45 protein-coding genes are annotated in these 45620 nt (G+C 72.3%); 34 read left to right on the forward strand and 11 right to left on the reverse strand.

What is annotated here, in order from left to right:
• Positions 1-325: 325 nt before the first annotated feature.
• From ACJJVL_RS04360 to ACJJVL_RS04415, 12 genes are read left to right on the forward strand one after another with little or no spacing between them, the layout of a single operon-like run.
• Positions 326-1540 carry a substrate-binding domain-containing protein gene (locus tag ACJJVL_RS04360; RefSeq protein ID WP_405217095.1) on the forward strand — a complete coding sequence of 405 codons (1215 nt, stop codon included), beginning with the start codon at positions 326-328 and terminating at the stop codon, positions 1538-1540.
• 12 nt (positions 1541-1552) lie between these two features.
• Positions 1553-2308, forward strand: a complete 756-nt coding sequence (locus ACJJVL_RS04365) for an ABC transporter ATP-binding protein (RefSeq protein WP_405217096.1) — start codon at positions 1553-1555, stop codon at positions 2306-2308.
• Complete coding sequence (locus tag ACJJVL_RS04370) at positions 2305-3012, forward strand: ABC transporter ATP-binding protein (RefSeq protein WP_405217097.1); 708 nt, start codon at positions 2305-2307, stop codon at positions 3010-3012. Before ACJJVL_RS04365 ends, ACJJVL_RS04370 begins: the two co-directional genes overlap by 4 nt.
• Positions 3009-3887 (forward strand): branched-chain amino acid ABC transporter permease, encoded by an 879-nt coding sequence (locus tag ACJJVL_RS04375; RefSeq protein ID WP_405217098.1) that lies wholly within the window; start codon positions 3009-3011, stop codon positions 3885-3887. Before ACJJVL_RS04370 ends, ACJJVL_RS04375 begins: the two co-directional genes overlap by 4 nt.
• 9 nt (positions 3888-3896) lie before the next feature.
• A complete protein-coding gene (locus ACJJVL_RS04380; protein WP_405217099.1) occupies positions 3897-5006 on the forward strand; it encodes a branched-chain amino acid ABC transporter permease in 1110 nt (369 codons plus the stop codon).
• A 4-nt stretch (positions 5007-5010) separates the two neighbouring features.
• Positions 5011-6540 carry a class I adenylate-forming enzyme family protein gene (locus ACJJVL_RS04385; RefSeq protein ID WP_405217100.1) on the forward strand — a complete coding sequence of 510 codons (1530 nt, stop codon included), beginning with the start codon at positions 5011-5013 and terminating at the stop codon, positions 6538-6540.
• On the forward strand, positions 6537-7241 hold the full coding sequence (locus tag ACJJVL_RS04390) for a TetR/AcrR family transcriptional regulator (protein ID WP_405217101.1): 705 nt from the start codon (positions 6537-6539) through the stop codon (positions 7239-7241). Before ACJJVL_RS04385 ends, ACJJVL_RS04390 begins: the two co-directional genes overlap by 4 nt.
• Positions 7238-7984 carry a 3-hydroxybutyrate dehydrogenase gene (locus ACJJVL_RS04395; RefSeq protein ID WP_405217102.1) on the forward strand — a complete coding sequence of 249 codons (747 nt, stop codon included), beginning with the start codon at positions 7238-7240 and terminating at the stop codon, positions 7982-7984. Before ACJJVL_RS04390 ends, ACJJVL_RS04395 begins: the two co-directional genes overlap by 4 nt.
• Positions 7981-9000, forward strand: a complete 1020-nt coding sequence (locus ACJJVL_RS04400) for an alpha/beta fold hydrolase (protein WP_405217103.1) — start codon at positions 7981-7983, stop codon at positions 8998-9000. Before ACJJVL_RS04395 ends, ACJJVL_RS04400 begins: the two co-directional genes overlap by 4 nt.
• On the forward strand, positions 9000-9770 hold the full coding sequence (locus ACJJVL_RS04405; protein ID WP_405217104.1) for a CoA transferase subunit A: 771 nt from the start codon (positions 9000-9002) through the stop codon (positions 9768-9770). Before ACJJVL_RS04400 ends, ACJJVL_RS04405 begins: the two co-directional genes overlap by 1 nt.
• A 20-nt stretch (positions 9771-9790) precedes the next feature.
• On the forward strand, positions 9791-10420 hold the full coding sequence (locus tag ACJJVL_RS04410) for a CoA transferase subunit B (RefSeq protein WP_405217105.1): 630 nt from the start codon (positions 9791-9793) through the stop codon (positions 10418-10420).
• Entirely contained in the window at positions 10417-11457 is a 1041-nt protein-coding gene (locus ACJJVL_RS04415) for an alpha/beta fold hydrolase (protein ID WP_405217106.1), read from the forward strand. The genes ACJJVL_RS04410 and ACJJVL_RS04415 overlap by 4 nt, the downstream gene beginning before the upstream one ends.
• A gap of 259 nt (positions 11458-11716) precedes the next feature.
• Here ACJJVL_RS04415 and ACJJVL_RS04420 read toward each other — a convergent pair whose 3' ends face one another.
• The 4 genes from ACJJVL_RS04420 to ACJJVL_RS04435 form a co-directional block, all read right to left on the reverse strand.
• Entirely contained in the window at positions 11717-12631 is a 915-nt protein-coding gene (locus ACJJVL_RS04420) for a glycine betaine ABC transporter substrate-binding protein (protein WP_405217107.1), read from the reverse strand.
• Between the two features lie 23 nt (positions 12632-12654).
• Positions 12655-13620 carry an ABC transporter permease gene (locus ACJJVL_RS04425; RefSeq protein WP_405217108.1) on the reverse strand — a complete coding sequence of 322 codons (966 nt, stop codon included), beginning with the start codon at positions 13618-13620 and terminating at the stop codon, positions 12655-12657.
• On the reverse strand, positions 13610-14923 hold the full coding sequence (locus tag ACJJVL_RS04430) for a glycine betaine/L-proline ABC transporter ATP-binding protein (protein ID WP_405217109.1): 1314 nt from the start codon (positions 14921-14923) through the stop codon (positions 13610-13612). Before ACJJVL_RS04430 ends, ACJJVL_RS04425 begins: the two co-directional genes overlap by 11 nt.
• Before the next feature lie 327 nt (positions 14924-15250).
• Positions 15251-15889: an exonuclease domain-containing protein gene (locus ACJJVL_RS04435; RefSeq protein WP_405217110.1), complete on the reverse strand. Its 639-nt coding sequence runs from the start codon at positions 15887-15889 to the stop codon at positions 15251-15253.
• A 71-nt stretch (positions 15890-15960) separates the two neighbouring features.
• On the opposite strand from ACJJVL_RS04435, the gene ACJJVL_RS04440 reads away from it, so the two are divergent.
• Positions 15961-16332, forward strand: coding sequence for an SseB family protein (locus ACJJVL_RS04440; protein ID WP_405217111.1), 372 nt, complete (start codon positions 15961-15963; stop codon positions 16330-16332).
• 32 nt (positions 16333-16364) lie between these two features.
• Here the strand turns inward: ACJJVL_RS04440 and ACJJVL_RS04445 are convergent, their stop codons facing one another.
• Positions 16365-16826: a DUF3515 domain-containing protein gene (locus ACJJVL_RS04445; RefSeq protein ID WP_405217112.1), complete on the reverse strand. Its 462-nt coding sequence runs from the start codon at positions 16824-16826 to the stop codon at positions 16365-16367.
• Positions 16827-16879: 53 nt separating this feature from the next.
• Between ACJJVL_RS04445 and thiL the strand changes: the two genes are divergently transcribed.
• The gene (gene thiL / locus ACJJVL_RS04450; RefSeq protein ID WP_405217113.1) at positions 16880-17902 is read left to right on the forward strand and encodes a thiamine-phosphate kinase; all 1023 of its coding nucleotides are present in this window, start codon (positions 16880-16882) and stop codon (positions 17900-17902) included.
• Positions 17903-17918: 16 nt separating this feature from the next.
• Here the strand turns inward: thiL and rsmD are convergent, their stop codons facing one another.
• The gene (rsmD, locus tag ACJJVL_RS04455; protein ID WP_405217114.1) at positions 17919-18491 is read right to left on the reverse strand and encodes a 16S rRNA (guanine(966)-N(2))-methyltransferase RsmD; all 573 of its coding nucleotides are present in this window, start codon (positions 18489-18491) and stop codon (positions 17919-17921) included.
• Positions 18492-18569: 78 nt separating this feature from the next.
• Between rsmD and ACJJVL_RS04460 the strand changes: the two genes are divergently transcribed.
• The 7 genes from ACJJVL_RS04460 (at position 18570) to cofC (ending at position 27293) form a co-directional block, all read left to right on the forward strand.
• Complete coding sequence (locus tag ACJJVL_RS04460; RefSeq protein ID WP_405217115.1) at positions 18570-20804, forward strand: ATP-dependent DNA helicase RecG; 2235 nt, start codon at positions 18570-18572, stop codon at positions 20802-20804.
• 72 nt (positions 20805-20876) lie between these two features.
• Positions 20877-21359 carry a pantetheine-phosphate adenylyltransferase gene (coaD, locus tag ACJJVL_RS04465; protein WP_405217116.1) on the forward strand — a complete coding sequence of 161 codons (483 nt, stop codon included), beginning with the start codon at positions 20877-20879 and terminating at the stop codon, positions 21357-21359.
• On the forward strand, positions 21356-22192 hold the full coding sequence (gene cofE, locus ACJJVL_RS04470; RefSeq protein ID WP_405217117.1) for a coenzyme F420-0:L-glutamate ligase: 837 nt from the start codon (positions 21356-21358) through the stop codon (positions 22190-22192). The genes coaD and cofE overlap by 4 nt, the downstream gene beginning before the upstream one ends.
• Before the next feature lie 44 nt (positions 22193-22236).
• Positions 22237-23163, forward strand: a complete 927-nt coding sequence (locus tag ACJJVL_RS04475) for an AAA family ATPase (RefSeq protein ID WP_405217138.1) — start codon at positions 22237-22239, stop codon at positions 23161-23163.
• Between the two features lie 62 nt (positions 23164-23225).
• A complete protein-coding gene (locus ACJJVL_RS04480; RefSeq protein ID WP_405217118.1) occupies positions 23226-24317 on the forward strand; it encodes a DUF58 domain-containing protein in 1092 nt (363 codons plus the stop codon).
• A complete protein-coding gene (locus tag ACJJVL_RS04485) occupies positions 24314-26584 on the forward strand; it encodes a transglutaminaseTgpA domain-containing protein (protein WP_405217119.1) in 2271 nt (756 codons plus the stop codon). Before ACJJVL_RS04480 ends, ACJJVL_RS04485 begins: the two co-directional genes overlap by 4 nt.
• Positions 26585-26687: 103 nt before the next feature.
• Positions 26688-27293, forward strand: coding sequence for a 2-phospho-L-lactate guanylyltransferase (gene cofC / locus ACJJVL_RS04490; protein ID WP_405217120.1), 606 nt, complete (start codon positions 26688-26690; stop codon positions 27291-27293).
• Between the two features lie 123 nt (positions 27294-27416).
• Here the strand turns inward: cofC and cofD are convergent, their stop codons facing one another.
• Genes cofD through ACJJVL_RS04510 form a run of 4 tightly spaced genes read right to left on the reverse strand, consistent with a single transcriptional unit; the run spans position 27417 to position 31571 of the window.
• Entirely contained in the window at positions 27417-28559 is a 1143-nt protein-coding gene (gene cofD / locus ACJJVL_RS04495) for a 2-phospho-L-lactate transferase (RefSeq protein ID WP_405217121.1), read from the reverse strand.
• Complete coding sequence (locus ACJJVL_RS04500; protein WP_405217122.1) at positions 28556-29497, reverse strand: ABC transporter ATP-binding protein; 942 nt, start codon at positions 29495-29497, stop codon at positions 28556-28558. The genes cofD and ACJJVL_RS04500 overlap by 4 nt, the downstream gene beginning before the upstream one ends.
• Positions 29494-30576 carry an iron chelate uptake ABC transporter family permease subunit gene (locus tag ACJJVL_RS04505; protein WP_405217123.1) on the reverse strand — a complete coding sequence of 361 codons (1083 nt, stop codon included), beginning with the start codon at positions 30574-30576 and terminating at the stop codon, positions 29494-29496. The genes ACJJVL_RS04500 and ACJJVL_RS04505 overlap by 4 nt, the downstream gene beginning before the upstream one ends.
• The gene (locus ACJJVL_RS04510) at positions 30573-31571 is read right to left on the reverse strand and encodes an ABC transporter substrate-binding protein (protein WP_405217124.1); all 999 of its coding nucleotides are present in this window, start codon (positions 31569-31571) and stop codon (positions 30573-30575) included. The genes ACJJVL_RS04505 and ACJJVL_RS04510 overlap by 4 nt, the downstream gene beginning before the upstream one ends.
• A 142-nt stretch (positions 31572-31713) precedes the next feature.
• Between ACJJVL_RS04510 and ACJJVL_RS04515 the strand changes: the two genes are divergently transcribed.
• The 12 genes from ACJJVL_RS04515 (at position 31714) to ACJJVL_RS04570 (ending at position 43794) form a co-directional block, all read left to right on the forward strand.
• Positions 31714-32562 carry a nitrilase-related carbon-nitrogen hydrolase gene (locus tag ACJJVL_RS04515; RefSeq protein WP_405217125.1) on the forward strand — a complete coding sequence of 283 codons (849 nt, stop codon included), beginning with the start codon at positions 31714-31716 and terminating at the stop codon, positions 32560-32562.
• Between the two features lie 10 nt (positions 32563-32572).
• Positions 32573-34009, forward strand: coding sequence for a dihydropyrimidinase (hydA, locus tag ACJJVL_RS04520; protein WP_405217126.1), 1437 nt, complete (start codon positions 32573-32575; stop codon positions 34007-34009).
• A gap of 58 nt (positions 34010-34067) precedes the next feature.
• Complete coding sequence (locus ACJJVL_RS04525) at positions 34068-35120, forward strand: TIGR03842 family LLM class F420-dependent oxidoreductase (protein ID WP_405217139.1); 1053 nt, start codon at positions 34068-34070, stop codon at positions 35118-35120.
• 4 nt (positions 35121-35124) lie between these two features.
• Positions 35125-36000: an ABC transporter permease gene (locus ACJJVL_RS04530; RefSeq protein ID WP_405217127.1), complete on the forward strand. Its 876-nt coding sequence runs from the start codon at positions 35125-35127 to the stop codon at positions 35998-36000.
• Positions 35997-36809, forward strand: a complete 813-nt coding sequence (locus ACJJVL_RS04535; RefSeq protein WP_405217128.1) for an ABC transporter ATP-binding protein — start codon at positions 35997-35999, stop codon at positions 36807-36809. Before ACJJVL_RS04530 ends, ACJJVL_RS04535 begins: the two co-directional genes overlap by 4 nt.
• On the forward strand, positions 36806-37645 hold the full coding sequence (locus ACJJVL_RS04540) for an ABC transporter permease (RefSeq protein ID WP_405217129.1): 840 nt from the start codon (positions 36806-36808) through the stop codon (positions 37643-37645). Before ACJJVL_RS04535 ends, ACJJVL_RS04540 begins: the two co-directional genes overlap by 4 nt.
• Positions 37646-37683: 38 nt before the next feature.
• Positions 37684-38862: an ABC transporter substrate-binding protein gene (locus ACJJVL_RS04545; RefSeq protein WP_405217130.1), complete on the forward strand. Its 1179-nt coding sequence runs from the start codon at positions 37684-37686 to the stop codon at positions 38860-38862.
• 215 nt (positions 38863-39077) lie between these two features.
• Entirely contained in the window at positions 39078-40415 is a 1338-nt protein-coding gene (locus tag ACJJVL_RS04550) for an aspartate aminotransferase family protein (RefSeq protein WP_405217131.1), read from the forward strand.
• Positions 40416-40452: 37 nt separating this feature from the next.
• A complete protein-coding gene (locus tag ACJJVL_RS04555; RefSeq protein WP_405217132.1) occupies positions 40453-41163 on the forward strand; it encodes a Type 1 glutamine amidotransferase-like domain-containing protein in 711 nt (236 codons plus the stop codon).
• Positions 41160-41861: a uracil-DNA glycosylase gene (locus tag ACJJVL_RS04560; RefSeq protein WP_405217133.1), complete on the forward strand. Its 702-nt coding sequence runs from the start codon at positions 41160-41162 to the stop codon at positions 41859-41861. The genes ACJJVL_RS04555 and ACJJVL_RS04560 overlap by 4 nt, the downstream gene beginning before the upstream one ends.
• Before the next feature lie 80 nt (positions 41862-41941).
• Positions 41942-42337, forward strand: a complete 396-nt coding sequence (locus ACJJVL_RS04565; protein ID WP_405217134.1) for a hypothetical protein — start codon at positions 41942-41944, stop codon at positions 42335-42337.
• Positions 42334-43794, forward strand: coding sequence for an amidase (locus ACJJVL_RS04570; protein WP_405217135.1), 1461 nt, complete (start codon positions 42334-42336; stop codon positions 43792-43794). Before ACJJVL_RS04565 ends, ACJJVL_RS04570 begins: the two co-directional genes overlap by 4 nt.
• Before the next feature lie 52 nt (positions 43795-43846).
• Here the strand turns inward: ACJJVL_RS04570 and ACJJVL_RS04575 are convergent, their stop codons facing one another.
• Complete coding sequence (locus ACJJVL_RS04575; protein WP_405217136.1) at positions 43847-44296, reverse strand: hypothetical protein; 450 nt, start codon at positions 44294-44296, stop codon at positions 43847-43849.
• Between the two features lie 34 nt (positions 44297-44330).
• Between ACJJVL_RS04575 and ACJJVL_RS04580 the strand changes: the two genes are divergently transcribed.
• Entirely contained in the window at positions 44331-45593 is a 1263-nt protein-coding gene (locus ACJJVL_RS04580; RefSeq protein ID WP_405217137.1) for a glycosyltransferase, read from the forward strand.
• Positions 45594-45620: the final 27 nt, after the last annotated feature.

Here is a 45620-nt window from a genome sequence, read left to right on the forward strand (position 1 = left end):
GGGACAGGCCCCGCCCCGCCCCGCCGGCCGGCGTCGGGCCGGACCGGGGCCGAGTGGTGCGGTTGCGCCCGACTGGGGCTCGCATGCCGGCCCCGCTCCGGCGCAGCGGCACCACTCGGCGGGCGCGGGCTCGGCGGGCGTGGGCGGATGGTCACGATCCGGTCACGGTGGGGGCGTGCGTTTGACATTCCCTCACCGCAATCGCATGCTTGACCTGAGACCTGAACCACCTGTCAGGTTGTGAATCCGTGAAGCCGCACCAGGGTGTGCCGACTCGCCAGCCGAGCGCCGCCCGCTGAGGCTCGCACACCTCGAAAGGCAACTCATGCGCAGGACAACGAAGTTCGCCGGAGTGGGCATCGCCATCGCGGCGCTCGCGCTCACGGCGTGCGCGCCGACCACCTCGGCTCCGACCGACAGCGAGGCCCCCGGCTCCGAGGGCGCGGCAGAGGCGGTCACCGTCGACGTCGGCATGATCACCTCGATCACGGGCCCGCTCGCCGCCTACGGGGCCAGCTACCAGCAGGGCTTCGAGGCCGGCCTCGACTACGCCACCGATGGCACGGGCGAGATCGACGGCGTCGAGCTGAACATCGAGTGGATCGACGACCAGGGCAACCCCGACACCGCGGTCACCCAGGCCAAGGACGTCATCGGCCAGGGCTACCAGATCATCGGCGGCTCGGTCGCCTCCGGCGTCGCGCTCGCGGTCGCCGAGCAGGCAGCGCAGAACAACGTGCTGTTCCTCTCGGGCCCCGCAGCCGCCGACGCCATCACCGGCGTCAACGACCAGACCTTCCGCTCCGGCCGCCAGACGCTGCAGGATGTGGCGACCGCCGCCACCTTCCTCGACAGCGTCGACGGCTCGAACATCGTCGTGTTCGCGCAGGACAACGCCTTCGGTCAGGGCAACGTCGCGTCGGTCGAGGCCGTGCTCGGTGCGCAGGGCGCGACCGTCACGCCGATCCTGGTCGCCGAGGACGCCACCGAGTTCACGCCGTTCGCGCAGCAGATCGCTGCCGCGTCGCCCGACCTGGTGTTCGTGGCCTGGGCCGGCGCGACGACCGGTGCGATGTGGGAGGCGCTCGCGCAGCAGCAGGTGCTCGCCGACACGACCGTCGTCACGGGCCTCGCCGACCGCGCCTCGTACCAGGCCTACGGCCCGGGATCCGGCGACATCCAGTTCCTGAACCACTACTTCCCGGGTGCGACCGACAACGAGGCGTCGCAGGCCATGGACGCGTACCTCGAGGAGCAGGGCAACGAGGCCGACCTCTTCACGCCCGACGGCTTCGTCGGTGCGCAGATGCTCGTGCACGCGATCACCGAGGGCGCCGGCGACGTCGACGCGATGATCGGTGCGCTCGAGGGCTGGACCTTCGAGTCGGTGAAGGGCGAGCTCACGATCCGCGCGGAGGACCACGCGGTGATCCAGCCGATGTTCCAGGTGCGCCTGGTCGACGAGGCCGGCACCTGGGTGCCGGAGCTCATCGAGACCGCTGACGCCGAGGCAGTCGCCCCGGCCGTCGCGGGCGAGTAAGCAGCGCACGCGATGCCGGATCGTCCCGCGCTCGTCCTGGATGCCGTCGGTCTGCAGATCGGAGGCGCGCGCATCCTGCACGACGTCTCGATGCAGGTCGCGACGGGGGAGATGGTGGGGGTCATCGGCCCCAACGGCGCTGGCAAGACCACGCTGTTCAACATCATCTCGGGTGTCATGATCCCCACCAGCGGCTCCGTGCTGCTGGCGGGGAAGGATGTCACCACCCACAAGGTGCACCAGCGGGCGCGGGTCGGTCTCGGCCGCACGTTCCAGACCTCCAGCGTCTTTCCGGGGCTCACGGCCGAGGAGAACGTGCGCCTCGCAGCGCAGTCGAAGCTCGGGCGAGCGACCAGTCCCTGGAAGTTCCCCCGGGCCGACGACGAGGCGGGCGCGGTTGCGCAGCGCTGCCTCGACGAGGTGGGCCTCGCCCACCACCTGACCACCTCGGCCGGCGTGCTCTCGCACGGCGACAAGCGCAAGCTCGAGATCGCCATGCTGCTCGCCACCGAACCGGAGGTCGTGCTGCTCGACGAACCGATGGCCGGCGTCGGCTCCGGCGATGTCGCCGGCCTCGTCGAGGTCATCCGCCGGCTCCACGCATCCGGCCGCACCGTGCTGATGGTCGAGCACCACATGGAGGTGCTGCTCGGTCTCGTCGACCGCGTCGCGGTCATGCACCACGGCGAGCTGCTCGCCATCGACACGCCCACGGCCATCATGGCCGACCCCGCCGTGCAGAAGGCCTACCTGGGAGAGACCGTATGACCGCCATCCTGTCTGTGCGCGGCCTGAGCGCACGGATCGCCGGGCAGCAGGTCGTCGAGGACGCCTCGTTCGACGTCGCCGAGCACGGCGTCACGGCGCTGCTGGGGCGCAACGGCGTCGGCAAGTCGTCGACCATCAAGGCACTGCTCGGCCTCTACGAGCGCACCGGCGCGGTGACGTTCGCGGGCGAGCGCATCGACAAGCTCATGACGCATCGCGTCGTGCAGCGGGGCATCGCCTACGTTCCGGAGGACCGCGAGGTGTTCAGCCAGCTCACGGTGGAGGAGAACCTGCGCCTCGCCGAGCGCGGGGGAGCACCGAACCGCGCGATCGTCGCCGAGTTGTTCCCCGAGCTCATCGAGCGCGCGAAGCAGCAGGCCGGCACGCTCTCCGGCGGCCAGCAGCAGATGGTCTCCCTGTCGCGCGCCCTGATGAACGAGAATCGACTGCTGCTCGTCGACGAGCCGACGAAGGGCCTCGCGCCCCTCATCGTCGGCACGGTCACGAAGGCGCTGGAGGCCGCCGCCGACCGCACCCCCATGCTGCTGGTCGAGCAGAACCTGCAGGTGGTCCGCGATCTCGCGCACACCGTCATCGTCCTCTCCGGCGGCAGAGTCGTCCACACCGGCCCCGCCGCGGAGTTCCTCGACTCCGACCTCGTGCACCGCCACCTCGGCGTCGCGACCGAGGAGGAGGCCGCGTGAGCACCGTGCTGCTGCTGCTCATCACCGGCGTCGGGCTGGGAGCGCTCTACTTCCTGGTCGCGAGCGGCCTCTCGCTCATCTACGGGCTCATGGGCGTGCTCAACTTCGCGCACGGCTCGTTCCTCACCATCGCGGGCTTCCTGGGCTGGGAGGTCGGCCGCCGCGTCGGCGACGGCTCGTGGGGCGGCCTGCTGCTCGGGATGCTCGTCGGGCTGATCGTGGGTGCCCTCGTGGCGGCCCTGACAGAGCTCATCTTCATCCGTCCGCTCTACAACCGCCACATCGAGCAGGTGCTCGTCACGGTCGGCCTCGGGCTCGCCTCCGTGGCGCTGTTCGAGGGCATCTGGGGCACGGACCCGATCCAGATCCGGCTGCCGGCCTGGCTCGGCGAGACGACGACGGTGCTGGGGGCGAACATCCCGAACGACCGCTGGCTGCTGATCGGAACCGCGGTCGTCGTGCTGGCGCTGATCGTGCTCTTCCTGCAGAAGACGAGCTACGGGCTCGTGATCCGCGCAGGGGTGGAGAACCGGACGATGGTGACCGCACTCGGCATCGACGTGCGCCGTGCCTTCACGATCGTCTTCGCGATCGGTGGCGCAGCCGCGGGCCTCGGCGGCGTGCTCGCCTCCGTCTACTACGGCCAGGTCGGCGCGCACCAGGGCACCTCGCTGCTCATCTACGCGTTCATCGTCACCGTCATCGGCGGCCTCGGCTCGCTCACGGGCGCGGCGATCGCGTCGGTGCTCGTGGCCGTCATCCAGCAGTTCGCGAACTTCTACCTCGGTGGCACGGGCGATCTCGCGATCGTGCTCGCGCTCGCCGCCGTGCTGCTCGTCCGACCGACCGGCCTCATGGGCAAGGTCAAGCACTAGGGATCGATGATGCGCACCTTCCTGCAGTCCACGCTCGGCCGAGTCGCACTCGGCGCCGTCATCGTCGTGATCGCCGCCATCCTGCCGCTGCTGAACATCAGCATCCCCGGCGTGCTGCCCGGCCCGACCTACACGCCCGGCACGCTCACCGTGCTGGCCTACGCCATGCTCATCGCCGCGCTGGCGCTGAGCTACCACCTGATCTTCGGCGTCGCGGGCCTGCTGTCCTTCGGCCACGCGATGTTCTTCGCCGCCGGCGCCTACGGCCTCGGGATCATCCTGAAGCTGCTCGCACCCACCGGCATGCCGGAGTCGCTCGTCTTCATCGTCTCGATCGTGCTGACGCTGCTCATCGCGCTCGTGCTCGGCAACCTCGTCGGGGCGCTCGCGCTGCGAGTGACGGGCATCTCGTTCGCGATGGTGACGCTCGCGGTCGCACAGGCGATGAACGTGCTCATCCGGCGCAACGTGGGCGACCTGACGGGTGGCGAGGAGGGCGTGCGACTGGATGTCTCGGTCGTGCCCGACATGCTCGTGGGCGTCGTCAACACCCGCAACCTCTACTGGCTGGCGCTCGGGATCCTCGTGATCGTCTACCTCGCCTGCGTGTGGGTGGAGCGCTCGCGGCTCGGCCACGTCGTTGCCGCGTCGCGCGAGAACGAGCTGCGGGTGACCGTGCTGGGCCTGCGGCCCTACTTCGTGCGCCTGTTCCTGTTCGCGACGGCCGGCGTGCTTGCCGCCGTCGCCGGCATGGGGTTCATGCTGCTGCAGTCGGCCGCCACCCCGCGCATCTCGGCCAGCGACTTCACGCTCACGCTGCTCGTGATCGTGGTGCTCGGCGGTGTCGGGTACCGCTGGGGCGCGATCGTCGGCGGCATCATCTACACGCTGCTCGACCAGCGGCTCTCGGCGCTCGCATCGTCGGCGTGGATCCAGGACCTGCCCGCCGTGCTCCGCATCCCGCTCTCGGAGCCGCTGTTCATCCTCGGCATGCTGTTCGTGCTCGTGGTGATGTTCGCACCCGGCGGCATCGTCGGGCTCACGCAGCGCGTGACGAGGCGGCGCGAGCGCACGCAGCGGGCCGAGGAGCCCGCAGTGCTGCAGGACATGGAAGCCTAAGCAGATGGCACCCGATGCGACGACGCCGGGCCCGCTCACGCTGGGCCGATGGACGACCGACCGCGCCGCGACCGACCCCGCGCGCCCGGCGATCGTCGACCGCGGTGTCGTCGTCTCCTACGGCGAGCTCGAGGCGAGATCGACGGCGCTCGCGCACGCGCTGGGCGAGGCCGGCCACGGCCGCGGCGCCCGCATCGCCACCATCACCGGCTCCACCGCCGACCAGGTCGTGCTGCTGTTCGCGTGCGCGAAGGCCGGCGCCATGCTCGTGCCGCTCTCCTGGCGCCTCACCGCGGCTGAGCTCACCGCGCAGCTGGCGATCGCCGACCCCTCGCTGCTGCTGGTCGAGGACGACCATCGACCGGTCGCCGAGGCGGCGCTCGCGCAGCTGCCGGGCCACGGCATCCCCATCACCACACTGGGGGCGGCCGGCGTCGAGCTGCAGGTGCCGGATGCCGTGGAGCCGCTCGGTCACGGCTGCCCGGTAGACGACGACGGTCTGCTGATGCTCTTCACCTCCGGCACCACCAGCTCGCCCAAGGCCGTCGTGCTCACGCACGCGAACTGCGCGTGGGCGAACCTGGCCCTGTCGCGAGCGACGCCGCTGACGCCGGACGACGTGGTGCTGCAGGTGCTGCCGCAGCACCATGTCGCGGGTTGGAACATCCAGCCGCTGCTCGCCTGGTGGGTCGGTGCCCGCGTCGTGCTGGAGCGCACCTTCGATGCCGGGCGTGCGCTCGCGCTCATCGAGCGCCACCGCGTGACGGCGACCATGGGGGTGCCGACCACCTTCCGCGCGCTCATCCAGCACCCGGACTTCGCCGCGCGCGACCTCTCCAGCATCCGCACCGCCGTCGTCGGCGGGGGCATGCTCGATCCGCGCGCGGTCGACCAGCTGCAGGAGCACGGCATGCGCGTGCAGCAGGGGTACGGGCTCACCGAGGCAGCCCCCAACGTGACGATCTGCCACGACGACTCCGACGCTGGCACCGTCGGCCGCGCCTACCCGCATGTCGATCTCGCGCTGCTCGTCGACGGCAGGGTCGTGCACGGCCCGGGCGCGGGAGAGCTGCTCGTGCGCGGCCCCGCCGTCTTCCCCGGCTACTTCCGTGATCCGGAGGCGACGGCGGCTGCGATGCACGGGCAGTGGCTCCGCACCGGCGATCTCGTCTCGCGCGATGCCGCGGGACGCATCCGCATCGTCGACCGCGTGAAGGACATCGTGCGATCCGGCGGCGAGTCGATCGCGCCGATCGAGGTCGAGCTCGCCCTGCTCGAGCACCCGGCCGTGCGCGACGCGGCCGTCGCAGGCGTGCCGAGCGAGCGCTGGGGCGAGGCGCTCGTCGCTTGGCTGGTGCTCGCCGAGCCGGTCGACGATGCCGCGCTGCGCGCGCACCTCGAGGGCCGCCTGGCCGATTTCAAGCACCCGAAGCGCTTCCTGGTGGTCGACGAGATCCCTCGCACCACGAGCGGCAAGCCGCTGCGCAGGGCACTGACCGCCGCCTTCGCGGCAGAGACGGCGGATGCACCGTGAACCAGCCGAGGACGAAGCGCGGCGAGCAGACGAAGGCGAAGCTGCTCGTGGCCGCCGAGGAGGTGTTCGCCGAGCAGGGCTACCAGGCCGCCTCGATCTCGCGCATCACCGAGCGCGCGAGCGTCGCGCAGGGCACGTTCTACCTCTACTTCGCGTCGAAGCTCGACCTCTTCGAACAGCTCGTCGAGGATCTCAACCGGCGCGTGCGCGCGGCGATGAGCGACGGCGCTGCGCGCGGTCGCAACCGCGTGGAGGCCGAGCGCGAGGGCTTCCGGGAGTTCTTCGCCTTCACCGCCGAGCACCCCGCGCTCTACCGCGTCGTGCGCGAGGCCGAATACGTCTCGCCCGGCGCGATGCGCAACCACTACGAGCGCATCGTCGAGGGCTATCGCGAGGGCCTGGCGCGCGCGAAGGCGAACGGGGAGATCGGCGACATCGATCCAGAGGTCGCCGCCTGGGCGCTCATGGGCGTCGGCGAGATGATCGGCATGCGATACGTGCTGTGGCCGACGGGCGAGAACGGGGCATACGGCACCGCCGCCACCTCGGTGCCCGATCACGTGTTCGACGAGATGGTCGCGTTCGTGCAGCGTGCGCTCGGCACGGCGGCGGATGCCGAGACCCTCGTGCAGCCCGTCGGCGCCCATCCAGCCACCACCGACGTCGTCGCGACTGCGACGCAGACCAAGGAGAACCCATGAGCACGCTCGCTGGACGCAGGGCCGTCATCACCGGTGGAGCCGCGGGCATCGGCGCCGCCATCGCGCGCGCCTATGCGGCGGAGGGCGCGGAGGTGGTCATCGCCGACCGCGATGGCGCCGCCGCAGCGTCGCTGGCCGCCGAGCTCGGCGGCGAGGCGTGGGAGGTCGACTTCCTCGACACCGCTGCGCTCGAGTCGCTGCAGCTCCGTGCCGACATCCTGGTCAACAACGCCGGCATCCAGCGCGTCGCGCCGATCGAGGAGTACGAGCCGGAGATGTGGCGCACGATCCACACCCTCATGCTCGAGGCGCCGTTCCTGCTCATCCGGGCGGCGCTGCCCGGCATGTACGAGCGCGGCTTCGGTCGCGTCATCAACCTCTCCAGCGTGCACGGCCTGCGCGCATCCGCCTTCAAGTCGGCCTACGTGGCCGCGAAGCACGGGCTCGAGGGCCTGTCGAAGGTGACGGCGCTCGAGGGCGCACCGCACGGCGTCACCTCGAACTGCATCAACCCGGGCTACGTCAAGACGGCCCTGGTCGAGTCGCAGATCGCCGACCAGGCGGCAAGGCACGGCATCCCCGAGGACGAGGTGCTGGAGAAGGTCATGCTCACCGAGGCCGCCATCAAGCGCCTCGTGGAGCCGGAGGAGGTAGCCTCGCTCGCGACCTGGCTGGCTGGCCCGCACGCGGGCATGGTCACCGGCACCTCCTACGTCATCGATGGCGGATGGAGCGCGCGGTGACGGCGCAGCCAGAGGTCGCCATGCCGCGGATCGGCGGCAGCGAGACGCCGCTGCGCGTACCGGTCGACGGCGGCGAGCTGGTCGCCACGCTGTGGAACGCGGATGCCCCCGGCCAGCCGGTGGTCGCGATCCACGGCATCACGGCCAATCACCGCTCGTTCACGCCCCTCGCGCAGCTCCTGGACGCGCCGCTGCTGGCTGTCGACCTGCGCGGCCGCGGCGGGTCGCGCATGCTGCCGGCCCCCTTCGGCCTCGTGCAGCACGCAGAGGATGTCGGCGCCGCGATCCGATTCGCGGGCCTCACGAGCGTGCGGGTCGTCGGGCACTCGATGGGCGGCTTCGTCGCCGTGCGGCTCGCGCAGGCGCACCCCGAGCTGGTCGCCTCGCTCGTGCTCGTCGACGGCGGGCTGCCGCTGCGGCCCGCGCCCGAGGGCGATGCGCAGTCGCCGGAGGATCTGCTGGGGCCGGCCATCGAGCGCCTCACGATGCACTTCGCCTCCCACGATGCGTATCGCGACTTCTGGCGCGAGCATCCGGCCTTCGGCCCCTACTGGAGCGCCGCGATCGAGGAGTACGTCGACTACGACCTGGTCGAGGTGCACGACTCGGGCACCGAGCAGACGGTGCTGCGGCCCTCCGCGAACCCCGACGCGGTCGTGGCGAACCTGGTCGAGCTCGACGGGAGCGACGGCTACACCGAGGCGCTGCTGTCGCTCGTGGCGCCGACCGCGATGCTGCGCAGCCCTCGCGGCCTGTTCGACGAGGCGCCCGGGCTCTACGATGACGAGTGGATCGCGACCTGGCGGTCGCGCCTGCCGGAGCTCTCCATCGCTGACGTCGAGCACACGAATCACTACACGATCCTCATGGGCGAGGGCGTGGATGCGGTGGCCGGGGCGCTCAGGTGCCTCACCGCCGCGAGCCAGGCACCCGCGGGCGAGCCGCCCGCGGGCCAGACACACCGAGGCGGCACGCCCGCCGCCCAGACAAGCGCAGAGCAGAAGGAGGCACGCTGATGGCGATCGACAAGACCTATGCGTCCGCGGCGGAGGCAGTCGCAGACATCCCGGAGGGCGCCACGCTCGCCGTGGGCGGCTTCGGCCTGTCCGGCAACCCGATGGCGCTCATCCGGGCGATCGAGGAGCGCGGTGTCGGCGGCCTCAAGGTCGTCTCGAACAACTGCGGCGTCGACGACTGGGGTCTCGGCCTGCTGCTGCGCAACGGGCAGATCGACAAGATGACCTCCTCCTACGTGGGCGAGAACAAGGAGTTCGAGCGTCGCTACCTCACGGGCGAGCTCGAGCTCGAGCTCACGCCGCAGGGCACGCTCGCCGAGAAGCTGCGCGCGGGCGGCGCTGGCATCGGCGCGTTCTACACCCGCACGGGCGTCGGCACCCAGGTCGCCGAGGGCGGCCTGCCGCAGCGCTACAACCCCGACGGCTCGGTCGCGAAGGCCTCGGAGCCCAAGCCCACGGCGACGTTCGACGTGAACGGCGAGCCGCAGGAGTTCGTGCTCGAGGAGGCGATCATCACCGACTTCTCGCTCGTGCACGCGCTGCGCGGCGACCGGCACGGCAACCTCGTGTTCAACAAGGCGGCTCGGCAGTTCTCGCCGCCCGCCGCGATGGCCGGTCGCGTCTGCATCGCGCAGGTCGAGGAGCTCGTCGAGCCCGGCGAGATCGACCCGGATGCCGTGCACCTGCCCGGCGTGTTCGTGCACCGGATCGTCGAGGTCGGCACCGACATCGAGAAGCGCATCGAGCGCCGCACCGTCACCGAGCAGTAGAGAGCCAGAGGAGAGCTGAGATGGCACTGACCCGCAACCAGATGGCCGCCCGCGCAGCACAGGAGCTGGAGGACGGCAATTACGTCAACCTCGGCATCGGCCTGCCGACGCTCGTGCCGAACTACGTGCCCGACGATGTCACCGTCGTGCTGCAGAGCGAGAACGGCATCCTCGGTGTCGGCCCGTATCCGACGGAGGCCAATGTCGACCCCGACCTCATCAACGCGGGCAAGGAGACCGTCACGACGCTGCCCGGCACGTCGTTCTTCGACTCCGCCACGTCGTTCGCGATGATCCGCGGCGGCAAGATCGACGCCGCGATCCTGGGCGCCATGCAGGTCTCCGCCGCGGGCGACATCGCCAACTGGATGATCCCCGGCAAGATGGTCAAGGGCCCCGGCGGCGCCATGGACCTCGTGCACGGCGCGGCCCGCGTGATCGTGCTCATGGAGCACGTCGCGAAGGACGGCTCGGCGAAGATCGTGCACGAGTGCTCGCTGCCGCTGACGGGCAAGGGCGTGGTCGATCGGATCGTCACCGACCTCGCCGTGCTCGACGTCACCCCGGAGGGCCTGCGACTCGTCGAGCTCGCGCCGGGCGTCACGATCGAGGAAGTGCGCGAGAAGACCGAGCCCGAGATCCTCGCGTGACGACGCTCCTGGCGGGCATCGAGGCCACGGCCGTCGCGACCGACCGGCTGACGGCCTCCGTGCTCCGTCGTGACGGCGAGGGCACGCCCGTGGTGCTCATCCACGGCAACGTCTCGTCGTCGCTGTTCTTCCAGCCGCTCATGCTGGCGCTGCCGCGGCCGTCGCTCGCGATCGACCTGCGGGGCTTCGGCGACAGCGAGACGCTGCCGGTGGATGCAACGCGGGGCATGCGCGACTTCTCGGATGATGTCGCATCGGTGCTGGATGCCCTGGGCATCGCTGCCGCGCACGTCGTCGGGTGGTCGATGGGCGGCGGGGTCGCCATGCAGCTGCTGCTCGATCGGCCCGACCTGGTGCGTTCGCTGACGCTGCAGGCACCGGTGCCGCCGCAGGGCTTCGGCACCCGACTCGACGGTTCGCTCTGCACTCCGGATGCGGCAGGCACCGGCGGCGGGGGAGCGAACGCCGACTTCGTGGCGCGCCTCGCGGCCGGCGACACGACCGCCGACGAGCCCTCCAGCCCGCGCAGCGTCTATCGCTCGAGCTACGTCGCGCCGGGGTTCGAGGACGAGCACGAGGATCTCTGGGTCGCGTCGATGCTGACGACCAGGACCGGCGTCGACAACTACCCGGGCGACGGCGTCGCGTCCGAGTCGTGGCCCGGCTTCGCTGCGGGGGATCGCGGCATCCTGAACTCCATGTCGGCGAAGCACCTCGACCTGACGGGCATCGTGGACGTGGCCGAGAAGCCGGCGATCCTGTGGGTGCGCGGCGCGCATGACGCGATCGTCGGGGACGAGTCGTTCTTCGACTTCCACACGCTCGGCAAGCACGGCATCGTTCCGGGCTGGCCCGGCGAGGATGCCGCACCGCCGCAGCAGATGGTCGCGCAGACCCGCGCGGTCTTCGAGCGGTATGCCGCGGCAGGCGGCAGCTACGAGGAGGTCGTCTTCGAGCACGCGGGCCACTCGCCCCACCTGGAGGACCCGGAGCGCTTCCGCACCCTCCTGCTGGCCCACCTCGCCGCCACCGACTGACCGCCCCCGCCTCGCGCCGATGTGTAGAGGAGAGGGGGGGGGGCGGGGGCGGGGTTCCGGTCTCGTGACGCGACCGGGCTTCGCCCGGCCGCTCCTCGACCTACGGAGGGGGCGCTCTCGACCTGCGGTGGGTGGGTCCGGTCTCGTGACGCGCGCGCCTGCGGCGGGCGCTCCTCGACCTACGGAGGTCGGGCGCCCCTCGTTACGCAGAGGGCCCCGCATCCGGGTGGATGCGGGGCCCCTCGCGTTGAGCGGAGTGCTACTCCGTTGCCGTCAGGCTGTCGACGTAGTCCTGGTTCTCGGAGATCCAGGTCTCGACGATGTCCTCGTACTCGCTGGCGTCCGCGTCGCTGTTGAACATCGCGTTCTCGAGCGAGAAGAGCAGCTCCGAGTCCATCTTGAAGGCCTGCAGCCACTGGGTGAGCTGCGGGTAGTCCTCCTCGAAGCCGGTGCGGGCGATCGTGTGGATGCCCTCCGCGTCACCGAGCGTGCCCTCGGGGTCCTCGAGGTCGCGGATCGGGAACTCGTCGTACGCCCAGTGCGGACGCCACAGCGTCACGACGATGTTCTCGTCAGCGTCGATCGCCGAGCTGAGCTCTGCCAGCATCGCGGGCGTCGACGAGGTGACGAACTCCATGCCCTCGAGGCCGTAGGTCGGGATGACCTCGTCCTGCGTCGCGGCGGTCAGGCCCGCGCCCGGCTCGATGCCGACGATGCGGTTGTCGAACGCGTCGGCGTTCTCGGCGAGCTCCTCGATCGACGTGATCGGGGCGTCCTCGTTCACCGCGAGCGTCAGCACCGCGTCGTCGTTCCAGGAGCCGAGGTCGACAAGGTTCTCGCCGAACTGCTCCATGTAGTCCGCGTGCGTCATCGGCAGCCAGCCGTCGAGCGCCAGGTCGTAGTCGCCGCCGGCGATGCCCGCGAACACGGGGCCCGCGTCCGCGTACTCGAGCTCGACGTCGTAGCCGTTGTCCTCGAGCACGGCCTGCCACAGGAACGAGGCGGCCTCGCCCTCGGGCCAGCCGTTGAAGACACCGATCGTCAGATCGGTCTGGTCGGCGCCCGTCGCGCCCTCCTCGGGTGCCTCGCCTGCGTCGCCGCTGGCTGCGCAGCCGGTCAGGGCAAGTGCGCCGACGGCGGTGATCGCGGCGCCTCGAATGAATCGCTTGTGCATCGTTCGTCCTCTCTCGTTTCGTGTCAGGAGTTCATAGAGCGGCCGCTGGAGACGGCCGTCTCGGTCTGGGAGGCCGCCGGCGCGGCCGAGTCGTTCGCCGTGGTCGGCTGTGCCGCAGCACCCGCTCGACGGGCGCGTGCTCGGGCGATGGGGCTGTGGTCCTGCAGGCTGCCCAGCGCGTTCGTCACGCGATCCAGCACGATCGCGAGCAGCACCACCGACAGCCCGGCCTCCGCGCCGAGACCGATGTTGATGCGCTGCAGCGACTGCACGATGGGCTGCCCGAGGCCGCCGGCGCCGGTCATGCCGGCGATGACGACCATCGACAACGACAGCATGATGATCTGGTTCACGCCCGTCATGATCGTCGGCAGCGCGAGCGGCAGCTGGATCTGCCGCAGGATGCGGCCGGGCGAGGCGCCGAAAGCGGTGCCGGCCTCGACGATCTCCTTGTCGACGCCGCGGATGCCGAGCTCGGTCAGGCGCACGCCCGGCGCCATCGCGAACGCGATCGTCGCGATGATGCCAGGAACCACGCCCACGCTGAACAGGATGATCGCGGGGATCAGGTACACGAACGCGGGCATGGTCTGCAGGAAGTCGAGCACGGGCCGCACGAGCGTCGAGACAGTGTCGTTGCGCGCCGCCCAGATGCCGAGCGGAATGGCGATGAGGAGCGCGAAGAACGCAGCGACGAGCGTCAGCGCGAGCGTCGCCATGGCGTTCTCCCACTGGTTCACGAGCACGATGACGAACAGGCCCACGACCGTGCCGAAGCCCATCTTCCAGCCGCGAACCGCGAAGGCGATCGCGGCGAGGATGAGGATCATCACGATCGCAGGGGGCTCGATGAGCGCGAACTCGACAGCGTCGTACATCGCCTTCACGATCGCCTTGACGACATCGAAGAGCAGGGCGGCGTTGGCGGTGATCCAGTCGACACCGCTCTCGACCCACTTCCCGAGCGGGAGACGGAGATCATCGAACATCGGGAACCTCCGTGGCGTCGAGCGTCTGGGTGACGAGGAGCGGATCGATCGCCGGTGGGATGTCGATCACGTTGAACTCCGAGGTGTCGGTGGAGACGTTGCCGAGTGCGGCCAGCAGCAGCACGCGCGGCACGATGCCGAGCAGCCGCTCATCCTGATCGACGACGGCGATGGGCAGGCCGCTCGTGATCGCGAGCTCCGGCAGGTCGGACAGGCTCGTGTCGGGGCTGACCGTCGGCACGGTGCGGTCGATGAGCGCGGCCAGGTCGGTCTCGCCCTGCTGGATGGCGCGGAGCACCTCCCGATCCTTCACGGCACCCAGCAGCTTGCGCCCGGGGGCGGTGACGAGCAGGCCGGAGATCTGCATGTCGCGCATCGTCTTCAGGGCACCGCGCGGGCCCATGGTGAGGGGCACCGCGGCGGCAGGCGGCTCCATGACGCTCGACGCGGTGAGCACGCGCGTGCGGTCGACATCCTGCACGAACTGCGCGACGTAGTCGTTCGCGGGGTCGGTGAGGATCTCCTCGGGCGTGCCGATCTGCACGATGCGCCCGTCGCGCATGACCGCGATCCGGTCGCCGAGGAACATCGCCTCGTTGAGGTCGTGCGTGATGAAGACGATGGTCTTGCCGAGCTCGGCCTGCAGCTCGACGAGCTGCTCCTGCATCTCGCGGCGGATGAGCGGGTCGAGCGCGCTGAAGGCCTCGTCCATGAGCAGCACCGGGGTGTCGGCGCACAGCGCTCTGGCGATGCCGACGCGCTGCTGCATGCCGCCGGAGAGCTCGCTCGGGAAGCGGCTCTCCCAGCCGTCGAGCCCGACGCGGCCGATGACGGTGCGGGCCAGCTCGAGCCGACGGTCGCGGTCGATGCCCTGGATCTCGAGCCCGTACGCGACGTTCTCGAGCACGGTGCGGTGGGGGAGGAGCGCGAAGTGCTGGAAGACCATCGACACCTGCGAGCGGCGCACGGCGCGCAGTCGCTTCGGGTCGATGCCGGTCACCGCGGCGCCCTCGATCTCCACCGAGCCGCTGGTCGCGTCGAGCAGCCCGTTCAGCATGCGGATCAGCGTCGACTTGCCGGAGCCGGACAGGCCCATGACCACGAAGATCTCGCCGCGCTTGACGCTGAAGGACGCATCGATCACCGCGGCGGTGCCGAGCTTGGACACCTCGTCGCGGGCTGCGCCCTGCTCGAGTCGCTCAGCAGCCTCCTTCGCGCGCTTGCCGAACACCTTCGTGAGACGGTCGACGCGCACGACGACGTCGTCCACGGGCTCCTCACCGATCGTGCGGGCTTCGCTCACGTTCGCTCCTGTCGCCCCGCCTGGGGTCTCAGTCGTGGACGGGTGCAGCCGCGCAGGCGGTGATCGTCTGCCGTTGCGCGAGGACGCTCAATCGCGAAGCGGCACCATACGTCCGCCGACACGGGTGTGCCAGCGTCCGCGTCCTTGGGGGATCGGACAGCCGGAACAGCTGACCGCAAGGAGCAACGGTAGCGAAAGCTAGAATCTGGCGTTTGATCCTGCCCGCTCAGACTCGACGGGATTTCACGGAAACACGCGGATCTCGCCCGCGCAAGACGTGTGGATCGTAACGACTTCGTTATAGGCTGGGGGACAAACGGCCCCGTCTCATTGCCACCACGGGCGCTCTCGATGCGCGGCTCGGCGCCGTGCCTCAAGCTCGCGGACCGCCTCGTGCCGCTCACCGATCTCGTGGATCGCCGACACGCAGCAGGAGACCAGCTGCGCGAGATCGTCGACCTCGTGCCGCCGCGCCGCACCGATGACGATCGCGGCGCACGCCTCGGCATCGCCCGCCGCATCGTGGTGCTGGAAGTCGTCGAAGCCCGCGGCGAGCGCCGCGACCGGCAGCCGGTAGGACTCGAGCGCGTAGGTCTTTCGAGCGATGCGCAGCGAATCGGTCCAGCGCATGTCGGGCACCGGCAGCGACGACGCCTTCGCCGCCGCCCGCATCACGCCCTTGTCGAAGCCGGCGTTGTGCGCGACGTAGACGTCGTCGCCGCCGAACGCCAGGATCTGCGCCTGTGTCACCGCCCAGTCGGGCGCCGCGAACACGTCGGCCGGTCGGATGCCGTGGATCTTCACGTTCCACTCCCAGAACTCGTCATAGGGAGCCGGCGGCCGGATGAGCGTCGACCAGCGGTCGACGACCATGCCGTCGCGCACCTTGACGAGACCGACCGCGCACGCGGATGCGGCATTGCCGTTGGCGGTCTCGAAATCGATCGCGGTGAAGTCGAGCGCCATGGTGTTCATCCTCGCAGAGCCCGCCCACACGCAGCGCCAGCGGGCCGCCTCCGTCTGTCAGCATGGACGGCATGGCCAACCCCACCCTCGCCGCGCTGCAGACCATCGACACCACCGACCACGCCGGTGCCTGGGCGATCGTGCGCGACGCCGAGCTCGTGGTGCCGGCGGTGGTGGAGAACCCTCGCGACCCCGGCTCCGGCAAGTTCCTGGTGCTGCCGCACCGCGACATGCAGCTGGTGGTGGCGTTCACCGCCACCTCCCGCATCGGCGGCTTCGCCACGCGCACGCGCCACCACCTGCAGCTCACCGGCGCCGAGCTCGCGGCTGGCATCCCCGCGGGCCACGCGATCGTGCTCGACCCCGGCCACGACGACGGGCGCGTGTTCCTGCCCGAGGTCATCGCGCTCGACGCGCAGGCCGGGGCGGCCGAGCGCGACTGAGCCGAGCTGGCGACAGCGCCGCAGACGGACGGCTAGGTGCAGGCTCCCACGAGCTCGGTGCGGTCCACCGAGCTCGAGATCGCGTCGAGCGCTGTCGCTCCCGTCACCATGGCCGTGTCGATGACGACCTCGGTGGCGGGCTCGCGGCCGTAGGAGACGAACGTGAACACGCTCTCCTCCTGTCCCACCTGCAGCCAGTCGACGCCGCCGACCGAGACGCACTGCAGCGTCGATGGCGCCGGCACGGGCATGCCGCATCGCAGCGTGACCGCGCTCGGATCGCCCCAGGCCGCCGTGCCCTGCGCGGTCGTGGTTCGGCGCTCGAGCACCTCGAGGCCTCCCTCGCGTCCGATCGTCTCCGGCAGCGTGACGATCACCTCGGCGCAGCCCGGATCCGACGCCTGGTCGGCGGGCGGCAGTGAGACGGTCCTCGCGCATCCGGCGACGGCCAGCAGGACCAGCGCGGTGGCGGCGAGGATGCGGATGCGAGGCACCAGACGAGCCTACCGATCACCGAGCGTGCGGCCGCCGGGCTAGCGTTGCGGTCATGGACGACCCCACGCTGCACGAGGCCGGAGAGCTCGAGACGCTGCGCCGCTTCCTGCCGCTGCTGCCGACGGGCGACGTGACGGAGATCGGGCCCGGCGACGATGCCGCGGTGGTGCGCGCCGCCGACGGCCGCTTCGTCGTCACCACCGACACCATGCTCGAGGGCGCCGACTTCCGGCTCGGCTGGTCGTCGTGGCACGACCTGGGATGGAAGGCGATCGCCACGAATCTGATCGACGTCGCCGCCATGGGAGCCCGCCCGACCTCGCTCGTGGTCGCGCTCGCGGTCGCACCGTCCACTCGGGTGTCGGCGCTGGAGGACTTCGCCCGCGGCATGGCCGACGCGATCGCCGAGATGGCGCCCGGCTGCGGCGTCGTCGGCGGCGACCTCGGCACCGCTCCGCACGCGACGATCGCCGTCACCGCGTTCGGCGACCTTCGGGGCCTTGCACCGGTGCTGCGGTCGGGCGCGAGACCGACGGATGCCGTGTGGTGCGTCGGCGGGGTCGGCCTCGCGGCCACGGGTCTGCGGCTGCTCTTCTCACGGGCGCAGGACGAGGCGGCGCAGCCGGCGCGGGAGGCCGCCGAGCGGCTGCGGACGGGGCCGCAGGGCCGCGCCGTCTCCGCGCAGCTCGCACCGGTATCGCCGGTCGCCGCCGGCATGCTGCTGCGCGAGCTGGGCGCGACCGCGATGCTCGACGTCTCCGACGGCCTCGCGCTCGATGCGGCCCGCGTCGCGCGTGCATCCGGGGTGCGCATCGCCCTCGACCGCGTGGGTGTCGAAGGCGCCGCGCGGGACGCGCTGGCGCTCGGCGCCAGCCTCGAGGCCGCCCTCCACGGCGGCGAGGACCACGCGCTGCTGTGCACGCTGCCGCATGGCCTCGCGCCGCCGGCCGAACTGGCGGGGCATGCCGTGCACCGGCTCGGCCGCGTGGAGTCGCTCGACGAGGGTCAGGCGGCGGGCGTCACGCTCGACGGCGCGCCACTCGAGCCACGCGGCTGGGATCCGTACCGCGCCTGATCACGACCGCGCCTCGTCAGCGGTCGGCGGGCGCGCCCACGGTCGTCAGGTAGTGCAGGCGCGTGTCGCCGTAGTCGCGCGTGCGCTCCACCTCGAGGTCGCCGGGCGGATCCAGCGGCCCTGCCTTGCGCGCACGCTCGACCACCACGGTCGCCGGATGCTGCAGCAGCGGTGCGAGGTCGATGAGCACCGCGTCGAGCTCGCCGTCGGGCAGGTCGTAGGGCGGGTCGACGAGGACCAGGTCGAAGCTGCGAGCGGATCGATGCAGGAACGCGGTTGCCGCCACCGCCTCGACGACTGCGAGCGCGGCCCCGGATGCCGCCACCGCGGCCGCGTTGCGCTGCGCGACCTTCGCCGCCGCCTTGTCTCGCTCCACCAGCACGACCGATTCGGCACCCCGGCTGGCGGCCTCGAGCCCCAGCGCGCCGGAGCCCGCGAAGAGATCGAGCACCCTGGCGCCATCGCACTCGCTGCGCGCGTCGAGCGCGCTGAACATCGCCTCGCGCACGCGCTCGGAGGTCGGGCGCGTGCCCCGCAGCGGCACGTGCAGCCGCACGCCGCCGGCGAGGCCTCCGATGATGCGCGTCATGCCGCCATCCTCGCGCATCGCGGCCGCCGCACGCGCGCACGGCGGCGGGGTGTGGGCGGCTCGCCATACGCTGGCATCGTGGCGAAGAAGGATGCGAGCGGCTCCGCCCTGCCCGACGGGCTGCAGCGGCCGCTCGAACGCGTGCTCGGCAAGGGGCCGGCCGGCAAGCTCGAGCGCGCGTTCGGCATGACGACGCTCGGCGATCTCGTCTGGCACCTGCCGCGTCGCTACGCGAAGCGCGGCGAGCTCACGGAGCTCGCCAGCCTCGTGCCCGGCGAGCACGTCACGGTGGTCGCGCGCGTCGCCTCCGTGGAGCATCGCGACCTGCAGCGCGACCCGCGCGGACGGCATCGCTCGCTGACGCGCGTCACGATCACCGACGGGGAGAGTGAGCTCGAGCTCGCCTTCTTCAACCAGCGGTGGCGCGGCGAGCAGCTGCACCAGGGCGTCACCGCGCTCTGCTCCGGCACGGTCGGCGTCTACCAGGACAAGCGCCAGCTCGCCCACCCCGACGTCGAGCTGTTCGACGAGGCGGAGGGCATCGACGCCGAGCAGTGGGCGAACCAGCCCGTGCCGATCTACCCCGCGACCGCGACGCTCCCGACCACGAAGGTGCAGGCGCTCGTCGCGCTCGCGCTCGACGCGCTCGGCGACGTGCCCGATCCCGTGCCGCAGGCGGTGCGCGCCGAGCATTCGCTGCTGCCGCTCACCGAGGCGCTGCGCTTGGCGCACGCGCCCACGCTCGAGCAGGAGGCCTATCGAGCCAGGCACTCGCTCGCCTGGCACGAGGCCTTCCTGCTGCAGACCTACCTCCTGGCCACGCGCGACTGGTTCGACACCCTGCCGACGGCGCCGCGGCATCCGGGTCCGCTGCTCGAGCGCTTCGACGCGGCGCTCCCGTGGCAGCTCACCGACGATCAGCGCGCGGCCGGGGCGTCGATCGCCGCTGATCTCGCGAGCGGCACAGCCATGCACCGGCTCGTGCAGGGCGAGGTCGGCTCTGGCAAGACGGTCGTCGCCACCCGCGCCATGCTGGCGGTCGCAGAGTCGGGCGGCCAATCGGCGCTGCTTGCCCCGACAGAGGTGCTGGCGGTGCAGCACCTGCGCTCGATCACGCGCGCGCTCGGGCCGGCTCTCGCCGCCGAGCTGCAGCCGACGCTCCTCACCGGTCAGCTGCCGGCCGCCGAGCGCAAGCGCGCCATGCTGCGGATCGCGGCGGGTCAGGCTCGGATCGTCGTCGGCACGCACGCGCTGCTGAGCGAACGGACCTCGTTCGCCGAGCTCGCCCTGGTGGTGATCGACGAGCAGCACCGATTCGGCGTCGCGCAGCGCGAGGCACTGCGCTCCAAGGGTCTCCATCCGCACACGCTCGTGCTGACCGCCACGCCCATCCCTCGCACCATCGCCATGACGGCGTTCGGCGACCTCGACGTCTCCACCATCCGCTCGCTGCCCGCCGGCCGCAGCCCCATCCGCACCTTCGTGGTCGACAAGTCGAACGTCGGTGTCTTCAACCGCATCTGGCACCGCATGCAGGAGGAGCTCGAGCACGGCAGGCAGGCCTTCGTCGTCTGCCCGGCGATCTCGCCGGGCGCGCTGGAGGGCATCGCACCGCGCGCCGACGATGCGGATGTCGCACCGGATGCGGCCGACGGCACCGGGGCGCCAGGAGCCGCGCCGCCCCGCGCCACGCCCACGCTCGTCGACGACGTGAGCACGACGCTGCAGCAGCTGCGCGCGAGCCCGGCGCTCGCGGGCCGCCGGATCGAGGCGCTCACCGGCGCCATGTCGACCGAGGACAAGGACGCGGTGATGACGGCGTTCCGCGACGGCGAGATCGACGTCGTGGTCGCGACCACGGTGATCGAGGTCGGCGTCGACGTGCCGAATGCGACGATGATGGTGGTGCTCTCGGCCGACCGCTTCGGCGTCTCGCAGCTGCACCAGCTGCGAGGCCGCGTTGGCCGCGGAGAGCACGCCGGCCTGTGCATGCTCGTCACGTCCGTCGATCCGGAGAGCGACGCGCGCGTGCGGCTCGATGCGGTCGCCGGCACGCTCGACGGCTTCGAGCTCGCGGAGGTCGACCTGGAGCAGCGCGGCGAGGGCGACGTGCTGGGCGTCGCGCAGTCGGGCGGGCGGAGCGGGCTCAAGGTGCTGCGGGTCGCGCGCGACGGCAGCATCATCGAGGCGGCGCGTGACGCGGCGCAGCGGGTGCTCGCCGACGACCCGACGCTGGAGCGCCACAGCGCACTGCGGCTGGCCGTCCATGCCAGGCTCGATCCGGATGCCCGCGCCGCGCTCGTCACCGCGTAGTACAGCGCCGCATCCCTGCGCGAGCGGGATGCCGCCCGCGTCCACCGCCCGCGGGCGGTTAGGCTGGACGACATGCCCCGCATCGCTGTCGTGCCCGGTTCGTTCGACCCCATCACCCTCGGTCACATCGATGTCATCGCGCGAGCCGCGAAGATCTTCGACGAGGTGCACGTGGTCGTCACCCACAACCCCGACAAGCGGGCGTTCCTGCCGGTGCCCGAGCGCGAGCAGCTCATCGAGCGCTCGATCGACGAGGCGCGCATCGAGGGCCGGGTGCGCATCACCAACTGGTCGATGGGGCTGCTCGTCGACTACTGCCAGCAGGTGGGCGCGGACGTGCTCGTGAAGGGCATCCGCTCGTCCACGGACCTCTCCTACGAGACGCCGATGTCGATCGTGAACCGCAACCTCGCGGGGGTCGAGACCATCTTCATGCTGCCGAACCCCGAGAACGCGCACGTCTCCTCGAGCCTCGTGCGCCAGGTGTCGGAGCTGGGCGGCGACATCAGCCCCTACGTGCCGCGAGCTGTCGCCACCCGGCTGCAGCAGCGATGACCGCGGTCGCGTCGGCCGAGCTCGGACAGGTTCCGGGGCAGCCGCCCGCAGCCGACCTGCAGCTGACCGCGGTGCGCGGCATGGGTGAGATCCGTGCGGGGGACGACCTGCCGACGGTGATCGGCGACGCGCTCGAGCCGCTCGGGCTGCGCGACGGCGACATCGTGGCCGTCACGAGCAAGATCGTCTCGAAGGCCGAGGGGCGCATCCGAGCCGCGGACGAGCGCGAGCAGGCGATCGACGAGGAGTCGGTGCGGCTGGTGGCCTCGCGTGCCTACCCGGGCGGCGTCACGCGCATCGTCGAGCATCGCACCGGCCTGGTGCTGGCCGCCGCGGGCGTCGACGCCTCCAACACCGACGAGGGCACGATCCTGCTGCTGCCGGTCGACTCGGATGCCTCTGCGCGCGCGATCGCCGAGGCGCTGCGCGCGCGCTTCGGGGTGCGCGTCGGCGTGCTCGTGACCGACACGCTCGGCCGTGCGTGGCGCGTGGGCCAGACCGATGTGGCGATCGGAGCCGCAGGCATCCGCGTGCTGGAGGTGCTCTCCGGCCAGCTGGATGCGAGCGGTCGGCCGCTCGCCGTCACGGCGCCCGCGGTCGCCGACGAGATCGCCGGAGCCGCCGACCTGGTGGCGGGCAAGAGCGACGGCGTGCCCGTGGTGCTGGTGCGAGGGATGGGGCGCCACGTGGGCGACCTCGACGAGCCCGGCGCCGCGCGGCTCGTGCGGCCGCAGGAGGAGGACATGTTCCGGATGGGCGCGGACGAGGCATATCGGGCAGGCGTCGAGGCCGGGATCCGGTCGGCGCAGGCGTCGGCGGGGATCCGCCCGTGAGCGCCGTGGGCTCCGGCACGGACACCGCTGTGGACGCGGACGCGATGACGGCCGGTGAGCGCATCGAGCGCGCGGTCGCGAGCGTCATCGCTGGCAAGCGCGAGGAGATCCGCACCGTGCTCACGGTGCTGCTCGCCGAGGGCCACGTGCTGCTCGAGGACGTGCCGGGCGTCGGCAAGACCCAGCTCGCCCGCGCGTTCGCCGCAGCCATCGGCGGCACCGTCCGGCGCATCCAGTGCACGCCCGACCTGCTGCCGAGCGACATCACCGGCATGTCGGTGCTCGACCAGACGAGCGGCGAGCTGCGCTTCCAGCCCGGGCCGGTCTTCGCCAACATCGTCATCGCCGACGAGATCAACCGGGCGAGCCCCAAGACGCAGGCGGCCCTGCTGGAGTGCATGGCCGAGGGCCAGGTCACGGTCGACGGCGTCACCCACGTGCTGCCGCGGCCGTTCCTGGTGGTCGCCACCCAGAACCCCATCGACATGGAGGGCACCTACGCGCTGCCGGAGGCGCAGCGCGACCGCTTCATGGCCAGGCTCGAGCTCGGCTACCCGGACGAGGATGCCGAGCACGCGATGGTGTCGGCGCGGGAGACCGCGCAGCCCCTCGACGCGGTGCGCGCGGTGATGGGCGAGACGTCATTCCAGGCCGAGATCGATGCCGCGAGAGCCGTGCGGGCGCACGAGCTCGTGGAGCGCTACGCCGTGCGCATCGCGCGCGCGACCCGTGCGCACGCCGACGTGCGGCTGGGCGCGAGCCCGCGCGCCACCCTGCAGCTGGTGCGCGCCGCCAAGGCCCACGCGCACCTGCTCGGGCGCGACTGGCTCTCGCCCGACGACGTGAAGGCGCTCGCCCGCCACGTGCTGCCGCACCACCTGGTGATGCATGATCCGCATGCGCGCGCCAGCGAGGCGAGCACGGTCGTGGCAGAGGCGCTCGCTGCGACGGTCGCCCCCGTCATGCGCTGATGGCCGCAGGCGAGCGCACCCGACCGCGGCGGCGCGCGGCCGCTGCAGGGCGCGCCGGGCCTTTGCCCGCGGTCCGGCTGCGGGCGCGCCTCACCGCGCGCGGCGCGGGGCTGCTGCTGGCCGGCGTGCTGCTGCTCGTGGCCGCGTACTGGGAGCGGCAGGTCATCATCCTGGTGCCGGCCGCCCTCTGCTTCGCTGTCGTGCTGCTCGGGGCATGGTGGGCGATCGGCGCCGTCGGCGCGGTGCGGCTCGCGCTGCCCGGCGTGCTGGAGGAGTGGCAGGCAGCGTCGCTGCGCATCGTGGGCGATCGACGGCATGCCGGTGCGACCTGGTCGACCTGGATGCCGGGGCCGGAGCACTCGGTGCTGCTCGACGGCGAGTTCGACCGCGAGGGAGGCGCCGAGGTGGATCTGGGCGGGCACCCGCGCGGCCGGTGGCGGCTCGCTCCCGTCGACGTGGTCGTGCTCGACCCCTTCCGCGTCATGCGCTCGACCCGCACCGTCGACCCGCTGGCGAGCCTCGTGGTGGGTCCGGAGGTGCTGCGGCTCGGTCCCGCGTCGCTGCGCTCCACCCGCGAGGACGGGCGACCGGCGCTGTCGCGCATGGCCGACAGCGTCGACGCGATGGTGCGCGAATGGCGCACGGGCGATCCGCAGCGCCGCGTGCACTGGCGCCAGTCCGCCAAGCGGGGGCAGCTGATGGTGCGGCAGGAGGCGAACCCCGCGCACGACGACGACGTCGTGGTGGTCGATACGGCGTCGGCTGCCGGGTGCGACCGCGAAGCCCAGGATCGTCTCGCACGTGCCGCCTGCTCGCTCATCCGAGCGCTGGCCGGCGGCGAGCGCCCGGTGATCGTGCGGGAGACAGGCGAGCCCAGCATCGCGCGCGCCGACTGGCGCGACCTGCAGGCCGCGCTCGCGGCGTTCGCATCGATGGAGGCGACCGCCCCGGAGGTGCCGAGGCCGCGCGAAGGCATCCCCTCGTACGTGATCGCCCTCGAGGAGGCGGCGCCGGAGCCCTGGACGCTGCCGCCGGGATCGACGCTCTGGCTGGTCGCCCGCCGCGATGCGCCTCCGGTGCGCGTGCCGCCGGGCTCGCGCGTGCGCATCCACCGCTGGATCGACCGGGTCGGCCCGGTACGGGAGCTGTCGTGACCGCGCAGGATGCCGCTGCCTCGCGACCGCGGCACCCGGACGCGACGACCGGCGCCCCCCGCGACGCGCAAGACGAGGTCGCGAGCCCCCCGCATCGCATCCGCGCCGGTCTGGTCGAGACCGTGGCGCTCGCGCTGCTGCCGGTCGCGTGGCTGTGGTCGGCCATCTCGGTGATCGGGCAGTCGTGGCTGGTGCCGGCCGTGCTCGCGGTCGGCTCGATGGCCGTTGTCGCCGCGCTCGTGCGCTCGGCGTGGCCGCTGCTGGGCTCGCTCGCGGCGGCGGTGGTCGGCGTCGCATGGGTGACGGGGATGACCGCGAGCGAGACCGCCGTGCTGGGGCTCGTGCCGACGCCCGAGTCGGTCAGCGAGAGCTTGGAGGCGCTGAACAGCGGCATCGTCGACATCGCGTGGGCGCAGTCGACGCCGATCGACGCAGCCGGCGCCGTGCTCGCGGTCGTCGTCACCGGCGCGATCATGCTCGCGCTGCTGGTGGACGTGCTCGGCCACACGCTGCGCGTGCCGGCGCTCGCGGTCGTGGCCGCGGGAGCACCGCTGGCGCTGCCGATCGCGTTCCGCATCGATGTGCCCTGGTGGCACGCGATCCCCGGCGTGATCGCCGCAGCGCTCGTGCTCGTCGCCCCCGCGCTCGACGAGCGGATGGCGTCCGGCCGCGACTGGCTCGCACCGCTCGCGCTCGTGGGCGTGGCAGCGGTGCTGTCGGCGGCTGTGCCGCTGCTCGCGCCAGCGCCCAACCAGACCGAGATCGACCTGCCGACACTGGAGGAGCTCTTCACGCCCGCGACGCCGGTGCTCGACGCCGAGATCGACCTCGGCGATCAGCTGCGCAGACCAGCCGATCGGCCGGTGTTCACCTACTCCACGACCGACGGCGAGCCGACCGTCACACGCCTCATGACGCTGCCACTGGCAGGGGAGGAGGGCTTCGAGGCGGGGGAGCCGGAGACGGGCAGCCCCGGTGTGCTGGTCGAGGGTGCCGACAGCGGCGCGGGCATGCAGATGACGTTCCGGCTGGCCGACATCCGCGCCCTCAGCCTGCCGATGCCCGAGCGCGCGAGCGGCGTGCGGGCACCGACGGGCTCGAGCTGGGATCGGGCGAACGACGCGCTGCGCATCAGCGCAGACGTCGAGACGGGCGGGCTCGAGTACACCGCGCTCGGCTCGCGATCGCCGGGCCTGGCGCAGATCTCGGAGGGCTCGCGCTCGACCGGCCATGATCCCTACCTGGCGATGCCGGAGGCTGCGTCGGCCATCCAGGCGCGGGGCGCCGCCCTCGTCGAGCCGGGGATGACCGCGATGCAGCGCGTCAACGCCGTGCACGCGTTCATGACCGGTGGGCTCTGGAGCTACTCCGAGCAGCTCGACCTGCCGGGGTTCGCCGGTGCGAGCGGCGATGGTTGGGACGCGCTCGAGGGGTTCCTCGAGACGCGCAGCGGCTACTGCGTGCACTACGCGAGCGCCAGCGCCGGCCTGCTGCGCGGCGCCGGGGTGCCGGCGCGCGTCGTGGTGGGCTTCCTGCCCGGCAGCGAGATCGCCGGCGGGTGGGCCGTCTCCACCAATGAGATGCACGCGTGGGCGGAGGCCTGGATCGACGGTGCCGGCTGGGTGCGCGTCGAGACGACCCCCGGTGCGGGCACCGGGACGGCGAGCCCCGAGGGCGGTCAGGTCACGGCCAGCCCCGAGCCCACGGCCACCGAGACGCCCGCGCCGACCGAGAGCCCGGAGCCGACCGAGACCGCTGCCCCGACCGACTCGCCGTCGACGCCCTCCACAGCGCCGACGCCCTCCGATGGCGCTGCACCGGGCGAGGCCGGCCCGGTGCTGGATCCGGCGCTGGTTCGCGCGATCCTGACCGTGCTCGCGATCCTGCTGCTGCTGGCGCTGCCGGCGATCGCACGGGCCGTGCTGCGCGCGGTGCGGCTTCGCCGCGGCCCGCCGGGCGGGTGGCTGGAGCTGCGCGCGTCGCTCGCCGATCTGGGGGAGCGACTGCCGGCATCCGCGACGCCGGGCGAGGTGCACGCCGCGATCGCGACACGGGTGCCCGTGGATGCCGCGCGCGCCGCGGATCGCGTGCGGCTGGCCGCAGAGCGGGCGGTGTTCGACGCGGGCGCGAGGGAGCGCGGCGCGGTGGACGACGACGTGCGCACCGTGCGGCGGGCCCTGGCGGCCGGGGCGCGCTGGTGGCGCCGACTGCTCGCAGCAGCGCTGCCGCCCAGCCTGCTCAGAGTGGTGGCCGCGGAGGAGCGCTGAGCGATCTCGCTCCGCCCGCCCCGGCACGCCGCTGCAGTTCGTGCAGCACCGGCTGAGCGCCCGTGGCACGAGGAGGCATCCGGCCCGACGTAGGCTGTTCGGCATGCTGTGGTCGATCGTGATCCCCGTGAAGGGCTCGGTCGGCAAGTCGCGCCTCGACGCGGGGGACGCGCGTGCGGCGCTCGCGGTCGCGTTCGCGCGCGACACCATTGCCGCGGCGTGCGCGAGCGCATCCGTCGACCGCGTCGTGGTCGTCACGAGCGACCCTGCGGTCACGGACGACCTGCCGGGCATCGAGGTCGTCGACGACCCGGCTCGCGGCCTGCTCGCGGCGATCGGCGCTGGCGTGGCGGCGCTCGCTCCCGATCGGCCCATCGCCGTGATGCTCGGCGACCTGCCGGCGCTCACGCCGGATGCTCTGGATGCCGCGCTGGAGCTCGCCGAGCGACAGCCGCGCTCCTACGTGCCCGATGCGATCGCCACCGGCACCACGCTGCTCGCCGCGCACCGGCCCGAGGGGCTGCGGGCGCACTTCGGCCCGGGATCCGCCGAGCTGCATCGACGGGCCGGTCACGTCGAGCTGGCGGTGCCGCCGGATTCCGGACTGCGCGTCGACGTCGACGAGCTCGCCGACCTGCACGTCGCGATCGAGCTGGGCGTGGGCGAGCACACCGAGGCCGTGCTGGTCGAGGCGGCGCTCGCGGCCTGACCGTCGTCGGCGCGACGCGCTGCGGTCGCTGGGCGAGCCTGGGCGGGGCGGCGCTCGCGGCCTGACCGGCGCCGGCGCGACGCGCTGCGGTCGCTGGGCGAGCCTGGGCGAGGGCTGCGGCCGTTAGGCGAGCGCCGTGGCGAGGGCGAGCGCGTCGCGCGCCACCTGGGCTGCGGGACCCCCGGGCGTCAGCAGCAGCGGGCGCGCCTCGGCGCGGATGTCCAGGTCGCGGAGGCGCCCCAGGCCGCCCGCGTCCTCCTCCGCGACGAGCCAGCCGTCGAGCAGGCCGCCGCGCGACCGTGCGCCGTAGTGCTCGGCGACCGCCGCGGCATCCGCCTCGACCCCGATGACGCCGAGGCAGGTCGCGGCCATGCCGCGCAGCGCTCGGCCCCCGATGATCGGGGAGACGCCGACGACGGGCGCAGACGCCGTCCGCAGCGCGTCGCGCACCCCCGGGATGCCGAGGATGGTGCCGATCGAGACGACGGGGTTCGACGGCGCGATGAGCAGCACATCCGCATCGTGGATCGCCGCCTGCGCCGCGTGCGAGATGCGCGCGCGCTCGAGGCCGTGCTGCACGAAGCGCGAGGCGGGCGCCTGCGCGCGCGTGCGCACCCACCACTCCTCGAAGTGCAGGATGCCCTCGTCGGTGACGACGTGCGTGGGCACCTCGTCGTTCGTGACCGGCAGCAGCGTGGCGCCGAGCTGCCAGCGGGCGGAGAGCTGCGCGGTCGCCTCGGTGAGGGTTGCGCCATCGCGCAGCAGCGAGGTGCGCGCCAGGTGCGTGCCGAGGTCGAGGTCGCCGAGCGTGAACCACGGCCAGCCGACGCCGTAGGCGGTGAGCTCGCCCGCCACCCGCTCGCTCTCGCCCGCCCGGCCCCATCCGCGCTCGTCGTCGTTGACGCCCGCGAGCGCGTACATGAGCGAGTCGAGGTCGGGGCACACCTTCACACCCGCGAGCCACATGTCGTCGCCCACGTTCGCGACCACCGTGATGTCGTGCTCGGCGGGGGCGTCGCTCGCGCGCTCCGCGGCGTTTGCGCGATCGGCGGCGGCAGAGATGTCGCTATCGGCGCGCAACGCTGCGGCATCCGAGCCGATAGCGACATCTTTGCGAACGTGGGGGTGGGGGTGGGGGTGAGGGTGAGGGTGAGGGTGGGAGAGGGGGTGAGAGGGGGCGTCGCGAGCGTCGGCGGCGAGCGCCTCGCGCAGGCCGAGCGTGAACCTGGCGCCGCCCACGCCTCCTGCCAGCACGGTGATCCTCATGAGCTGTGCCCCCTCAGGTGCGTCCTCGCATCGTTCGCGCCGACGTCCAGCCGCCGGTAGCGGATCGCGACCCCGGCGGGGTCGGCGTCGATCGACGCCTCGACGCCGTAGACCTGGCGGATGCGCTCGGGTGTCAGCACGACATCCGCACTGCCCGCCGCGACCACCCGGCCGCGGTCGACGAGCACGACGCGATCGGCGTGCGTGGCGGCGAGCGCGAGGTCGTGCACCGTGAGCACCACGGGCCGGTCGACGGCAATGCGGCGGATGAGTTCGAGCAGGTCGAGCTGCCAGGCCACGTCGAGGTGGTTGGTGGGTTCGTCGAGCAGCAGTGCGGCCGGGGAGTGTCTCGGGACGCCGGCAGGTGCGAACCGAGGAGCGGGTGTCGCCTGCTGCGCCAGCGCACGGGCGAGGTGCACGCGCTGCAGTTCGCCGCCCGAGAGCTCGCCCAGGCGGCGCTCGGCCAGCGGCGTCGCTCCCGCCTCGGCGAGCGCGGCGTCGACGAGGCAGTCGTCGCCGAGCGAGAAGCCGAGCATGCGGTGATGGGGTGTGCGGCCCAGGCGCACGGCCTCTCGAGCCGTGAGCTGCGGCACGGGGTCGGTGAGCTGCTCGACCAGCGCGATCCTGCGCGCCCGCCGACGCGCGGGGCTCGTGTCGAGCCGCTCGCCGTCCAGGTGGATGGCGCCCGTGATGGTGGCGCGCTCGGGGACGACGCCCGCGATCGCACGGAGCATGGTCGACTTGCCCGCGCCGTTCGGGCCGACGAGTGCGGTGATCTGACCCGCGGGGGCGCTCCAGCTGACGTCGTCGACGAGGGTGCGGCCGCGCACGGCGACCGTGAGCCCTGCAACGCTCAGCCCTGCTGCGGTGGTCCCGGCTGCGCTCGAGCCACCGACGCCGCGCCCATCGGCGCTGCGCCCGCCTTCGCGGTCGCTCATGTGCGCACCCGCCCGGTGAGCATGAGCGCGGCGAAGATCGGCGCGCCGAGCAGCGCGGTGACGATGCCGACCGGCAGCTCGCGCGGATCGAAGGCGGCGCGCGCGACGGTGTCGGCGAGCAGCAGCACGGTGGCGCCGCCGAGCGCCGATGCGGGCAGCAGCAGCGCGTGCGAGGCGCCAACGAGCAGCCGCACCGCGTGCGGCACCACGAGGCCGACGAAGCCGATCGCGCCCGAGACCGACACCAGCACGCCCGTGACGAGCGCGCATCCGATCAGCAGCGCCCAGCGGGTGCGGCGGGCGTCGACGCCCAGCGCGCCCGCGGCGCTGTCGCCGAGGGCGAGCGCGTCGAGCATCCGCCCGGTCGCGAGCAGCGGCAGCGCGAGCGCCGCCCCGGCGAGCGCGATCGTCGCGCTCGACCAGTCGATCGACGCGAGCGAGCCGAGCAGCCACGCGAGGATCTCGCGGAACGCGTCGCCGGCGGCGCTCCAGAAGATCACGAGCGAGACGAGCGCAGCGGCGGCGGATGCGACGACGACGCCGGCGAGCACCGTCCGGGTGGGTGTCGCACCGCCCGCGGCGGCCGCGAGACCGAGGGTCGCCAGCAGCGCGAGCAGCGCACCAGCGAAGGCCGCGACCGGCAGCAGCACGCCGAGCCCGGCGATCAGCACGAGCACCGCGCCGACCGAGGCGCCGGAGGAGACGCCCAGCAGGTACGGGTCGGCGAGCGGATTGCGCACGAGCGCCTGCATCACGGCACCCACGATCGCGAGCCCGGCGCCGACTGCGCAGGCCGTGAGCACTCGGGGCAGCCGCAGGTCGACGATGATCGCGTCGTCCACGGTGCCCAGCGGCGTCGTGCCGATGCCGACGCGGGCGGCGAGCGCGGCGAGCGCATCCGCGGGGGCGATGCCCGCGGCGCCCACGCAGACCGCGGCCAGTGCGACCGCCAGCAGCAGCGCGGCGAGCAGCGGCAGCGCCCACCAGCGACGGCGTCGCGCGCGGACGGGCGGCTGCGGCCCCGATCCGCTCCTCTCGGCGGCCGCGGGCGAGAGCTCGACGGGCGCGGTGCGGGTCATTCGAGATCCATTGCGCGCACGTCGTCGGCGACGAGCTGCACGGCGTCGACCGTGCCGACGCCCGCCTCGGCGGTGGGGAATGGCACGATCACGAAGCGCTCCTGCTGCACGGCAGCGAGCTGCGCCGTCGCCGCGTTCGCCCGCAGCCGATCGATCTTCGACGCTGCCGTGTGCCAGGGCGCGTCCACCAGCACGATCACGTCGGGGTCGCTCGCGGCGAGCGCCTCCCACGACATGGTCGTCCAGGTCTCGTCGATGTCGGCCGCCACGTTCGTCAGCCCGGCCGCATCCAGCACGAGCTGCGGGGCGCCGGAGCCCGCACCGACGTACGGGGCATCCTCGCCGGACGAGTACCAGAGCGCCCGCGCCCCGGTCTCGACCGGCGCGATCGCCGCGAGCGCATCCCGCTGGTCCTGCGCGAGCGCGGCGCCCGCATCCGGCACGCCGAGCGCCGCGCCGGCATCGCTGAACTCGTCGAACAGCGCGTCCCAGGTCAGCGCGGGCACGTCGGTCGACCAGCAGGCGGCGGGGGAGACCCACGTCTGCACGCCCAGCTGCTGCAGCTGCTCGCGATCGCCGACCGCCTCGGGGGCGAAGGCCGACTCCCAGCCCGCCACCACCGCATCCGGCTCCAGGGCCAGCACGGCCTCCCTCGAGGGCATGCCCTCGATCGTCGGCGCGTCGAAGGGTGCGCCGTCGAGCCCCGCCAGCGGCCCGTCGAGGAACGCCGTCGAGACGATCGCGTCGCCGAGGCCGAGCGCGACGACCAGTTCTGCGGCGGTCGACTTGATCGCCACGATCCGCTCCGCCGGCTGTGCCATCGGCGGCACAAGCACGCCGCAGTCCTCGACCGCGGGCGCCGATCCAGCAGTCGTCGGCTCGGTCGTCGGCCCGCCGGCCGAGGGCTGCGCGCTGCAGCCGACGAGGGCGATCATCCCCACCGAGACGGCGGCAACGAGCACTCGAGCATGCGGGATGCGGCGGGTTTCGGGCATCGAATGGCCTCCAGGGCAGGCTGACGCGAACGATCATGCGGTTCGCGCGCGGAGGTGATGCCCGGCGCTTGACCACTGTAACGCGGCAGGACAGACTCAGGAGACCGATCCGCAACGAGGCGGAGAAAGTTGAGGAACCCCCATGACGACAGTTCGCGCAGCGATCACCCAGACGACGTGGACGGGCGACAAGGCGTCGATGCTCGATCGCCACGAAGCCTTCATGCGGGAAGCCGCGGAGCAGGGCGCGCAGATCATCTGCTTCCAGGAGCTCTTCTACGGCCCATACTTCGGCATCACGCAGGACAAGAAGTACTACGACTACGCCGAGCCGGCCGACGGCCCGATCGTGCAGCGCTTCGCGGCGCTCGCGAAGGAGCTGCACATGGTCACCATCCTCCCGATCTACGAGGAGGAGCAGACCGGCGTGTACTACAACACCGCGGTCGTCGTCGATGCCGACGGCACCATCCTCGGCAAGTACCGCAAGCACCACCTGCCGCACCTCGATCGCTTCTGGGAGAAGTTCTACTTCCGCCCCGGCAACCTCGGCTACCCGATGTTCGAGACCGCCGTCGGCAAGGTCGGCGTGCACATCTGCTACGACCGGCACTTCCCGGAGGGCTGGCGGGAGCTCGGCCTCTCCGGCGCCCAGATCGTCTTCAACCCGAATGCCACCAAGCCCGGCCTCTCGAACCGGCTGTGGGAGGTGGAGGGACCCGCTGCCGCGGTCGCCAACGGCTACTTCGTGCTGCAGCCCAACCGGGTCGCCCGCGAGGACAACGAGTACGGCGAGCTCGCGGTGGACTTCTACGGCACCAGCCAGGTCATCGACCCGCGCGGCAACTGGGTGGGCGAGCGAGGCTCCGAGACGAGCGAGGAGCTGCTGATCCGCGACCTCGAGATGGATCTCGTCAAGGAGATGCGCGACGACTGGCAGTTCTACCGGGATCGCCGGCCCGACGCCTACACCCAGATCGCGAAGCCGTAGGGGGCGCGCGATGGCAACGACCCTCATCACCGGAGGCACCGTCGTCTCCGCCACCGGCCGCTCGCTCGCCGACGTGCTCGTCGACGGCGAGACGATCCGCGCGGTGCTCGAGCCCGGCAGCCAGCTGCTCGGCACCGACCTGAAGCAGAGCGTCGACACGGTGGTGGATGCGACGGGCAAGTACGTCATCCCCGGCGGCATCGACGCCCACACGCACATGCAGATGCCCTTCGGCGGCACGGAGGCGAGTGACACCTTCGAGACCGGCACCCGGGCGGCGGCCTGGGGCGGCACGACCACCATCATCGACTTCGCGATCCAGAAGTACGGCGAGCGGGTGGAGGACGGCCTGGCCGCGTGGCACGAGAAGGCCGCGGGCAACTGCGCGGTCGACTACGGCTTCCACCAGATCATCGGCGACGTCAACGAGGCCTCGCTCACGGCGATGCGCGGGCTGCTCGACGAGGGGGTCTCGAGCTTCAAGCTCTTCATGGCCTACCCGGGCGTCTTCTACTCCGACGACGCGCAGGTGCTGAAGGCCATGCAGGTCTCGGCCGACACCGGGCTGATGACGATGATGCACGCCGAGAACGGGCCGGCGATCGACGTGCTCGCGCAGCAGCTGCTCGCTCAGGGCAAGACCGACCCGTACTTCCACGGCATCGCGCGCGCCTGGCAGATGGAGGAGGAGGCGACGCACCGCTCGATCATGCTGGCCAACCTCACCGGCGCCCCGCTCTACGTCGTGCACGTGAGCGCGAAGCAGGCGGTCGCACAGATCGCCACCGCCCGCGACGGCGGGCAGAACGTCTTCGGCGAGACCTGCCCGCAGTACCTCTACCTCTCGCTCGAGGACCAGCTGGGCGCGAAGGGCGACCGGTGGGGCGAGTTCGAGGGTGCGAAGTGGGTGTGCTCGACGCCGCTGCGTTCGAAGCACGAGCACCACCGCGACGAGCTGTGGACGGCGCTGCGCACCAACGACATCCAGATGGTCTCCACCGACCACTGCCCGTTCTGCATGAAGGACCAGAAGGAGCTGGGCCTGGGTGACTTCTCGAAGATCCCCAACGGCATCGGCTCGGTCGAGCACCGCATGGATCTGCTCTTCCAGGGCGTGGTCGACGGGCACCTCACCCCCGAGCGCTGGGTCGAGATCACCGCCACCACCCCGGCACGCATGTTCGGCCTGTACGGCAAGAAGGGTGTCATCCAGCCCGGCGCCGACGCCGACATCGTCGTCTACGACCCGGCTGGCCACACCTCGATCGGGCTCGAGAAGACCCACCACATGAACATGGACTACTCCGCGTGGGAGGGCTACGAGATCGACGGCCACGTCGACACCGTGATGAGCCGCGGGCGCGTGATCGTCGATGGGGATGCGTACCTGGGCACGGCGGGCGACGGCGCGTACGTGAAGCGCGGCCTCAGTCAGTACCTGCTGTGACGCGCGCGAAGCCCGTGGAGGACACGGCGCCCCCGACCCCTCGACCGATCGGAGCATGATGCAGTTCGGTGCCGTCTTCCAGACCAACCCGCCGGCGAGCCGCACCGTGCAGCTCGCGCAGCTGGCCGAGGTGCACGGGTTCGACAGCGTGTGGACCTTCGACAGCCACGTGCTGTGGCAGGAGCCCTACGTCATCCACTCGGCCATCCTCGCCGCCACCCGGCGGGTGACGGTCGGCCCGTTCGTCACGAACCCGGCGACGCGCGACTGGTCGGTCACCGCATCCGTCTTCGCCACGCTGAACCAGATGTACGGCAACCGCACGATCTGCGGCATCGGCCGCGGCGACTCGGCGGTGCGCGTCGGCGGCGGCAAGCCCACCACGCTGAAGGATCTGCGCGAGGCCGTGCACGTCATCCGCGAGCTGGGATCGAGCCGCGAGGTCGAGGTGGATGCCGCCGACGGCTCGCCGGTGACGCTGCGGCTGCCGTGGTCGCACGGCTCCGAGCTGCCGGTGTGGGTCGCCGCGTACGGCCCGATGGCGCTGAAGCTCACGGGCGAGGTCGCCGACGGCTTCATCCTGCAGCTCGCCGACCCCGAGATCACGAAGTGGATGATCGACCACGTGCGCAGCGCCGCCGACAACGCCGGCCGCGACCCGATGTCCATCAAGATCTGCGTCGCCGGGCCCGCCTATGTGGGCGACGACATCGTCCACCAGCGCGAGCAGTCGCGCTGGTTCGGCGGCATGGTCGGCAACCACGTCGCCGACATCGTCGCCCGCTACGGGAAGGCGGCAGGCACCGACGGCGAGGCGGGCGTGATCCCCAAGGATCTGGCCGACTACATCGAGCAGCGCGCGGGCTACGACTACAACTCGCACGGCAAGGCCGACAACGATCACGTCGACTTCGTGCCGGATGCGATCGTCGACCGCTTCTGCGTGCTCGGCGACGCCGATGACCACATCGAGAAGCTCACGCGGCTCAAGGACCTCGGCGTCGATCAGTTCGCGGCCTACGTCATGCACGACGACAAGGAGGAGACGCTGCGCCAGTACGGCGAGCGCATCATCCCGGCGCTGCGCGAGCACACCGCGGCGAGGTCGTGACTCGTTGCGGCTGAGCGGCGGGAGGAGCCGGGCGATCCTGTTCGGTGCCCTCGGCGTGCTCGCGCTCGGCGTGCTGTGGGAGGGCTACAAGCTGCTCGGCCCCGCAGAGGGCGTCGTGATCGGGGAGACGGTGCTGCTGCCGCGCACCACCGAGCTGGCGATGCCGCACGTGTGGGATTCGGTCGCGCGCGCCTTCCAGCCGGCCTCGAGCGCCAGCGGCGAGGTCGTCATCGTGGCGGTCGCGAAGGCGGCCGCCTCGACGCTGGGCATCGCGGGCCTCGGCATGCTGATCGGGGCCGCGGTCGGCGTGCTGCTCGCGCTGCTCATGCAGCGGTTCCTGCTCGCCGACCGAGCGATGCTGCCCTGGCTCATCCTCAGCCAGACCGTGCCGCTCATCGCCCTCGCGCCGCTCGTGGTGGCGTGGGGCGGCAAGCTGCAGCTCGGCCCGTTCGAATGGGAGCGGTGGATGAGCGTGGCCGTCATCGCCTCCTACCTCGCCTTCTTCCCGGTGGCGATCGGCACGCTGCGGGGGCTGCGCAGCCCCGAGCAGGCGCACCTCGACCTGTTCCGCGCCCAGGGCGCCGGCTGGTGGAAGACGCTGCGCTACCTGCGGCTGCCGGCGGCCGTGCCGCACCTGCTGGCCGCGCTGCGGCTGGGCACCGCGACCGCCATCATCGGCACCGTCGTTGCGGAGGTCTCCACCGGTGCCCGCGGCGGCATCGGCAGGCTGATCGTCGAGTACGCCCAGTCTGGCTCCTCCGATCCCGCGAAGGCATGGGCGCCGATCGCCGGCGCCGTCGTGCTCGGGCTGGTGGCGGCGGGCGCCGTCGCACTCGCGGGGCTGATGCTCCACAACTACCGAAGAGCGGAGGCGCGATGAGCGCGGTCGAGGTGGCAGGCGTCACGAAGGTGTTCGAGACCCGCACAGACACGGTGCGGGCGCTCGACGAGGTGAGCCTCGACGTTGCCGACGGCGAGTTCGTCGCGCTCATCGGCCCCTCCGGCTGCGGCAAGTCGACGCTCATGCGGCTGATCGCCGATCTCGACGAGCCGAGCGCGGGCGAGGTGCGCGTGTTCGGCATGCCCGCCCGCAAGGCGCGTCTCGAGCGCGCGTACGGCATCGCGTTCCAGCAGGCTGGCCTGCTGCCGTGGCGCACGGTGCGCGCCAACGTCGAGCTCCCGCTCGAGCTGCATGGCGCATCCGCCGCTGCTCGCCGGGCGCGGGCCGACGAGCTCGTCGAGCTGGTGGGGCTGGGCGACTTCGCCGACCACCACCCCGACCAGCTCTCCGGCGGCATGCAGCAGCGCGTCGCGATCGCTCGCTCGCTCGCCGAGCACCCGCGCCTGCTGCTGATGGATGAGCCCTTCGGCGCTCTCGACGAGATGACCCGCGAGCGGCTGCAGGGCGAGCTGCTGCGCATCCGCACCGAGACCGAGGCGGCGGTCGTCTTCGTCACCCACTCGATCCCGGAGGCGGTCTTCCTCGCCGACCGGGTGGTGGTCATGAGTCCGCGGCCCGGCCGCATCACCGACATCATCGACGTCGACCGGCCGGACCCTGCCGCCGACGCCGAGTCGATGCGCGAGTCGGATGCCTTCTTCCGCTCGGTCACGGCGGTGCGCGAGGCTCTCCACGGCCGCGAGGCCCCGGTGCCGGGCGCAGGCACGCGGGGGGTCGAGTCGCGATGACCGACACCGCGACCAGGCAGATCGCGCTGCGCCAGGCGGGCGGGGGCAGGGTCGCGCGGCGGCACTGGAGCGAGCATGGCTGGGTGCGCTTCGCCGCCCCGGCGGCGCTCGGGGCGGCCGGGCTCGGGCTGTGGGAAGGGGCTGTGCACCTGCTCGACATCCAGCCCTACCTGCTGCCGGCGCCGAGCGCCATCGTCGACCAGCTCGTCTCGGCCTTCGGCGGCATCGCGCAGGCGACGCTCGCGACCGGCTCGAACGCGCTCATCGGCCTGCTGCTGGGCGCGGTCGTGGCCGTGGTCGTCGCGGCGCTCGCGTCGCGCGTGCGATGGATCGATCAGCTCGTGGCGCCGCTCGTGGCGGCGATCGCGGTCGTGCCGATCGTGGCGCTCGCGCCGGTGCTGCAGACGATGTACGGCGCCACCAGCGAGATGCCGCGCATCCTGGTCGTCGCGATCGCCTCGTTCGTGCCCGTGTTCATCACCACGCTGCGCGGCCTGCGGCAGGTGCGTCCCGTGCACCTCGACCTGATGCGCGCGTACGGCGCGAGCGGCTGGCAGGCGACGCGCATCGTGACGATGCCGGGCGCGGTGCCCTACGTCTTCGGCGGCCTGACGATCGCGTCGTCGATCGCCGTGATCTCGGCGGTCGTCGCCGAGTACTTCGGCGGCCTGCAGAACGGGCTCGGCAGCCGCATCGCCAGCGCCGCCGCGCAATCCGGCTACCCGCGCGCGTGGGCGTATGTCGTCGCCTCCATCGCGCTCGGCCTGATCTTCTACGGCGTCACCCTGCTCGCCGAGCGGCTCGCGAGCCGCTGGGCGCGCGTTCCCATCACCTGATCCCTTCCTGCAGCATCAACCCCAGAATCGAGAGCACCATGCAACGCAACGAAGCACTGCCCGGTCGATCGAAGCGCCGCCGCACGCTCCTCGCGGTGGTCGCGGCCACCGCATCCGCCATCCTCGTCGCCTGCTCGCCGGGCGCCGCGCCGACCGAGTCGGGGCCGGCAGGTGAGGGCAACGGCGAGCTCACCCCCGTGACGCTGCAGCTGCAGTGGTTCGCGCAGGGCCAGTTCGCCGGCTACTACGCGGCGCTCGACCAGGGCTTCTACGAGGAGGCCGGGCTCGACGTGACCATCGCAGAGGGCGGCGCCGACATCGTGCCGCAGACCGCGGTCGCGAGCGGCTCCGCCGACTTCGCGATCGCGTGGGTGCCGAAGGCGCTCGCCAGCCGCGAGCAGGGCGCGATGATCACCGACGTCGCGCAGATCTTCCAGCGCTCCGGCACCCTGCAGGTGTCGTTCGCCGATGCCGGCATCGACTCGGTCGCCGACCTGGAGGGCAAGAACGTCGGCTCCTGGGGCTTCGGCAACGAGTTCGAGCTGTTCGCGGCGCTCACCGAGGCCGGGCTCGACCCGATGACCGACGTCACGCTCGTGCAGCAGGCCTTCGACATGTCGGGCCTGCTCTCCGGCGACATCGACGCCGCGCAGGCGATGACCTACAACGAGTACGCGCAGCTGCTCGAGAGCGTGAACCCCGACACGGGCGAGCTGTACACGGCCGAGGACTTCTCGGTGCTCGACTGGAACGACGTCGGCACCGCGATGCTGCAGGACTCGATCTGGGCTGCCACCGACCGGCTCGAGGACCCGGAGTTCCAGGCCACCACGGTCGCGTTCATCAAGGCGTCGATCCAGGGCTGGATGTACGCGCGCGACAACCCGGAGGAGACGGCGCAGATCGTCGTCGACGCGGGCAGCCAGCTCGGCGCCTCGCACCAGCTGTGGATGGTCAACGAGACGAACCGGCTCGTGTGGCCGGCAGAGGGCGGCATCGGCCTCATCGATGAGGCCGCGTGGGAGCAGACGGTCGAGATCGCCATGAACACGGCCAACCAGGATGGCGCGACCGTGCTGACGGCCGAGCCGGACGACGGCGCGTGGACGAACGAGTACGTGCAGCAGGCACTCGACGAGCTCGAGGCAGAGGGCGTCGACGTGATCGGCGCCGACTACGCGCCCATCGAGGTCGAGCTGCAGGAGGGCGGCCAGTAGCCGGCGCCGGGGCGGGCGCCGAGCACATCGGCGCCCGCTCCGGGTCGACGCCGCGCCGGGGCAACCGAGCCCTCCTCGATCGCCGCGCGGGGCCCGTCTGGGCCCTGCGCCGCGTACTACGCTGGCGAGACACCGACAGCGCAGCCGGTGGTGACATCCGCAAGGGTGCGTCGCCGGCATCCCCTTGCATCGCCCCATCCTCAAGGAGCACGACAGTGACCCAGATCCATGACGCATCCGTTGCAGCGCCATCGCTGAACCCGGCTGACGGCGACCGCGCGCGCGAGCTCGATGAGCTCGTGCTGCACTCCTGGTCGAAGCACGGCCAGGTCAATCCGTTCACGATCGCTCGCGCAGAGGGCGTGCGGATGTGGGATTACGAGGGCCGCGAGTACCTGGACTTCTCGAGCCAGCTCGTCAACACGAACATCGGGCACTCGCACCCGAAGGTCGTCGCGGCGATCCAGCAGCAGGCGGCGGAGCTCGCCACCGTCGCGCCGCCGACCACGAACCTGGCGCGCGGTGAGGCCGCGGAGCGCATCCTGTCGAAGATCGATGGCATGGCTGCCGTCTTCTTCACCAACGGCGGTGCGGATGCGATCGAGAACGCGATCAGGATGGCGCGCATCCACACGGGCAGGGCGAAGGTGCTCTCGCACTACCGCTCGTACCACGGCAACACCGGCTCGGCGATCAACGCGACCGGTGACCACCGGCGGGTCGGCAACGAGTACGCGACCGGGCACGTGCACTGCTTCGGGCCGTTCCTGTACCGCTCCGAGTTCTGGGCCGAGACCGAGGAGCAGGAGTGCGAGCGCGCCCTGCGTCACGCAAGGCGCGTGCTCGAGGCGGAGGGGCCTTCGACGTTCGCGGCGATCCTGGTCGAGGCGGTGCCTGGCACGGCGGGCATCCTGCTGCCGCCGCCCGGCTACCTGCAGGGGCTGCGCGATCTCGCGGATGAGTTCGGCATCGTGCTGATCTTCGACGAGGTGATGGCGGGCTTCGGCCGCACCGGCTACTGGTTCGCGCACCAGCACGACGTCGTCAAGCCCGATCTGGTCACCTTCGCGAAGGGCGTGAACTCGGGCTACGTGCCGGTCGGCGGCGTCATCATCAGCGAGCAGATCCTGGCGACGTTCCGCGAGCGGGCGATCCCGGGCGGCCTGACCTACTCGGGCAACCCGCTCGCTGCCGCGTCGATCGTGGCGTCGATCGACGCGATGACCGAGGAGGGCATCGTCGAGCACGCGAGGCACCTGGGCGAGGAGGTCTTTGGCCCGGCCCTGCGCGAGATGGCAGAGCGCCACCCGATCATCGGCGAGGTGCGCGGCCGCGGCGTGTTCTGGGCGCTGGATCTCGTCGAGGACCGCGAGAGCCGGAAGCCGGTGGACGCATCCGTCATCGCGTCGATCAAGGCGGCGCTGCTCGAGCGCGGCTACGTGCCCTTCGGCGCCGACAACCGCATCCACGTCGTGCCGCCGCTGGTGATCAGCGATGAGGACGCGCGTGCGGGGCTCGCGATCCTCGACGAGGTGCTCGCCGCGCACGGGTGAGGCGACGAGCCGCCGCCCGGGCTGACAGACTCGAGGCATGAGCATTCATCTGCTGGGCGGCGGCTGGGCCGAGGACGAATCGCGCTGGACGGGCCGATTCGTCGACGAGGCGCGCGAGCGCGCGGGCGGACCGCCGACGATCGCGGTCGTGCTGTGGGCGGCTGACGAGGCCGAGGGCGCGAGCTGGCACGACGACTACCGCACCGACCTGCAGCAGCTCGGCGCCGGCGAGGTGCGCATCGTGCAGCTCACCGCAGAGCGCACGCTGCTGCCGACCGATCTGGGCGGCGCCGACGGCATCTTCGTCGGCGGTGGCCTCACCCCGGGCTACCACGCGGCCGTGATGCCGGCGGCCGACACGATCCGCGGCCTGGTCTCCACAGGGGTGCCCTACGCCGGCTTCTCGGCGGGCTCGATGATCGCCGGCGACGTGGCACTGCTGGGCGGCTGGCGCATCGGGGACGTGCCGGTCTGCCCGCAGTCGAGCGCCGAGGGGCTCGACGATGTCACGCTCGACGCGGGCCTGGGGCTGATCGACCTCGTCGTCGACGTGCATGCGGCGCAGCACGGCACCCTCTCGCGCGCCGTCGCGATCGTGCACGCCGGACTCGCCGAGCGGGTCGTAGCGATCGATGAGTGCACGTCGCTGATCATCGGCGACGGCGGCCTCGAGGTCGCCGGCGACGGGAGCGTCTGGACCGCGGATCGCGATGGCGAGCGAGTGAGCGTGGGGGTGCTCGCGGGATGAGCACGCGGCCGCTCGCCGAGCTCGTCGATGCGGGGTGGGCGGAGGCGCTCGCACCCGTCGAGCCGGTCGTGCACGCGCTCGGCGAGCGGCTGCGCGCCGAGGTCGCCGCCGGCCGGCCGTACCTGCCGCCCGGCGACGCGGTGCTGCGCGCTTTCCAGCGGCCGATGGCGGATGCACGGGTGCTCGTGGTGGGTCAGGACCCCTACCCGACGCCCGGTCGCTCCATCGGCCTCGCGTTCGCGGTCGAGCGGCATGTGCGCCCGCTGCCGCCGTCGCTGCGCAACATCTACCGCGAGCTCCACGACGACCTCGGCATCGAGCCGGCCGCGCACGGCGACCTCTCCAGCTGGGCCGACCAGGGCGTGCTGCTGCTGAACCGCGTGCTCACGGTCGAGTCGGGGCTCACCCAGTCGCATCGCGGCTGGGGCTGGGAGCAGGTGACGGAGGCGGCGATCCGCGCACTGGTCGCGCGGCGCGGCCCCGACGGCGCGCCGCTGCCGCTCGTGGCGATCCTCTGGGGCGCGCACGCGCAGCAGCTGGCGCCGATGCTCGAGCGTGTGCCGATCATCGCCTCGCCGCATCCCTCACCACTGAGCGCGTTCCGCGGCTTCTTCGGCTCTCGGCCGTTCTCGCGGGCGAACGCGGCGCTCGAGCAGCAGGGCAGCGCGCCGATCGACTGGCGCATCCCCGCGAGCTGACGCTGCTCCAGCTCGCGACCCGCGCGGCATCGCCGGCTCTGACGGCGTGGCGTGTCGGCGCCGTACGGCACCATGGTGCCGTGAGCGAGTTCGACCAGTGGCGCGATCAGCGCGAGCGCACCGACATGCAGGCCGCGGCGGCCGCGAGCGATGTGCGCGCGACCGTCACCGACCTCGGGCCGGGCTTCTGGATGGTGTCGGTCGCGGGCGCCACGCGCGGCTTCGTCATCCAGGTGGAGGTGCGCGGCGAGGTGCGCTTCGACGCCCGACTGCGGCATATGAATCCGGGGCAGGGCACGCGCATCGGCGAGTACTGGGAGCTCGAGAAGGCGATTGCGGCGATCCTCGCCGAGCCGCCGCGCTTCGTGGGGCGCGATCCGTTCCGCGAGCTCACGAACTACGCGTCGCGCGAGCAGATGCGGGAGCGCACCGAGCGCAAGCGCCTGCAGCGCCGTGCAGGCAGGTTCTTCGGATGAGCGGGCTGCACGAGCTGGGTGCGCTGGAGCTGTGGCGGCAGCTGCATGCGCGCGAGCTGGGCGCGGTCGAGCTCGCAGAGCACCTGCTCGACCGCATCGACCGCCTCGACGAGGCGAACGCGTTCGTGCACATCGACGCGGCGCTCGCGCTCGAGCGCGCCCGGGCGGCCGACCGCGCCGACGATCGCACCGGCATCATCCACGGGCTGCCCTTCGCCGACAAGGACCTCACGCCGCGCGCCGGGCAGCCTGCGAGCATGGGCAGCCGCGCGCTGGCGGGGCAGGTCGCTGACCACACCCACCCGATCGCGCAGGTGCTCGACGACGGCGGCGGGGTGGTGCTGGGCCGCACCGCCTCGCCCGAGTTCGGCTTCGCCGGCTACACCCGCTCGGCGCTGCACGGCGCCACCACGCTGCCCGGTCACGCCTCGCTGCACGCGGGCGGCTCCTCCGGCGGCGCGGCCGCGGCCGTCGCGCAGGGGCTGCTGCCGTTCGCGCCGGGCTCCGACGGCGGCGGTTCGATCCGCATCCCCGCCGCCACCTGCGGTCTCGTCGGGCTCAAGCCCACGCGCGGGCGCATTCCCGGCCAGGGCGGCATCGGCCAGGTCGGCGGGCTCTCGACCGCGGGGGCGATCGCCCGCTCCGTCGTCGACGTGGCGCTGCTCACCGACGCGCTCATCGGCCGCGTCAACGGCGTCACACCCCACGCCCTCAGCCTGCGCTCCCCGGAGCGCGACGATGGCTCGCTGCTCGCCGCCGCGATGCGGGGACAGGGGCGATTCCGCATCGCGGTGCTGACCGGTGGCACGCCCTGGGACTCGGCCGCCGACATCCGCATCGCCCCGGAGGCGACCGATGCCGTCGACGTGACGATCGCCGCACTCGAGGCCTTCGGTCACGAGGTGGGCGAGGTTGCGCTGCCGGATGCCGCGGGCGACCTGGGCGTGCCGGGCGTCGCGGGCTACCCGGCCGCGTTCACCGACCTGTGGCGAGGCGGTGCCGCGACCATCCCGATCGCCGCCGCCGAGCGCGAGCTCCTCGAACCACTCGCACGCTGGATCATCGACACGAGCGACCGCCTCACCGCGGGTGGCCTGGCCCGCGCGCAGCTGTGGGCGACCGAGTACGAGCGCCGGGTGCTCGCCGCGTTCGCGCCGTGGGATGCGGTGCTCACGCCCACGACCGCGCTCACGCCCCGGCAGCTCGACTGGTACCCGAGCGACGACGGCGAAGCCGACTTCCACGCGCAGGTGCTGCACACGCCCCATACGTCGTTCGTGAACCTGACGGGGCTGCCGGCGATCTCGCTGCCCGTGCACGAGACCGTCGAGGGGCTGCCGATGGGGGTGCAGCTGATCGGGCGGCCGGGGGAGGAGGCGTCGCTGCTCGCCATCGGCCGGCAGCTCGAGCGACGCATCCCCTGGGTCGAGCGCGCGGTCTCGCGCATGCGAGCGTAGGTCTCGCGGATGCGAGGGTAGTCCTCGCGGATGCGCTGCGGATGCCCCGGCGTCAGTCCTGTCGGCGCTTGGGCAGATAGCCGCCCTTGGTGAGCCCGGCCTCGATCTCGAAGCGGTTCGTCGTGGCCTCGATGCCCGCCGCGAAGTACATCGGGATGAACCAGAGGCCGTAGCGCTGCCACTGCCGACGGTGCACCTCCTCGTGCTCGAGCACGTCGGGGGAGTCGGATGCGGCGGTGAGGTAGGTGGCGCCGATCGTCGTGCCGCCGCGGCCGAACGCCCAGCTCGGCAACCCGGTCACGACCGTCAGATCGCCGACTCGGCGCTCCGTGCCGCCCAGCATCCGGCCCCACAGCCGCGCCGCCTGCGTCGCGATGGTCGCGCCCGCCTTGGCGACCGGCGGGGCGGTGACGGCGCGGAACGCGGGCCCGCCGACCCTGCGGCCGAGCGCACCGAGGCCGGTGCCGACGGCGGCGAGTGCGCCGGATCCGCGATCTGCCATGACGCCGACGATAGCGCGCGGATACGCTGATGGCATGTGCCCGGATCCGGATGGCGAGCTCGACGCAGCGCCCGCGCAGACGCCGCTGCGGGTCGCCCTGGTGTCGATGCATACCTCGCCCGCGGATCGCCCGGGGAAGGGCGATGCAGGCGGGCTCAACGTGCTGGTGCTCGAGAGCGCGATGGCGCTCGCCGCGCGCGGCAATCGGGTCGACATCTTCACGCGCTCCGCGGGCGCGCCGCACACGGAGTCGCTTGCGCCGGGCGTGACGCTCTGCGCGCTGGAGACCGGCGGCGGCATCGTCCGCAAGCACGAGCTGCCGAACCTCGCGGATGCCTTCGGCGAGCAGGTCGAGCGTGCCGCGCTGGCAGTCGCCGAGCCCTACGACGTGCTGCACGCCCACTACTGGCTCTCCGGGCTCGCGACGCTGCCCGTCTCGCTCTCGCTCGGCATCCCGATCGTGCAGACCTTCCACACGCTCGCGGCCGAGAAGAATCGCAGCATCGGCGATGACGATCGGCCGGAGCCGGAGCGGCGGCTGCTGACCGAGCGCTACCTGGCGGGGGAGGTCGACGCGATCGCTGCGGTCTCGCGTGCCGAGGTGGACGTGCTGTGCGACGGCGTCGGAGCGTCAGCCGAGCGGGTCTGGCTCGTGCCGCCCGCCGTCGACACCGTGCTCTTCCAGCCGGCCTCGCTGCGCGCCAGGTTGGAGGTGCGCAACCGGCTCGGCGTGCGCGCCGAGGACGACCTGGTGGTCTGCGTGGGCCGAGTGCAGCCCCTCAAGGGGCAGGATCTCGCCGTGCGCATGCTGCAGCACCTGCCGGGTGCGACGCTCGTGCTCGCGGGGGACGCGACGCCCGGCTCGGAGCGCTACCTCGACTCGCTGCACGACCTCGCGCGCGAGCTCGGTGTCGAGCGCCGCGTGCGGCACATCGGCAGCGTCGACCGCGTCGCCCTCGCGCAGCTCCTGGACGCGGCGGATGTCGTCGTCGTGCCCAGCCGCACGGAATCGTTCGGGCTGGTGCCGCTCGAGGCATCCGCGTCCGGCACACCGGTCGTCGCCGCGCGCGTCGGCGGGCTGATGGAATCGGTCATTGACGGCGAGACCGGCATCCTGGTCGACGGCCGCGACCCGATGGAGTGGGCGCAGGCAGTGGGTTCGATCCTCGAGGATGTCGACCTGCAGGTGGAGTTCGGGCTCGCAGGTCGGCGAGCCGCGAGTCGTCGCGACTGGCAGGACGTCGCCCTCGAGCTCGAGCAGCTCTACCGCACCACGGTGCGAGCCCGCTCCGCCTAGCCCCCGCCCCGCCCGACGGGGCGGGGG

Source organism: Agrococcus sp. Ld7, assembly GCF_045064095.1.
GTDB lineage: Bacteria > Actinomycetota > Actinomycetes > Actinomycetales > Microbacteriaceae > Agrococcus.

Coding starts and splice junctions, on each gene's coding strand:
- ACJJVL_RS04360 (WP_405217095.1), top strand. CDS start 326: ATGCGCAGGACAACGAAGTTCGCCGGAGTGGGCATCGCCATCGCGGCG.
- ACJJVL_RS04365 (WP_405217096.1), top strand. CDS start 1,553: ATGCCGGATCGTCCCGCGCTCGTCCTGGATGCCGTCGGTCTGCAGATC.
- ACJJVL_RS04370 (WP_405217097.1), top strand. CDS start 2,305: ATGACCGCCATCCTGTCTGTGCGCGGCCTGAGCGCACGGATCGCCGGG.
- ACJJVL_RS04380 (WP_405217099.1), top strand. CDS start 3,897: ATGCGCACCTTCCTGCAGTCCACGCTCGGCCGAGTCGCACTCGGCGCC.
- ACJJVL_RS04385 (WP_405217100.1), top strand. CDS start 5,011: ATGGCACCCGATGCGACGACGCCGGGCCCGCTCACGCTGGGCCGATGG.
- ACJJVL_RS04395 (WP_405217102.1), top strand. CDS start 7,238: ATGAGCACGCTCGCTGGACGCAGGGCCGTCATCACCGGTGGAGCCGCG.
- ACJJVL_RS04405 (WP_405217104.1), top strand. CDS start 9,000: ATGGCGATCGACAAGACCTATGCGTCCGCGGCGGAGGCAGTCGCAGAC.
- ACJJVL_RS04410 (WP_405217105.1), top strand. CDS start 9,791: ATGGCACTGACCCGCAACCAGATGGCCGCCCGCGCAGCACAGGAGCTG.
- ACJJVL_RS04420 (WP_405217107.1), bottom strand. CDS start 12,631: ATGCACAAGCGATTCATTCGAGGCGCCGCGATCACCGCCGTCGGCGCA.
- ACJJVL_RS04425 (WP_405217108.1), bottom strand. CDS start 13,620: ATGTTCGATGATCTCCGTCTCCCGCTCGGGAAGTGGGTCGAGAGCGGT.
- ACJJVL_RS04435 (WP_405217110.1), bottom strand. CDS start 15,889: ATGGCGCTCGACTTCACCGCGATCGATTTCGAGACCGCCAACGGCAAT.
- ACJJVL_RS04440 (WP_405217111.1), top strand. CDS start 15,961: ATGGCCAACCCCACCCTCGCCGCGCTGCAGACCATCGACACCACCGAC.
- thiL (WP_405217113.1), top strand. CDS start 16,880: ATGGACGACCCCACGCTGCACGAGGCCGGAGAGCTCGAGACGCTGCGC.
- rsmD (WP_405217114.1), bottom strand. CDS start 18,491: ATGACGCGCATCATCGGAGGCCTCGCCGGCGGCGTGCGGCTGCACGTG.
- coaD (WP_405217116.1), top strand. CDS start 20,877: ATGCCCCGCATCGCTGTCGTGCCCGGTTCGTTCGACCCCATCACCCTC.
- cofE (WP_405217117.1), top strand. CDS start 21,356: ATGACCGCGGTCGCGTCGGCCGAGCTCGGACAGGTTCCGGGGCAGCCG.
- ACJJVL_RS04475 (WP_405217138.1), top strand. CDS start 22,237: ATGACGGCCGGTGAGCGCATCGAGCGCGCGGTCGCGAGCGTCATCGCT.
- cofC (WP_405217120.1), top strand. CDS start 26,688: ATGCTGTGGTCGATCGTGATCCCCGTGAAGGGCTCGGTCGGCAAGTCG.
- cofD (WP_405217121.1), bottom strand. CDS start 28,559: ATGAGGATCACCGTGCTGGCAGGAGGCGTGGGCGGCGCCAGGTTCACG.
- ACJJVL_RS04500 (WP_405217122.1), bottom strand. CDS start 29,497: ATGAGCGACCGCGAAGGCGGGCGCAGCGCCGATGGGCGCGGCGTCGGT.
- ACJJVL_RS04505 (WP_405217123.1), bottom strand. CDS start 30,576: ATGACCCGCACCGCGCCCGTCGAGCTCTCGCCCGCGGCCGCCGAGAGG.
- ACJJVL_RS04510 (WP_405217124.1), bottom strand. CDS start 31,571: ATGCCCGAAACCCGCCGCATCCCGCATGCTCGAGTGCTCGTTGCCGCC.
- ACJJVL_RS04515 (WP_405217125.1), top strand. CDS start 31,714: ATGACGACAGTTCGCGCAGCGATCACCCAGACGACGTGGACGGGCGAC.
- hydA (WP_405217126.1), top strand. CDS start 32,573: ATGGCAACGACCCTCATCACCGGAGGCACCGTCGTCTCCGCCACCGGC.
- ACJJVL_RS04525 (WP_405217139.1), top strand. CDS start 34,068: ATGCAGTTCGGTGCCGTCTTCCAGACCAACCCGCCGGCGAGCCGCACC.
- ACJJVL_RS04535 (WP_405217128.1), top strand. CDS start 35,997: ATGAGCGCGGTCGAGGTGGCAGGCGTCACGAAGGTGTTCGAGACCCGC.
- ACJJVL_RS04540 (WP_405217129.1), top strand. CDS start 36,806: ATGACCGACACCGCGACCAGGCAGATCGCGCTGCGCCAGGCGGGCGGG.
- ACJJVL_RS04545 (WP_405217130.1), top strand. CDS start 37,684: ATGCAACGCAACGAAGCACTGCCCGGTCGATCGAAGCGCCGCCGCACG.
- ACJJVL_RS04555 (WP_405217132.1), top strand. CDS start 40,453: ATGAGCATTCATCTGCTGGGCGGCGGCTGGGCCGAGGACGAATCGCGC.
- ACJJVL_RS04560 (WP_405217133.1), top strand. CDS start 41,160: ATGAGCACGCGGCCGCTCGCCGAGCTCGTCGATGCGGGGTGGGCGGAG.
- ACJJVL_RS04570 (WP_405217135.1), top strand. CDS start 42,334: ATGAGCGGGCTGCACGAGCTGGGTGCGCTGGAGCTGTGGCGGCAGCTG.
- ACJJVL_RS04575 (WP_405217136.1), bottom strand. CDS start 44,296: ATGGCAGATCGCGGATCCGGCGCACTCGCCGCCGTCGGCACCGGCCTC.
- ACJJVL_RS04580 (WP_405217137.1), top strand. CDS start 44,331: ATGTGCCCGGATCCGGATGGCGAGCTCGACGCAGCGCCCGCGCAGACG.